This window comes from Sphingobium sp. (genome assembly GCF_036170395.1).
Lineage (GTDB): Bacteria > Pseudomonadota > Alphaproteobacteria > Sphingomonadales > Sphingomonadaceae > Sphingobium.
In genome coordinates, this window is the sequence record NZ_JAVHPD010000063.1 from 1 (window position 1) to 51,874 (window position 51,874).

Annotated in this window: 47 protein-coding genes; 25 read left to right on the plus strand and 22 right to left on the minus strand. The window is 66.7% G+C overall.

Features of this window, described 5'->3' with window-relative positions; genetic code table 11:
• The first annotated feature begins 63 nt into the window (after positions 1-63).
• A protein-coding gene (locus V2B31_RS16185) for an IS3 family transposase (RefSeq protein WP_328280423.1) occupies positions 64-1,235 on the plus strand; the annotation gives its coding sequence in 2 pieces (ribosomal slippage) (positions 64-328 and positions 328-1,235; 1,173 coding nt in all).
• Between the two features lie 186 nt (positions 1,236-1,421).
• Here the strand turns inward: V2B31_RS16185 and V2B31_RS16190 are convergent.
• Entirely contained in the window at positions 1,422-2,879 is a 1,458-nt protein-coding gene (locus tag V2B31_RS16190) for a hypothetical protein (protein WP_328280425.1), read from the minus strand.
• A 720-nt stretch (positions 2,880-3,599) separates the two neighbouring features.
• Here V2B31_RS16190 and V2B31_RS16195 point away from each other — a divergent pair.
• The 3 genes from V2B31_RS16195 (at position 3,600) to V2B31_RS16205 (ending at position 5,713) form a co-directional block, all read left to right on the plus strand.
• A complete protein-coding gene (locus V2B31_RS16195; protein WP_328280428.1) occupies positions 3,600-4,040 on the plus strand; it encodes a hypothetical protein in 441 nt (146 codons plus the stop codon).
• A gap of 69 nt (positions 4,041-4,109) precedes the next feature.
• Positions 4,110-4,478, plus strand: coding sequence for a YciI family protein (locus V2B31_RS16200; protein WP_328280430.1), 369 nt, complete (start codon positions 4,110-4,112; stop codon positions 4,476-4,478).
• Positions 4,475-5,713 carry an RNA polymerase sigma factor gene (locus tag V2B31_RS16205; protein ID WP_328280432.1) on the plus strand — a complete coding sequence of 413 codons (1,239 nt, stop codon included), beginning with the start codon at positions 4,475-4,477 and terminating at the stop codon, positions 5,711-5,713. Before V2B31_RS16200 ends, V2B31_RS16205 begins: the two co-directional genes overlap by 4 nt.
• Before the next feature lie 7 nt (positions 5,714-5,720).
• On the opposite strand, the gene V2B31_RS16210 is transcribed toward V2B31_RS16205, so the two are convergent.
• The 9 genes from V2B31_RS16210 to V2B31_RS16250 all read right to left on the minus strand — a co-directional run bounded on the left by V2B31_RS16210 (position 5,721) and on the right by V2B31_RS16250 (position 14,141).
• Entirely contained in the window at positions 5,721-7,328 is a 1,608-nt protein-coding gene (locus tag V2B31_RS16210) for a pilus assembly protein TadG-related protein (RefSeq protein WP_328280434.1), read from the minus strand.
• On the minus strand, positions 7,325-7,720 hold the full coding sequence (locus V2B31_RS16215; RefSeq protein WP_328280436.1) for a TadE/TadG family type IV pilus assembly protein: 396 nt from the start codon (positions 7,718-7,720) through the stop codon (positions 7,325-7,327). Before V2B31_RS16215 ends, V2B31_RS16210 begins: the two co-directional genes overlap by 4 nt.
• Before the next feature lie 202 nt (positions 7,721-7,922).
• The gene (locus V2B31_RS16220; protein ID WP_328280438.1) at positions 7,923-8,816 is read right to left on the minus strand and encodes a PAS domain-containing protein; all 894 of its coding nucleotides are present in this window, start codon (positions 8,814-8,816) and stop codon (positions 7,923-7,925) included.
• 95 nt (positions 8,817-8,911) lie between these two features.
• Positions 8,912-9,127 carry a hypothetical protein gene (locus tag V2B31_RS16225; protein WP_328280442.1) on the minus strand — a complete coding sequence of 72 codons (216 nt, stop codon included), beginning with the start codon at positions 9,125-9,127 and terminating at the stop codon, positions 8,912-8,914.
• Positions 9,128-9,157: 30 nt separating this feature from the next.
• Positions 9,158-10,417 (minus strand): N-succinylarginine dihydrolase, encoded by a 1,260-nt coding sequence (locus tag V2B31_RS16230; RefSeq protein WP_328280444.1) that lies wholly within the window; start codon positions 10,415-10,417, stop codon positions 9,158-9,160.
• Positions 10,414-11,433 (minus strand): arginine N-succinyltransferase, encoded by a 1,020-nt coding sequence (locus V2B31_RS16235; protein ID WP_328280446.1) that lies wholly within the window; start codon positions 11,431-11,433, stop codon positions 10,414-10,416. The genes V2B31_RS16230 and V2B31_RS16235 overlap by 4 nt, the downstream gene beginning before the upstream one ends.
• On the minus strand, positions 11,430-12,650 hold the full coding sequence (locus V2B31_RS16240; protein ID WP_328280448.1) for a hydrolase: 1,221 nt from the start codon (positions 12,648-12,650) through the stop codon (positions 11,430-11,432). The genes V2B31_RS16235 and V2B31_RS16240 overlap by 4 nt, the downstream gene beginning before the upstream one ends.
• A 58-nt stretch (positions 12,651-12,708) precedes the next feature.
• Complete coding sequence (locus tag V2B31_RS16245; protein ID WP_328280450.1) at positions 12,709-13,617, minus strand: DUF481 domain-containing protein; 909 nt, start codon at positions 13,615-13,617, stop codon at positions 12,709-12,711.
• Positions 13,618-13,655: 38 nt separating this feature from the next.
• Positions 13,656-14,141, minus strand: coding sequence for an RNA pyrophosphohydrolase (locus tag V2B31_RS16250; RefSeq protein WP_328280452.1), 486 nt, complete (start codon positions 14,139-14,141; stop codon positions 13,656-13,658).
• Between the two features lie 207 nt (positions 14,142-14,348).
• On the opposite strand from V2B31_RS16250, the gene V2B31_RS16255 reads away from it, so the two are divergent.
• The gene (locus V2B31_RS16255) at positions 14,349-15,725 is read left to right on the plus strand and encodes a cryptochrome/photolyase family protein (RefSeq protein ID WP_328280454.1); all 1,377 of its coding nucleotides are present in this window, start codon (positions 14,349-14,351) and stop codon (positions 15,723-15,725) included.
• Between the two features lie 36 nt (positions 15,726-15,761).
• Complete coding sequence (locus V2B31_RS16260; protein WP_328280456.1) at positions 15,762-17,027, plus strand: cyclopropane-fatty-acyl-phospholipid synthase family protein; 1,266 nt, start codon at positions 15,762-15,764, stop codon at positions 17,025-17,027.
• Here the strand turns inward: V2B31_RS16260 and V2B31_RS16265 are convergent.
• Entirely contained in the window at positions 17,014-17,730 is a 717-nt protein-coding gene (locus V2B31_RS16265; RefSeq protein WP_328280459.1) for an SDR family NAD(P)-dependent oxidoreductase, read from the minus strand. The genes V2B31_RS16260 and V2B31_RS16265 overlap by 14 nt on opposite strands.
• Positions 17,731-17,878: 148 nt before the next feature.
• Complete coding sequence (gene purF, locus V2B31_RS16270) at positions 17,879-19,339, minus strand: amidophosphoribosyltransferase (protein WP_328280461.1); 1,461 nt, start codon at positions 19,337-19,339, stop codon at positions 17,879-17,881.
• A gap of 203 nt (positions 19,340-19,542) precedes the next feature.
• Between purF and ccmC the strand changes: the two genes are divergently transcribed.
• From ccmC to V2B31_RS16310, 8 genes are all read left to right on the plus strand, one after another.
• On the plus strand, positions 19,543-20,265 hold the full coding sequence (gene ccmC, locus V2B31_RS16275) for a heme ABC transporter permease CcmC (RefSeq protein WP_328280463.1): 723 nt from the start codon (positions 19,543-19,545) through the stop codon (positions 20,263-20,265).
• Between the two features lie 122 nt (positions 20,266-20,387).
• Positions 20,388-20,834: a cytochrome c maturation protein CcmE gene (gene ccmE / locus V2B31_RS16280; RefSeq protein WP_328280465.1), complete on the plus strand. Its 447-nt coding sequence runs from the start codon at positions 20,388-20,390 to the stop codon at positions 20,832-20,834.
• 133 nt (positions 20,835-20,967) lie between these two features.
• Entirely contained in the window at positions 20,968-21,120 is a 153-nt protein-coding gene (locus tag V2B31_RS16285; protein ID WP_328280467.1) for a hypothetical protein, read from the plus strand.
• Positions 21,121-21,280: 160 nt separating this feature from the next.
• Entirely contained in the window at positions 21,281-23,209 is a 1,929-nt protein-coding gene (locus V2B31_RS16290) for a heme lyase CcmF/NrfE family subunit (RefSeq protein WP_328280469.1), read from the plus strand.
• The gene (locus V2B31_RS16295) at positions 23,206-23,733 is read left to right on the plus strand and encodes a redoxin family protein (protein WP_328280471.1); all 528 of its coding nucleotides are present in this window, start codon (positions 23,206-23,208) and stop codon (positions 23,731-23,733) included. Before V2B31_RS16290 ends, V2B31_RS16295 begins: the two co-directional genes overlap by 4 nt.
• Complete coding sequence (locus V2B31_RS16300; RefSeq protein ID WP_328280473.1) at positions 23,730-24,140, plus strand: cytochrome c-type biogenesis protein; 411 nt, start codon at positions 23,730-23,732, stop codon at positions 24,138-24,140. Before V2B31_RS16295 ends, V2B31_RS16300 begins: the two co-directional genes overlap by 4 nt.
• Entirely contained in the window at positions 24,137-24,769 is a 633-nt protein-coding gene (locus V2B31_RS16305) for a tetratricopeptide repeat protein (protein WP_328280475.1), read from the plus strand. Before V2B31_RS16300 ends, V2B31_RS16305 begins: the two co-directional genes overlap by 4 nt.
• Before the next feature lie 110 nt (positions 24,770-24,879).
• Positions 24,880-26,805, plus strand: coding sequence for a potassium transporter Kup (locus V2B31_RS16310; protein ID WP_328280477.1), 1,926 nt, complete (start codon positions 24,880-24,882; stop codon positions 26,803-26,805).
• A 54-nt stretch (positions 26,806-26,859) separates the two neighbouring features.
• Here the strand turns inward: V2B31_RS16310 and V2B31_RS16315 are convergent, their stop codons facing one another.
• A complete protein-coding gene (locus V2B31_RS16315; protein WP_328280479.1) occupies positions 26,860-27,330 on the minus strand; it encodes an Hsp20 family protein in 471 nt (156 codons plus the stop codon).
• 525 nt (positions 27,331-27,855) lie between these two features.
• On the opposite strand from V2B31_RS16315, the gene V2B31_RS16320 reads away from it, so the two are divergent.
• From V2B31_RS16320 to dnaE, 3 genes are all read left to right on the plus strand, one after another.
• Positions 27,856-29,106 (plus strand): lipoprotein-releasing ABC transporter permease subunit, encoded by a 1,251-nt coding sequence (locus V2B31_RS16320; protein ID WP_328280481.1) that lies wholly within the window; start codon positions 27,856-27,858, stop codon positions 29,104-29,106.
• Positions 29,099-29,776, plus strand: a complete 678-nt coding sequence (locus V2B31_RS16325; RefSeq protein ID WP_328280483.1) for an ABC transporter ATP-binding protein — start codon at positions 29,099-29,101, stop codon at positions 29,774-29,776. Before V2B31_RS16320 ends, V2B31_RS16325 begins: the two co-directional genes overlap by 8 nt.
• Positions 29,777-29,848: 72 nt before the next feature.
• Positions 29,849-33,394, plus strand: a complete 3,546-nt coding sequence (gene dnaE, locus V2B31_RS16330; protein WP_328280485.1) for a DNA polymerase III subunit alpha — start codon at positions 29,849-29,851, stop codon at positions 33,392-33,394.
• A 162-nt stretch (positions 33,395-33,556) separates the two neighbouring features.
• On the opposite strand, the gene V2B31_RS16335 is transcribed toward dnaE, so the two are convergent.
• The 4 genes from V2B31_RS16335 to V2B31_RS16350 all read right to left on the minus strand — a co-directional run bounded on the left by V2B31_RS16335 (position 33,557) and on the right by V2B31_RS16350 (position 37,760).
• A complete protein-coding gene (locus V2B31_RS16335) occupies positions 33,557-34,624 on the minus strand; it encodes a PA0069 family radical SAM protein (RefSeq protein ID WP_328280487.1) in 1,068 nt (355 codons plus the stop codon).
• A gap of 111 nt (positions 34,625-34,735) precedes the next feature.
• Positions 34,736-35,263, minus strand: coding sequence for a molybdenum cofactor biosynthesis protein B (moaB, locus tag V2B31_RS16340; protein ID WP_328280489.1), 528 nt, complete (start codon positions 35,261-35,263; stop codon positions 34,736-34,738).
• On the minus strand, positions 35,263-37,044 hold the full coding sequence (locus V2B31_RS16345; RefSeq protein WP_328280491.1) for a lytic transglycosylase domain-containing protein: 1,782 nt from the start codon (positions 37,042-37,044) through the stop codon (positions 35,263-35,265). Before V2B31_RS16345 ends, moaB begins: the two co-directional genes overlap by 1 nt.
• Positions 37,041-37,760, minus strand: coding sequence for a uracil-DNA glycosylase family protein (locus V2B31_RS16350; protein ID WP_328280493.1), 720 nt, complete (start codon positions 37,758-37,760; stop codon positions 37,041-37,043). The genes V2B31_RS16345 and V2B31_RS16350 overlap by 4 nt, the downstream gene beginning before the upstream one ends.
• Before the next feature lie 131 nt (positions 37,761-37,891).
• Between V2B31_RS16350 and V2B31_RS16355 the strand changes: the two genes are divergently transcribed.
• The 7 genes from V2B31_RS16355 to V2B31_RS16385 are packed head-to-tail and all read left to right on the plus strand — an operon-like array spanning position 37,892 to position 45,728.
• The gene (locus tag V2B31_RS16355) at positions 37,892-39,544 is read left to right on the plus strand and encodes an electron transfer flavoprotein-ubiquinone oxidoreductase (protein WP_328280496.1); all 1,653 of its coding nucleotides are present in this window, start codon (positions 37,892-37,894) and stop codon (positions 39,542-39,544) included.
• A 19-nt stretch (positions 39,545-39,563) separates the two neighbouring features.
• Positions 39,564-41,186, plus strand: coding sequence for a tetratricopeptide repeat protein (locus V2B31_RS16360; RefSeq protein WP_422247414.1), 1,623 nt, complete (start codon positions 39,564-39,566; stop codon positions 41,184-41,186).
• Complete coding sequence (locus V2B31_RS16365; RefSeq protein WP_328280500.1) at positions 41,173-42,054, plus strand: 4-(cytidine 5'-diphospho)-2-C-methyl-D-erythritol kinase; 882 nt, start codon at positions 41,173-41,175, stop codon at positions 42,052-42,054. Before V2B31_RS16360 ends, V2B31_RS16365 begins: the two co-directional genes overlap by 14 nt.
• A complete protein-coding gene (locus tag V2B31_RS16370; RefSeq protein WP_328280502.1) occupies positions 42,051-42,767 on the plus strand; it encodes an N-formylglutamate amidohydrolase in 717 nt (238 codons plus the stop codon). The genes V2B31_RS16365 and V2B31_RS16370 overlap by 4 nt, the downstream gene beginning before the upstream one ends.
• Positions 42,764-43,138 (plus strand): hypothetical protein, encoded by a 375-nt coding sequence (locus tag V2B31_RS16375; protein WP_328280505.1) that lies wholly within the window; start codon positions 42,764-42,766, stop codon positions 43,136-43,138. Before V2B31_RS16370 ends, V2B31_RS16375 begins: the two co-directional genes overlap by 4 nt.
• Positions 43,135-44,526 (plus strand): NAD(P)H-hydrate dehydratase, encoded by a 1,392-nt coding sequence (locus V2B31_RS16380; RefSeq protein ID WP_328280507.1) that lies wholly within the window; start codon positions 43,135-43,137, stop codon positions 44,524-44,526. Before V2B31_RS16375 ends, V2B31_RS16380 begins: the two co-directional genes overlap by 4 nt.
• On the plus strand, positions 44,523-45,728 hold the full coding sequence (locus V2B31_RS16385) for a class I SAM-dependent RNA methyltransferase (protein WP_328280509.1): 1,206 nt from the start codon (positions 44,523-44,525) through the stop codon (positions 45,726-45,728). The genes V2B31_RS16380 and V2B31_RS16385 overlap by 4 nt, the downstream gene beginning before the upstream one ends.
• 79 nt (positions 45,729-45,807) lie before the next feature.
• Here the strand turns inward: V2B31_RS16385 and V2B31_RS16390 are convergent, their stop codons facing one another.
• From V2B31_RS16390 to V2B31_RS16400, 3 genes are all read right to left on the minus strand, one after another.
• Positions 45,808-47,013, minus strand: coding sequence for a type III PLP-dependent enzyme (locus V2B31_RS16390; protein ID WP_328280511.1), 1,206 nt, complete (start codon positions 47,011-47,013; stop codon positions 45,808-45,810).
• Positions 47,014-47,160: 147 nt separating this feature from the next.
• Positions 47,161-48,333 carry a carboxynorspermidine decarboxylase gene (locus V2B31_RS16395; RefSeq protein WP_328280513.1) on the minus strand — a complete coding sequence of 391 codons (1,173 nt, stop codon included), beginning with the start codon at positions 48,331-48,333 and terminating at the stop codon, positions 47,161-47,163.
• A 119-nt stretch (positions 48,334-48,452) separates the two neighbouring features.
• A complete protein-coding gene (locus tag V2B31_RS16400; protein WP_328280515.1) occupies positions 48,453-49,658 on the minus strand; it encodes a saccharopine dehydrogenase family protein in 1,206 nt (401 codons plus the stop codon).
• Between the two features lie 197 nt (positions 49,659-49,855).
• Here V2B31_RS16400 and V2B31_RS16405 point away from each other — a divergent pair, with 197 nt between their 5' ends.
• Positions 49,856-50,419 carry a fasciclin domain-containing protein gene (locus V2B31_RS16405; RefSeq protein WP_328280517.1) on the plus strand — a complete coding sequence of 188 codons (564 nt, stop codon included), beginning with the start codon at positions 49,856-49,858 and terminating at the stop codon, positions 50,417-50,419.
• Between the two features lie 63 nt (positions 50,420-50,482).
• On the opposite strand, the gene V2B31_RS16410 is transcribed toward V2B31_RS16405, so the two are convergent.
• Positions 50,483-50,830 (minus strand): GFA family protein, encoded by a 348-nt coding sequence (locus V2B31_RS16410; protein WP_328280519.1) that lies wholly within the window; start codon positions 50,828-50,830, stop codon positions 50,483-50,485.
• 105 nt (positions 50,831-50,935) lie between these two features.
• On the minus strand, positions 50,936-51,874 hold a 939-nt coding region (locus V2B31_RS16415; RefSeq protein ID WP_328280521.1), incomplete at its 5' end, for a cisplatin damage response ATP-dependent DNA ligase.

Genomic DNA, 51,874 nt, shown 5'->3' on the forward strand with positions numbered 1-51,874 from the left:
TGATCTGCCCCCCGCTGAGTGGCCCAGAGACTATGATAGTCTGGACCACGAAAGGGACGATGAATGCCGAGCAAGAAGCACAAGCCGGAAGAGATTATCGGCAAGCTGCGTGAAGTTGAGATTGTGCTGGCGCAGGGAGCGAGCACGGCTGAAGCCTGCCGCCGGATCGCGGTCAGCGAGCAAACCTATTATCGCTGGCGGAAGGAATATGGCGGCCTGAAAACGGACCAGGCGCGGCGTATGAAGGATCTGGAGAGAGAGAACCAGCGTCTTCGCCGGGCGATTTCGGACCTGACGCTGGACAAGCTGATCCTGCAGGAGGCTGCCAAGGGAAACTTCTGAGCCCTGCGCGGCGGCGGCGCTGCATCGATCATGTACGACGAGAGCTTCCGGTGTCCGAGCGACGGATATGCCGGGTGCTGGGTCAGCATCGATCGACACAACGCAAGGTGCCGCGCGGGGCGGATGACGAGCAGGCGCTGACGGAGGACATCATCGCAGTGGCAAAGCAATATGGTCGATACGGCTACCGCCGGGTGACGGCGTTGCTGTGCCATGCGGGTTGGACGGTGAACCATAAGCGGGTCGAACGGATCTGGCGGCGTGAGGGGCTGAAGGTTCCGCAGCGCCAGCCAAAGCGCGGGCGTCTATGGCTCAATGACGGATCCTGCATCCGCCTGCGGCCGGAATATCCGGGACATGTGTGGGCCTACGACTTCGTCGAAGGGCGCACGCATGATGGCCGCAAGTTCCGCATTCTGACCATCATCGACGAGGCCAGCCGGGAGTGCCTAGCGCTCGTCGTGGCGCGTCAGCTTAAGCATGAGGATGTTCTGGCGGCCTTGGCCGATCTGTTCATCTCGCGCGGTCCGCCTGCGCATATACGGTCCGATAATGGCAGCGAATTTATCGCGACCGCCGTCCAGAAATGGCTGGGCCAGATCGGCGTGAAGACACTGTACATCACACCGGGATCACCATGGGAGAATGGCTATAGCGAAAGCTTCAACGGGTCACTTCGCGACGAACTGCTCAACGGCGAGATCTTCTACAGCCTTGCCGAGGCCAAGGTACTGATCGAGGCATGGCGGCGGCATTACAACACTGTTCGCCCTCACAGCAGCCTGGGCTACCGACCACCGGCACCAGAAACGGCGACACCGCCATATCCGGCCTCCGGTTCCGCTTCGCTCCACCTCCGTCCGGATATGGCGGCGATGGGCTTAATCCACTAACAAACAAATCGGCCCACTCGGCGGGGGCAGATCACTGATCGCCCTTGCTCACGTCGGCGATGATCGACTTGAGATGCTTTTCTTCCAACTCGGCCATCGAACATCCCCTTCAGCTGCTCGTGTCAGCTACACATGTTGCGCAATCCTCTTGATGACAGCGGCGGCCCCTATGGACCCTTAGCCGCCTCAGCTTACCTCTTCATCAAGTTCGTCGAGCAAGTCCTGCAGATCGCGCGCGTTCTTGAGCTCGTCGAGCTTGCGCTTGGTCGCTGCGCCTTCCGCGTCGCGGATCGTCTGCGCGCCGCTCACCCCTGCGTCGATCACGCTCGCCACGTCCTTACCGCCGCTGCCGATATTATATTGGAGTATCATCGGTTCGCCCGACGCGCCGAACTCTGCGCCCACCGTGCGCCCGCCAAAGATGCTTCCGCCGGTCCGCATCGTGTACAGGCGCGATAACTGGGGCAGCTTAACGCTGCCGCTGCCCGACGCATCCGCAGCGGCGACCCAGGTCTCGTCGGCCTCGCACACGGTTGCAGCCGCGCACGGCGCCGGATTGGGCCACAGCTTCACGCTGGCCGGGATCGGACGCACGAACACGAGATCACGGGTGGGTAGCGGATCGGTCTTGGCCACCTCGGCAGCGCAGGCCGACGCCGCGGCGGCCTTGGGATCACAGCCGAACCAGGAGGCGAGTTTCGCGTCCGGCGCGATCCGGACCTGATAGCCATAGAGTCCCGGAATGCGCGGATCCTGTTTCTGGAGCAGCGCAGCGATGCTGGGCTCGTGCTCCGTAATCGCATACCGCGCCTCGCGAACCTCCTTGCGTACCGCCGTAACGCGGAACCAGCGGCTGATGTCGGGCGCCGGGATCTGGCCGGCCAGATTCGCGATGCTCGCATCAGCGGCAAGCGCTGGGGCGAGCCCCCCCTTCAAGGTGGCGTTGATCGTCAGCGCCGCTTCCAGCGTGCTGACTTCGCTTCGCCGCAACGTGAGCAGATCCTGGGTTGTCGTCGAAGCATCGCCGCCGATCACCCGCGCCTCAAGCGCTGCCACATCTTCGCGGCGCTCCTCCAACTCCTTGAGCTGCTCGATCACCTTTGGCTGGCACTCGAGATACCAGCGGGTCGCAAAATAACGTGGCCGAGCGACCGGCCGGTCGAGGCCCTCCGCCACGGCGGCGTTCGGCCGAATGGCTGCCGCCGCGGGACCGACGCCAAGGATCGGATTGGCGGACATCGCCAGAACCGCGGCACCTGCCTTGATCAACGAGACGAGGAGCGGGCCGCCTTGGCCGGTGGTCCTGCCGTTGAAGGTCTTGAGGTACCAGTCCTCATTGAACTGAACCTTGGTCTCGCGGTCCACTAGGAACCCAGTCTCCGCGTCCAACCGGACAAGGCGCCGCGGCGCTTGCTTGCCAGCGATCGCGACCTTGTAGGCGAACTCCACCCTCAATCCCTCGGCGCCGGTGGCAAGGCCCGCCTGCGCCTCGGCGCTCGTCGGGCATTTCGTGATGCGCTGCGCGACGCCTGCCGTCACCGTCACCCCCGGCAGGACATAGTCGATCGTCACCGGATCGCGCGCGTGCGCCGGAAACGATCCTAGAAGGATCAGGCTGAGCGCCGCCGAGAAGCTCCGCATCATTTCCCCGTTTCTGCAGCTCGCTGCCTCCAGCAAGTGAGCTCGCTTTGGCAAGCAAGCTGTCATCGCATCCGCACGCTTCGCGAATCAAAGAAGACCCCAGGTTACTACTTGGATTAGTCTGTCACACCGGTCCGTGTCTGCAAGCAATACGTTAGAAAATCAGGTTCGTTCTGGAACAACTAACAAAGCGTACCGCAGCACCGGCTCTGACGAACGCCGGCGGGTCACTCCTCAGGGATCTGGAGGACGTGCTCGCCGATGCACAGCACGTCCTTTTCAGCGCCCCTGTTAAAGGCACCACTCTTGGATGCGCACTCGGGGGGATGAGCGGATAGGCCCGGCGGCCATAGCTGCTGCGCCTTGTTGACGGCAGGGACGAACGTCCACTTTTCAGGATCGATCGAGCAAGCGCCAACGGCGACCTGGAGGCAGAAGCTGACAACCGCAGATACTATTGAGCAGTGCGCTTGCCGGCTGGTAATTGGTCGATCAGTATCGTCGAATTATCAACGGCGGCGCAGCACGGCGCACGTCGGCAGCGGACGCCCAGCGGCGGCTCTATAGTAGTGCAAACGGCAATACATATTCGTTATGCTTATCCGGCGCGGGGCGCCATCTCCAGAAAATAAAAAATCATCCTCCTGTCGAAATCGCCGACGCTCGCGTGTCATCCGATCGAGCAGCGCGATGGTCGCGTCTGCCTCGCCACGGAGACGTGTCATGACGACCCTCGCTTATCCGCCACAAACCGGCCTGTTCCGGACGTCCATCGGCCTTGCCCTCGGGTGGAACATCTTCGGCTGCATCCAGTGCATTGCGACCGTCAGCGCTGATCCGGCTGCGTTGATGGCGCGCGGCATGAGTTCGAGCCAGGCGGCGCTCTATACCGGGCTCCCGCTCTGGATGCACCTTGCCTTCGTCGCGGCCGTGTTCGCCGGGACGGCCGGGTGTGCATTGTTGCTGTTGAAGCGGCGGGCCGCTCTGCCCCTGCTCGCCTTGTCCCTTGCCGGCTATGTCGCGCTTACGGCAGGCGACACGCTGCTCGGCATCTTCGCCGCTTTCGGCCTGCCCCAGATCATCATCGTCGGCGGCTCCACCCTGGTCGCGGCCGGCGCCCTGGCCGCCGCCTTCTTCACCGGCAGGAGCAACCGGCTCGCCTGAGCCGGCGCTTTTTCATTCCCCTTCCGACACAATCTACTATCACGGACATCACGCAGAGGAGATCATCCCATGCAATATATGCTGCTGCTCAACGAAACCGCCGAGGAATATGGGCGGAGCAACGATCCCGAACAGGCGCCGCTCTACTGGGGTGCATGGAATGCCTATATCGGCGCGCTGCGCGAGGCGGGCGTCATCATCAATGGCGACGGGCTGCTGGGTCCGCATACGGCCACGACCGTGCGCATCCGCGACGGGCAGCGGCTGGTGCAGGACGGCCCCTTTGCCGACACCAAGGAGCAGCTGGGCGGCTATTTCGTGATCGAGGTCGCCGATCTCGACGCAGCGCTCGAATGGGCGGCGCGCGCGCCCTGCGCGGCCAACGGCTCGGTCGAGGTGCGCCCGGTGATGCCGCCGCCCCCCGGCATGGCGGGGTGAGCGAAGCAGCGGCGAGCCGGCGCGCGGCGGAGTTGGCGGCCCGCGCCTCCTACGGCCGGCTCGTCGCCCTGCTCGCCGCGCGCACCCGCGACATCGCAGCGGCGGAGGATGCGCTTGCCGACGCCTTCGCTGCCGCGCTGCGCCACTGGCCGCAGCGCGGCGTGCCAGCCAATCCCGACGCCTGGCTGATGACCGCCGCTAAGCGGACCCTGCTCAATGCGGCCCGCCACGACAACATGCGCACAGCAGCATCGGGGGAGGTCGAGCGCCGCACCATCAACCGGCTGAGCGATACGGAACAGGCCATGATCCCCGACGAGCGGCTGAAGCTTCTGTTCGTCTGCGCGCATCCCGCGATCGATGCGGCCGCCCGCACGCCGCTGATGCTTCAGACGGTCCTTGGCCTTGACGCGGCGCGGATCGGCGCGGCGTTCCTGATCGCGCCGGCCACCATGGGCCAGAGGCTGGTGCGCGCCAAGGCCAAGATACGTGACGCCGGGCTTCGCTTCACAGTCCCGGAGCCGGAAGCGATGCCGGAACGGCTGGGGCCAGTGCTTGACGCGGTATATGCCGCCTATGGCGCGGGTTGGGACGGGCTGGGCGGGGACGATGCGGCGGTCAACGGCCTTGGCGAGGAGGCGATTTTCCTTGGCCGGCTGCTGGCCGAACTGCTGCCCGATGCGCCCGAAGCCAAGGGACTGCTCGCGCTCATGCTCTATTGCGAGGCCCGACGCGAGGCTCGGCGCGACCTCAGCGGCCGGTTCGTGCCGCTTGCCGATCAGGACGCGCGCCTGTGGTCCGCGCCGATGATCGCGGAGGCTGAAAGGCTGCTCACCGCTGCGTCCCGTGCGGGGCAATTCGGTCGCTATCAGTGCGAGGCCGCGATCCAGTCGGTCCATGTCCAGCGCCCGATCGAGGGCTCGGTCAATCATCGGGCGCTGCTGACTCTCTATGATCTGCTCGCGGCGCACGCCCCGACTGCCGGCATATTGGTGGCGCGCGCCGCCACTCTGCTCCAGGCCGGCGATCCCGCCGCAGCGCTTGCGGCGCTCGATACGTTGACGGGGCAGGAGCGGATCGCCACCTATCAGCCCTATTGGGCGACCCGCGCTCACGCCCTCCGCGCGACCGGCGCGACCGCTGCCGCCAGGAACGCCTTCCACAAGGCTGCGGGCCTTGCGACCGATCCCGCGATCCGCGCCTGGCTTCTGGCGGAGGCGGCTGGAACGGCCTGACCCGCGCTCAGGCCACGATCTGCGCGATGCCGCAGCGCCGCTCATGCACGCGCACATCGGCCGATCCCACCCGCACGCCCAGCGTCGCCGTGACGCTGGTCAGCAGCGAGTCGAGCAATGGCGCGGTTGTTCCAAGCAGGCTGCCCACCAACGGACTGAGCGGGCTGTTGCTGACGGTCAGCCCCAGGACCGATATCTGGACCTGGGTCTGGCCTGCGAGGCTCGCCGCAATCCCTTGCGTCAGATCCTGCGTGCTCACCGTCTTGACCTGCCCCGCGCTGATCTCGGCCGGCGAGAAATGGACGCTCTGCGGCTGCGTGCCACCCAAAGCGATACGGGTGAAGGCGGTGACGCGCGTGCCCAGCGCCTGCGCCAACAGAGCAGCACGCGGGTTGGGCGGGGTGGAAAAGTCGGTCAGCGCGCCGACATCCACATCGCCCAGCACCGCCGATCCGACCGACGGCGTCACCGCCAGCGTGACGCTCCCGTTCGGCCCGCAGACAATGTCGGACAGTCGCGCTTCCGCCGCCGCCAGTTCGACGTAAAGCGGCACCCGCACCGTTCCCAGCCCGCCGAGCAAGGTCGCGACCGATGTTTCGAGATAGATGCGCGTCTGCGCCGTCCGCAGCACCACATCATGCTTCGCGGTGACAGTCAGCAGCGGCGATCGCGTCTGCCCTTCGCCCACCACCAGCATCAGCCTTGTGCTGGCAAGCCCCGGCACGGCGACCCGCAAGTCCATCGGCACCGACATGCCCGAAGGCGGGCTCAGCACCATCCGCAGCATCGAAAAAGCGTCGAGCAGGATGTGCGGCTGGCCGGTCGCATTGCCCGCCGACGCCATCGGCCCCAGATCGATCATGTCGCTCAGGCGCACGCTGCGCCCCGCTATTCGCCCGGCCAGCGCCTGCAAGGTGGCGGCAGCGGGGCTGCCGGCGCTGGCGTCGGCCATGGCCGCGAGCAGGTCGCCGATCGGCACCTGCCGGTCGAACAATTCGCCATAGCTCTCCCCATCGCGGCCCAGCCGGACCTTCAGCGCATCGGCGACGTGCAGCAGGTCGAGGTTGGCGTCGACCAGGCCATTATAGTCCATCACCGACAGGTTGAGTTCGGTCCCTGCGAGATTGGACAGGATCATGTTGGGCAGGCCGCCGCTCAGCGAAGCCAGCCCGGTTCCGAGCGAAAAGGCCGCCGCATCGCTGCGCGCCGCAATCGCGCGGGCAGACAGATCCACACCGTCGCGCCCCACCAGCAGCCGCCCGAAAAACAAAGGCACCCGCCGCTGCACCGCGATCCGGGTCGCCCCGCCCGCGCCGCCGGTCTGGAAGCGATCCGCCACCGGCACCGCGCCATCGGCGGCATAGCTCCCGCTCTCTACGCTGGCGATGGTCACGCCGCTAACGCCGCTCTGCGCCAGCAACTGTTCGGCGGCGGTGCGCCCGCCATCCGCCGCCGCCAGCGCTGCGGCGTCGGCAATCCCCTGAAGCTGGCGGCGCGCAAGATAGACCGAGCCAAGATCGACCGCCACCGTCGCCGCGCCCGCCAGCATGAACATCGACCCGGCGACCAGCACGCTGATCCCGCCCCGCCGATCGCTGGCCAGCCGCGCCGTCATTGGCTGCTGATCCGCACGACCGCGCTGCGCTCCAGCACGCCGCCGGGCACCGGCACAGGGATGGCAGCGAAGATCGGTGCGTTGGTCAGATTGAACCGGAGCGTCACGGTATAATATCCGCCGCTCTCCCCCGTGCCGACGCTGATCGTCTGCGCGCCCGGCATGGGGAAAGCGGCGCGCGCTGCGGTCACGCTCTGATCGACCAGCGCGCGCCGCTCGGTGGTCGTCAGCCCGGCGACGGATGCGCGGGCGGCATCGTTGGCCGCCTGTTGCAGGCTATGCGCCGTCATGAACCAGCAGCCATAGGCCCAGATCCCGCTCAGCAGCAGGATCAGCAAGGGGATGGCAAACGCCGCCTCGACCAGCACGCTGCCGGCCTGGTCGCGCGCCATGCGGCGGGGCGATGAAAGGGGAGGGGCGGGCATTGCTGTCATGCCCTTATGCTATGCGGCCGCGCTCAACAGCCGGTTGGCGCGGTTGGCTGCGCAAACCCCGCAATTTGCGCGGTCCCGTTCCACCCGTTGGAGAGGCTTTGGCGACCTGCACGAAGCGATTGCGGAAATGTCGTCGCCTCGGTCCAGAATGGACGCGATTTCATATATTCTCGTCGCCCGGCTGCGGCGTCATGAGGATGATCGCCCCTTCCGTGCCATATATGCCGTGCAGCCGCGCGATCGCCGCCTCCACGCCGGCGATCGTGCCGCCATTGGTGAGGAGCGGGATCGTCGCCCTCTGGTCGCCGTCGCCGCGCAGCACCCGCTCCAGCTGCTCGCGGAAGGCGGGCCGTCCCGCCAGCCCGACCAGGTCGGCGAGCGCCACCTTGGTCAGCCGGTCGATCGGCAGCCCCACCATCGCGCAGAAATTATCGTCGGCAATCTCGATGAAGCCCCGCGCCGACACCCGCACATAGGACACGCCGCCATGCACGCTCATGGCCTTGAGGATCGCCGATTTGACGTCGGCCAGCCGGTGCCGCTGCATGTCGGCGGTGATGTCCCGCATCATCAGAGCTACCCCTTGCGCGAAGGGAAAAGTCTGCACATGCAGCCAGTTATCGTCGCGGAAGGGGGAGGGGATGTCGGCTGCGCTCGCCTCGCCCGACGCCAGGCTGTGGCGGATATGCGCTTCGGTCAGCGTGCCGCTGATCTCGGGGAACACGTCCCAGAGCAGCTGCCCTTCCAATTGCCGGTCCCAGCATTTAGTCATGGCGAGCGCCACGCCATTGGCGTAGCTGATGCTGAGGTCGGCGCGGCACAAAATCAGCCCCTGATGGATGCGCGCCGCCAGCTCGAAGGTCCGGTCCGGCGCGGCCGCTTCGGCATCGCTCACCGCCAGCGTGCGGAACCGGTCCACCCCCATGAAGATATGCGTTTCGCGGCCATGATGGGTCACCATCACCGGCTCGCGCGATCCGACCTCGCGCCAATGGGCGAAATTGCGGACCAGTTCAGCCGCGGGCACGCTGCGTCTGCGACGATCGTCAAGCATAAATCCTTGAACTCCCTGCTTTTTGCAGGGCCAAGGATAATCGAAATGGCGGATCGCCTAAGCGGATTTAGGTCCGTTTCGCTTGGGATCGTGGGTCAGAGGCCGCGCTGATATTCCAGTGCGTCCAATATCTTGCCGCCCGCCATGAACACCGCGCCCGAGCAGGCGAGCGCCAGCAGCTTGCCGCCAAGCCCCGGATATTGGTCCAGATAGACCAGCCCCCGCTGCGTCGCGCCCAGCGCCAGTGCGTAGATCACCAGAAACGCCTCGAACTTGGTCTTGATGATGAAGAGGCTTTTGATCCGTTCCATGGCGACTCGTCCGGTGACATCCCCCGATGCTCAAGGGATGAGGTCGCCGGAAAGCTGCAAATGGTCAACAAGCGTTAACCATGATTGTTCGATCCGGGCGATCAGCGCCGCGTCGTTCAGGTCGTCGGGCGCGATATTTTCCGGCCAGTAGCGGTCGACGATCGCCGCGATCCCGTCCAGCTTCGCCTCATCCACCAGAAAGCGCGGATCAATCTGCGCCGGATCGGCGACGACGCGGAGCCGCAGGCAGGCCGGCCCGCCGCCATTCGCCATCGACTGGCGCACATCGACCGGAACCAGCCGCCGGATCGGCCCGTTGCCCGCGACCATCGCTTCCAGCCAGCGCCACACCGCCGGCGTCTCTTGCGCTTCGGTCGGCAGCACCAGCGCCATGCCGCCATCGGGGAGAGTCACAAGCTGCGCGTTGAAGAGGTAGGAACGGATCGCATCGGCCAGGCTCACCGCGCTCGCTGGCACCTCGACAATCTCGACGCAGGGGAGGGCGACCCGCAGCGCGGCATAGAAGCCGTCCTTGTCGGCGAACGCCTGCTCATGGGCGAAAAGCACATGCTCGTTCGCCACCGCCACGACATCATTGTGGAACGCGCCCGCCGCGATCGCCTCGACCGACTGCTCCACGAACAAAGTCCGCGCCGGATCGAGCCCATGCAGCCGCGCCACCGCCTTGCTCGCCTCGACATGCTGGCGCGCAGGAAACGCCCCGCCCGATCGCCCATAGACGAACACTTCGACGCCCGGCGTTCCATGGCTCTCCGCCAGCCGCATATGATTGGCCGCGCCCTCATCGCCGAACGGCGCGGGGATTGGATCATGCACCACGAAATGGCGCGTGTCGGAGAAGGCGAGGCGCAACTGCGCCAGCGTCTGCGGCCATTCGTGGCTGCGGTGCGGCATGGTGACGAGATTGGCGACGGTCAGATGCGTGCGCCCGTCCGCCGTGTCGCTCGCCGGCGATACCGTCGCGGCATTGGCCGCCCACATGGAGGAAGCCGACATCGCCGCCGCGCGGATGTGCGGCTCCGCGTGGCCTACATCGGTGCCGAGCTTCGCCAGCCATGCGGTGTCGGGCCGCCATTGCGGCAGGAAGATGCCTTGGCTGAGGCCGAGGCGGATATTGCCCCGCATCTTCTCGATCCCCTGGAGCGCCGCCGCGCGCGGATGCGACACCGCGCCGGCATTGCGCGCCGACGCCAGATTGCCGAGGCTGAGGCCCGCATAATTGTGACTGGGACCGATGATCCCATCGAAATTAATCTCGCGCACGCTCATGCCCGCCCTGCCATCGTGAATGCGTCCCCCGGTTGCAGCCCCAGCCGCGCCGCGCTCGCCGAGTCGATCGACAGGCCGCCATTGTCGCTGTCCTGCACGAAACCCCAGGTGCAGCGGAAATGCGCCAGCGTTCCGGTCGCGATCAGCATCTTGTCGCCGCCGCTGGCATGGGTCGCGCCCAGCGTCACGTCGCGCGCGCTCGCGATCGTCCGCAGCTGGTCCACCTGACCCACCATCGTCGGCCCGCCGTCGAATATATCGACATAGCCCGCATTCTCGAACCCCTCGGTCTCCAGCATCCGCATCGCCGCGCGGCCATTGGGGTGGGGCAGGCCGATGACGGCGCGGGCGCTGTCGGTCAGCATCGCGGTATAGATCGGCGTCTTGGGCATCAGGTCGGCGATGAACTGGTTGCCGTTCACCGCATTGAACTCGTCCGCTTCCTGAAAGCTCATGCCGAAGAAGCGGCCGGCAAGCCCGTCCCAGAAGGGCGATCCGCCCGCCTCGTCGATCACCCCGCGCAGCTCCGCGATCACCCGGTCGCCGAACCGCGCCCGATGCGCCCGGATATAGAGATAGCGGCTGCGCGCCAGCAGCAGCCCCAGCCCCTCGGCGCGCTCACGCGGATGCAGGAACAGGCCGCCCACCTCCACCGACCCTTCCAGATCGGTGGTGAGCGAGAGCATCTGCGCGCGAAAGGTGCGCCCCAGCTCGCGGCTATGCTGGGTCAGCACGCCCAGGCGATAGGAATAGAAGGGCCAGCTCTGCCCCACGGTCGAGAAAATCTGGCATGTGCCGCGCACCTGCCCTGTCTCGACATTCTCCAGCACCATGACGATCAGCTCGTCCTCGATGCCCTCGCTCGTCCGCGCCAGCGCCTTCTCGGTCCGCTCCAGCTTGGCGGCGAGCGCCTTGCGGTCGGGCGGCAGGTTGGTGAAACCCCCGCCGGTCAGCTTCGCCATTTCATACAGCGTCTGCAAATCGTCCGCGCGCGCGATGCGCATGATGAAGCTCAAGCGGCCATCCCCCTCTCAAATTCCCCCCGTGCGATCCGCCAGATCGCCAGCGCCGACAGCTGCGCCCGCTCGGCCAGGCTCTCGGTCAGCAGAAACTCGGCGTCGCTATGGATTCTGCCCCCGCGCACGCCCATCGTGTCGACCACCGGCACGCCGCAGGCCGCGATATTGTTGCCGTCGCACACGCCGCCGGTATCGCGCCAGCCGATCGGCAGCCCCAGATCCGCGCCGCAGCGCTTCACCAGCCCGAACAGTCGCTCCGCCTTCGCGTCCATCGGCTTGGGCGGGCGGCCGAAGCCGCCATGGAGATGCAGGCGGACGTCATGATCCCGCGCCACCGCCGCCATGGTCGCTTGAATGAGCGCGCGCGCCGCGATCTCGTCCGCCGGCGTTCGCGGCCGGAAATTCACGCGCAGCACCGCATGGTCGGGCACGACATTGTTCGGCCCACCGCCGTCGATTTTCGCCGGGTTGCACGAGCAGGCCGCGCCGCTCCCCGCCTTCAGCCGCAACGCCAGATCGGCGGCGGCGACCAGCGCGTTGCGGCCCTCTTCCGGGTTGCGTCCGGCATGGGCGCTGCGGCCGGTGACGATGATCGAGAAGTTGCCGCTCCCCGCCCGCGCGCCCGCCAAAGTCCCGTCCGGCAAGGCCGGCTCATAGGTGAAGGCGGCGACCTTGCCCGCCGCCGCGTCCCGCAGCAGCGCGGCGGAGGAGGGGCTGCCGACCTCCTCGTCGCTGTTGATGACGACCGTGTAGCCGAGGGTAGCGGCGGCATCGGTCGCCTCGATCGCCCCCAGCGCCGCCAGCATCACCGCGATCCCGCCCTTCATGTCGGCGACGCCCGGCCCGTTCAGAATTCCCGGCTCCAGCCATCGTTGCGCCTGAAACGGATGGTCGGCGGCGAACACCGTATCCATATGCCCCGTCAGCAGCAGCTGCACCGGCGCATCCGGCCGCACCGACAGATGGAGGTGCCGACCATGCTCGATCAGCGCCACCGTCCCGTCTGCCGCGACGCTCTCGACCGGGGCAGGCTCGACCAGCGTCAACGCGCCCGGCAGCACAGCGAAGGCATCCGCCAGCCGCCCCGCCATCGCCGCTAGCCCCGCTAGGTTGCGCGACCCGCTGTTGATCGCTGCCCAATCCTGCACCTGCGGCAGCATCGGGGCGGCGGCGGCCCTGTCCAATAGCTGCTGTTCGGCGGACGAAAGCGTCATCCCTATCCTCTACCAGAATGGGGAGTGTCCCTCCACCGTCGCACGATTATTGCGCGGTTTAGAAATCATATGTCAAGGTCAAGCGGCTCAGCGTGTCCAGCCCGCTCGGCTGGAGGATCGTCTCCGATTCATACTGCACCGTGTAGGTCAGGGCGGCGGAAAGCCGCGTGCTGACCTTTGACTCGATCGAACTCAGCGCGTTCAGCGAAAACACGTCGCTCTCCGCATAGCCCGCCGCCGTCTGTCGCAGCGTCAGCGTCGGCGTCGCGCGCCATGCGAACGCCATCGATCCGCGCACGCCCAGCTTCGTCTCCCGCTCGCCCAACGCATATTTGGCATGGCGGATCGACGGGCCGACATCCGCCTGAAGATCGACCGGCTTGCTGACGATCAGCTTATATCCGACGCCGACCGATCCGGTATAGCGCGCGTCATAGCCGATTGAGGTATCCCGCTCGAACTGCGCCAGGCCATAGGCGAAGCCGCGCGGGTCGAACTGGTAGCGCGGCTCGTAGCTGCCGAAATAGCGTTCGCGCGACGTGACCCCGTTGGCGCGGCGGTAATCGGCGCTGGCGGTCAGCTTGTGGCTCCACTGGATGCCGGTGCGGGTGGTCGTCGCGGCGACACTGATGCCGATTTCGCGGGTCGATCCGGTCGATCGAAACCCGCCCGCCTCGATCCGCCCGGTCCATAATTCGGTGAAGCGCGCCTCGCGCACCACCATGTCGCGCGTCGCCTTGGTCCGCTCCTTCCAGCGACCCACCATGCGCTGGATTTCGTCTGCCGACGCTGGGTTGGTCTGCACCGCGATCTTGGCGACGGTGGCGATCTCGGTCTCGTTGCCATTGGCGATCGCCGCCTCCAGCATTTCGCGCACGGCCGGCGGCAGCAGAGCGCCATCGGCGGCATAAGCGTGAGCAGGGACAGCGGCGATCAGCAGGGCGGGGGCGAACAGACAAAGGCGCATTTGTCCGTCATATCGCCCCGACCGGAGATTTTAAGCCCCTAAATAAGCGCTTTGAATTCCTGAAGAATGTCGCGGTAGAGCTTCTTCTTGAACGGCACGATCAGCTCCGGCAGCGATTCGGGCTCGGCCCATTTCCATTCCCGGAACTCGGGATGCTCGGTGTTGATGTCGATGTCGCTATCCTGCCCGACAAAGCGGGCGAGGAACCAAAATTGCCGCTGCCCGCGATAGCGCCCGCCCCACAGCTTGCCGACCAGCTCGGGCGGCAGGTCGTAGAAATGCTCGTCCTTCGCCTTGGCGATGATCTCGACATGCTCGCGGCCAATGCCCGTCTCCTCGCGCAGCTCGCGCAGCGCAGCGGTGCGGGCGTCCTCATCCGCGTCGATTCCGCCCTGCGGCATCTGCCACGCCTCGACCATATTATCGAGGCGCTGGCCGACGAAGACCTTGCCATCCATATTGACCAGCATGATGCCGACGCATGGCCGGTATGCCAATTCCTGTTCGTTCGGCGTCGAAGCCATCTGATCCCCAAAATCCGTCATGACCCGGCAAGGTGCGCCCCCTGACCTGCCGTCGACGCCCTGTCTCGTCGCCGACTCAGGATAAGCGGGGCGGCGCGCGGCGTCCATCGCGCGAATCGCCTGCGGCTTCATTTGGGATAAGCGGTGGGCGGCAATATGGCCCAAGGACCGCTTGGAACCGGGCGAGTGCGCGCGCATTGGCTTATGATGCCCGATCCCGTCCTGCTCTGGCTCCGCCAGGATCTGCGCCTGTCCGATCAAGCCGCGCTCGCCGCCGCGGTCGCCGAAGGGCCGGTCATCCCGGTCTATGTGCTGGACGATGAAAGCCCGCGCATATGGGCGATGGGCGGCGCGTCGCGCTGGTGGCTGCATCACAGCCTCGCCGCGCTGGACGAGTCGCTCAAAGCCAAGGGATCGCGCCTGATCCTGCGGCGGGGCACATGCGCGACGGTGCTGGCGCAGCTTGCGAAGGAGACCGGCGCGTCCCGCGTCCATGCGCTGCGCCATTATGAACACTGGTGCCGCAATGCCGAAAAGGCGGTGGCCAAGGCGCTCGACCTCTGCCTGCACGATGGCGGGTTGCTGTTGCCGCCGGGGGCGGTGCGGACGGGGGCGGGGGGCATCTACCGCATATACACGCCCTTCTCGCGCGCGGTGATGGAGCATATGCCGCCGGCCCCGCCCCGTCCCGCGCCGCGCCGGATCGACGCGCCGGCCCGCTGGCCGCAGAGCGACTCGCTTGCCGACTGGGGTTTGCTTCCCACCAAGCCCGACTGGGCCAAGGGGTTCGCCGCCGACTGGACGCCGGGCGAGGAGGGCGCGCGCCGCCATGTCGCCGATTTTCTTGACGAGGCGGGCGATTATCCCACCGCCCGCAACCTTCCGTCGGTCGAAGGCACGTCGCGCCTCTCGCCCCATCTTCATTTCGGCGAAGTCTCCCCCGCCTATGTCTGGCATCGCGTCTCCTCTTCGGGAAAGACTGCAGAAGTCTTCCTCAAGGAACTGATCTGGCGCGATTATGCCCATACGCAGATATGCGAACTGCCGGCCTATGGCTCGCAAAACGCCCGCGCCGAATTCGATCGCCTGCCCTGGCGCGACCTGCGGGAGGCCCGCGCCGACTTTATCGCCTGGAAGCGCGGTCGCACCGGCTATCCCATCGTGGACGCGGGGATGCGGCAGCTCTGGGCGACAGGCTGGATGCACAACCGCGTCCGCATGATCGCCGCCAGCTTCCTCATCAAGCATCTGCTGATCGACTGGCGGCATGGCGCGCAATGGTTCTGGGACACGCTGGTCGATGCCGACTATGCCAACAATAGCGTCAACTGGCAGTGGGTCGCGGGCAGCGGCGTGGACGCCAATCTCTTCACCCGGATCATGGCGCCATTGAGCCAGTCGGAGAAATTCGACGCTGCCGACTATATCCGCCAGTGGGTGCCCGAACTCGCCCCGCTATCGGACGCGGCGATCCACGATCCCGACGCGCATGACGCCCGGCCGCAGGATTATCCCGCGAAGATCATCGGCCACAGGGAAGGGAGAGAGCGGGCGCTCGCCGCCTATCGCCGGATGAAGGGGTGATTGCCGATCCCGGCCGCTTGCGGCAGATATGACGTCATGAATGCCACCGATCCCCGTCGCGGCCGTCCGGCCCTGTCCGTGCGGCGCCCGCCGATAAGCGGGCGTCCCACCCGGTTTTCCCGCTGGACCGCGCCGCTGTTCCACCGGATGCTCGACCGGATCGACGCGGGACTGGAGCAGGGGGCGCTGGAAGCGAGCCTGCCCGACGGCACGCGCCGGCTTCTGGGCGGCCGCGCCGATGGCCCGTCCTGCATCGTCAATCTGCATAGCTGGCGCGCGCTGCTCCGGCTGGCGAGCGGCGGATCGGCGGGCTGGTATCGCGCCTGGGCGGCGGGTGAGTGGTCCAGCCCCGACCCCGTGCCGCTCTTCGCCCTCTTCATGCGCAATGCCGCCGCACTGGGGCAGGTGGCCCGGCCCAACGGCCCGGCGCGCTGGATGGGCCGTCTGATCCACTGGGCGCGGCGCAACCATAGGCGCGGATCGCGGCACAACATCGCCTATCATTATGATCTGGGCAATGACTTCTACGGCCTCTGGCTCGACCGGAACATGCACTATTCCAGCGCCTTGTTCCGCGATCCTGACAGCCGGATCGAAAGCCTGGAACAGGCGCAGGGCCGCAAGGCCGACGCGATCCTCGACCGCCTCGACCTCCAGGATGGCGACGCTCTGCTGGAAATCGGCTGCGGCTGGGGGGCGCTGGCGGAGCGCGCCATGGAGCGCCAGGCGATCCGCTATACCGGCCTTACCCTCTCCACCGAGCAGGCGGATTATGCCCGCGACCGGCTTGGTTCCGGCGCGGAAATCTCTCTCACCGATTATCGTGACGCCCAAGGCAGCTATGACGCCATCGCCAGCGTCGAGATGGTGGAGGCCGTGGGGCAAGCCTGGTGGCCCACCTATCTCGCCGCGATTCACCGGCTGCTGAAGCCCGGCGGTCGTGCGGCGATCCAGTATATCCTGATCGACGACGCCATTTTCGATCGCTATGCCGCCGGCGCGGATTTCATCCAGACCTATGTCTTTCCCGGCGGGATGCTGCTGTCGCAAAGCCGCTTCCGCGCGCTGGCGGAGGCGCAGGGCTTTGAATGGCGCGATGAGAAACGCTTCGGCCTCCATTACGCCGAAACGCTGCGCCGCTGGCGCGAGCGGTTCGACCGGGCGATCGAGCAGGGGCGGCTGCCGGCCAGTTTCGACCAGCATTTCGTCGCCTTGTGGCGCTATTATCTCATCTATTGCGAGGGCGGCTTCCGGGGTGGCGGCATTGACGTGGCGCAGGTGACCTTGGTCAAGCCCGCCTGACGCTGATACGCTCCCCGCTCGGCGTGTCGCCGCTCACCAGATCGACGATCGTTTCGGCGACGGTCTCCGGCCCCTTGAGCGTCGCGGGATCTTCGCCGGGGAAAGCGCGGGCGCGCATCGCGGTGCGAGTCGCGCCGGGATCGACGATATAGGTGCGGATGGCGGAGATGTTCCGCACTTCCTCGCCATAAGCGCCGACCAGCGTCTCCAACGCTGCCTTGGACGCGCCATAGGCGCCCCAATAGGCGCGAGGGCGTGCGACCGAGGATGTCAGCGCCACCACCCGCGCGTCCTTGCTCGCGCGCAGCATCGGGTCGAACGCCGCGATCAGCGCCTGGGGTGCGCCGACATTGAGCGAAAGCAGCCGGCCGAACTCCTTGGCGTCGATCGCCTGCACCGCCGCCAACGATCCCAACGTCGCGGCGTTCAGCACGAGGATGTCGAGCGCATCCCATCGTCCCGCGATCGCCTGCGCCAGCCGGCCGATGCTGTCCCCGTCGATCAGGTCGAGCGGCGCGATCGTCGCGTGGCCACCGGCGGCATGGATGCGCTCCTCAACCTCCTCCAGCCCGCCCACGGTCCGCGCGGTCAGCACCACATGCGCCCCGGCCCGCGCCAGCGCCTCCGCCGTCGCCGCGCCGATCCCCCGACTAGCGCCTGTGACAAGGGCGAGTTTGCCGGAGAGGGGGAGAGTGTCTGTCATGCTAATTCCATTGGCCTGCATCATCGTCACCCCGGACCCTTCGACTGGCTCAGGACAGGCTTGATCCGGGTCCCGCTTTGTCGCGTAAGGAAGCGTGACCCCGGGTCAAGCCCGGGGTGACGGTAAAAGGAACTTTTTGGAGAGACGGCTAGACCACCCGTTCGGCGAGCAGCTCGAACTGGTTCTGCACCGCCACTTCGTCCTGGTCGGTCAGGGTCGTGGGATAATCCCCGGTGAAACAGGCGTCGCAATATTGCGGCCGGATGTCCGCGCGCTTCGCCTCGCCCAGCGCCTTGTAGAGGCCGTCGATCGAAATGAAGGCCAGGCTGTCGGCGTGGATGAAATCCTGCATCCCGCCAATGTCCAGCTTGTGCGCCAGCAGCTTGGTGCGCTCGGGCGTATCGACGCCGTAGAAGCAGCTATGCTTGGTCGGCGGCGACGCGATCCGCATGTGCACCTCCGCGGCGCCGGCTTCCCGCATCATCTGCACGATCTTGAGGCTGGTGGTGCCGCGCACGATCGAATCGTCGATCAGCACGATCCGCTTGCCCTCGATCAGCGCGCGATTGGCGTTGTGCTTCAGCTTGACGCCGAGGTGCCGGACCTTGTCGCCCGGCTGGATGAAGGTGCGGCCGATATAGTGCGAGCGGATGATGCCCAGCTCGAAGGGGATGCCCGATTGCTGCGCGTATCCGATCGCGGCCGGCACGCCGCTGTCGGGCACCGGGATGACATAGTCGGCCTCGACCGGCATTTCGATCGCCAGCTGCGCGCCGATCGCCTTGCGCACCGAATAGACGCTGGAGCCATCCACGATCGAATCGGGCCGGCTGAAATAGACATGCTCGAAGATGCAGGGGCGGGGATTGGTCTCGCCAAAGGGGCGGTGCGACCGGATGTCGCCGCCATTGGTCACGATCACCAGCTCGCCGGGATCGACCGTGCGCACATAGTCCGCGCCGACCACGTCCAGCGCCACGGTTTCGGACGCGAAGATCGTCGCATCCCCCAGCTTCCCCATCACCAGCGGCCGGATACCCAGCGGATCGCGGCAAGCGATCATGCCCTCGGGCGTCATCACGATCAGCGAATAGGCGCCCTCGACCTGGCGCAGCGCGTCGATGAACTTGTCGAGCAGCGTGCGATAGCTCGACGTCGCGACCAGATGGATGATGACCTCGGTGTCCGACGTCGACTGGAAGATCGACCCACGCCGAATCAGCTCGCGCCGCAGCCGCATCGCGTTGGAGATATTGCCGTTATGCGCCACTGCGAAGCCGCCCGACGACAGCTCGGCATAGAGCGGCTGGACGTTGCGCAGCGATGTCTCGCCGGTGGTGGAGTAGCGCACATGGCCGCACGCGCTTTCGCCCGGAAGCGCGCGAATCACCTCGTCCCGGTCGAAATTGCCCGCGACATGGCCCATCGCCCGGTGGGTGTGGAATTCATGCCCGTCCCAGCTGGTGATGCCGGCCGCTTCCTGCCCGCGATGCTGGAGCGCATGAAGCCCCAAAGCGACGATGGCCGAAGCGGTTTCGCCGCCCGAAACGCCGAAAATGCCGCATTCCTCGCGCAACTTGTCGTCGTCGAAGGGATTGGTGCTAATCATGGGTGCGAACCGGTTCCGTTGCCGTTTCTGGCGCGCCCACCGGGCCGCCCGTCGGCGCGCATATAGGGGCTAAAGGCTGGTTTGTCGCCTCCTTGTCACAAAAAAGCGGAACGGTGGCGGCAACGCAGCGTTTCGGCGGGCCTGACATCGGCAAAATGCCCCACTGGCGCGCTGCTTCGCGCGCCGCTACACACGCGAGCCTGATGCATCGTTTCGCCAATCCCGCCCGCTTCCTGAAGATCGCGCGTCCGCTCACCCCTTGGCTGTTCTGGTCGGGGCTGGCGCTGATTCTCGTCGGCGCGGGATGCGGCCTGTTCGTCACCCCGGCCGATTATCTTCAAGGGGATACGGTGCGCATCCTCTATATCCATGTGCCCGCCGCCTGGCTCGGCATGGGGGGATGGACCGGCATTGCGGTCGCCGGGCTGATGCAGCTCGTCTGGCGGCATCCGCTCGCCGCCGTCGCCGGTCGCGCGATTGCCGCGCCGGGCGCGCTCTTTACCGCCATCTGTCTTGCCACCGGTTCGATCTGGGGCCGGCCGACCTGGGGGACATGGTGGGAATGGGACGGGCGCATGACCTCCATGCTCGTCCTCCTCTTCCTCTATCTCGGCTATATCGCGCTCGCCAACGCCAGCGCGCGCGACGGGCAGGGCGGATCAAGCAGCGTCACCGCGATCTTCGGGCTGGTCGGTGCGGTCAACATCCCGATCATCAACCGCTCGGTCGTCTGGTGGAACAGCCTGCACCAGGGGCCGAGCATCACTCTGCGCGGGTCGAGCATCGAACCGGCTTTGCTCTGGCCGCTGGGGCTGACCTTGCTTGGCTTTTCGCTCTGGTTCGGTGCGATCGTGCTGATGCGGATGCGCACGATCCTGGCGCAGAACAAGGTGGAGGCGCGGATGCAGCGCCTCGCGAGAGGATAAGATGAACCAGTGGGCTTTCGTGATCGCCGCCTATGCGGTGACGGCGCTGGGAACCGGGCTCGTCAGCCTCATGAGCTGGCGCGCGATGCGCCGCGCCGAAGCGGCGGCCGAGGCGCTTTGACATGAAGGCGAAGCATCAACGGCTGATCCTGGCGCTGGTCGCGCTCGCGGCGATCGTCGGCGCGGGGTTGCTGGCGGCCTCGGCGCTGAAGGACGAGGCCGCCTATTTCTATGCGCCGGCCGATGTGAAGACCAAGGGCGTGGAGCCGGGCAAGGCGATCCGCCTCGGCGGCATGGTGGTGAAGGGCAGCCTCAAGCGCGCGCGCGACGGGGTCACCATCCGCTTCGACGTCACCGACGGCAAGGCGACCGTGCCCGCCACCTTCAGCGGCATCGCCCCCGACCTGTTCAAGGAAGGCAGCGGCGTCGTGGCGGAAGGGGCGTTCGACGGACGCGGCACCTTCGTCGCCACCAACCTCCTCGCCAAGCATGACGAACGCTACATGCCCCGCGAGCTGGAGGGGATGCAGTATGATGAAGCCACCCGCGAGATGAAGGTGGAGCGGTGATCCGGGTTGAATATACCGTTCGCCCTGAGCCTGTCGAAGGGCCAGACCGACCGAAGGGAGGTCACTTCGCTGCGCTCTGTGTAGGGCTTCGACTTCGCTCAGCCCGAACGGGCTTGGCAAGCAGGCAAAATCCATGATCGCCGAAGCCGGCCTCGCCGCCCTCTGGCTCGCCGCCGCCCCGGCGTTCCTTCCCTTCCAGGGGAGAGCGGGCCGCGGGAGAAGCCAACCCATGACGGGGGAGATGAGCTACAATGAATCCATCCATGAGATGAAGGTGGAGTGGTGAGGGGACAGCTGATGATCCTCCCTCTGAGGGGGAGGGGGACCGTTTGCGAAGCGAATGGTGGAGGGGTGTCGCCCTCTCGTGAACGGGACACCCCTCCGTCAACCCTACGGGTTGCCACCTCCCCTTCCAGGGGAGGATGGTCGATGCGAGATGACCACCCATGATCGCCGAAGCCGGCCTCGCCGCCCTCTGGCTCGCCGCCGCCCTAGCGCTGCTTCAACTCTTCCTCGCCTTTGCGGGGTTGAAAGGCGGCAAGCCCGACCTGCTCGCCGCCGTCCGCCCCGCCGCCGTGGCGCAGGGCGTGCTGACCGCCATCGCCTTCGCTTTGCTCATCGCCCTTTTCCTGCGGTCCGACATGTCGGTCCTGCTGGTCGCGACCAACAGCCATTCGGCCAAGCCCTGGCTCTATAAATTCGCCGGCACCTGGGGCAATCATGAAGGGTCGATGCTGCTCTGGGTCACGGTGATGGGTGTCGCCGGCGCCGCCGTCGCGCTGTTCGAGCGGGCGCTCACCCGCGCGACCCATATGGCGACGCTCGGCGCGCAGGCGGCGATCAGCCTCGGCTTCTATGCCTTCCTGCTCTTCTCCTCCAACCCCTTCGCCCGGATCGATCCGCCGCCGCCCGACGGACAGGGGCTGAACCCGCTGCTGCAAGACCCCGGCCTCGCCTTCCACCCGCCGACTCTCTATCTCGGCTATGTCGGCCTGTCGGTCGCCTTTTCCTTCGCGGTCGGCGCGCTGCTGACCCGCACCGTCGACGCCGCCTTCGCGCGCGCGATGCGCCCCTGGGTGCTCGGCGCCTGGGTGCTGCTGACGCTGGGCATAACGGCGGGCAGCTATTGGGCCTATTATGAACTGGGCTGGGGCGGCTGGTGGTTCTGGGATCCGGTGGAGAACGCCTCGCTGATGCCCTGGCTCGCCGCGACCGCGCTCCTCCATAGCGTCACCGTGCTGGCGACGCGCGATGGCCTTCGCGCCTGGACGATCATGCTGGCCGTCGTCGCCTTCTCCATGTCGATGGTCGGCACCTTCCTCGTCCGTTCGGGCATCCTCACCAGCGTCCACGCCTTCGCCGTCGATCCGACTCGCGGCAGCTTCATCCTGGCGCTGCTGGCGCTCTATATCGGCGGCGCGCTGGCGCTGTTTGGGTGGCGGATCGGATCGGTGCGCGAGGGCGCACCGTTCGAGCTGGTCAGCCGCGAAACCGCGCTGGTGGTCAACAATCTGCTGCTCTCGGTGATCCTCGGCATCGTGCTCATCGGCACCCTCTATCCGCTGATGACCGAAGCCTTCGGCCACAAGGTCTCGGTCGGCGCGCCCTATTTCGATCGGATCGCGGGGCCACTGGCGCTCGCGCTGATGCTCGTCATGGCGGTGGGGCCGATGATGCGCTGGCGGCGGGACGATCTTGTTTCGATATCGAAACGAATTTGGGTGCCTGTGGTAATAGCGATTCTGCTGTTCACTTCGCTGTTCGCTTTAGTGGGGCATCACATTGGAATATTGCCATTTTTCGGCCTTTTTGTCGCGATTCTGACAGGTTGCGCCAGTGTCCTTCCGCTGCTGCGCCGCAAGCTGCTGCGGACCCCGCTTTTCACCTGGGGCATGGTCATCGCGCATCTCGGCTGCGCCGTCAGCCTGGCCGGCATGGCCTGCGATTCGGCCTTCACCGTCGAGAAGCTGGTCGCCGCTCGCCCCGGCGACACCATCCAGACCGCCGGCTGGACTCTCCGCTTCGATCGTATCCTGCCGGTCGCCGGCGACAACTGGACCGCCCTCCAGGCCGACATGACGGTCGACCGGGGCGGCGCGGCGGTGGCGATCCACCCCCAGTCCCGCTTCTTCGCCTCGCCGCCGACCACCACCACCGAAGCGGCGCTGCTGACCCGCTGGAACGGCCAGCTCTACGTCGTTCTGGGTGAGGAGGTGGAGGGCGGCCGCTGGCAGATGCGCATCTGGTGGAAGCCCTTCGTTACGCTCATCTGGCTCGGCGGCATATTGATCGCACTGGGCGGCGCGCTGGCGCTGGTCGGGCGAGAAAAGCGCGGCTGGCTGGCGAAGTGGCGGTCACGGAGGGCGCTGGCGTGAGGAGGCTCTTCATCTGGCTGCCGCTCATGCTGTTGCTGGCCTTCGTCGGCCTGTTCGCGAGCGGCCTGTTCCGGCCCGACGACCGCGTCATCCACTCGCGCCTTGTGGGCCAACCACTCCCCGCCTTCTCGCTCCCGGCCGCCGCCAGCGACCGCCCCCCGCTCGCCAGCACGCAGCTTGCCACCGGCAAGCCGCGCCTCCTCAACATCTTCGCCAGCTGGTGCGTCCCTTGCGCCGCCGAAGCGCCGCAGCTCATGGCCTTGAAGCAGGCGGGCGTGGAGATCGACGCCATCGCCATCCGCGACGCCCGGCCCGATGTCGACCGCTTCCTCGCCCGCTATGGCAATCCCTATGCTCGCATCGGGCTTGACGCTCGCAGCGCCGTCCAGATCGCGCTCGGCTCGTCGGGCGTTCCCGAGAGCTTCGTCATCGATGGGCAGGGGCGCATCGCCTACCAGCATATCGGCGACATCCGCGCCGACGACGTGCCCATGATCCTCGATCGGCTGAGGGACGCGCAATGACCCGGCTTGTCGCCCTACTGCTGGCCCTGCTCGCCACGCCGCTGGCCGCGCAGACCGCGCTGCCGCCCGCCCCCTGGGCCGACCGCCAGATACCCGACCCGGCGCAGGAGCGGCAGGCCAGGGCGCTGATGGAAACGATCCGCTGCCTCACCTGCCAGAGCCAGTCGATCGCCGATTCGGGCGCGAGCATGGCCGGCGACATGCGCTCCCAGATTCGCGAGCGGATCATGGCCGGGGAGAAGCCCGAGGCGATCCGCCAATGGCTCATTTCCCGCTATGGCGACTGGGTCAGTTATGAGCCTACCGCCGCCCCGATCCTTTGGCCGCTCTGGGCCGCGCCGTTGCTATTGCTGGCGCTGGGGCTGCTGCTGCTGCGCGGCCGGATCAAACGAGGGAAGCAGCCATGACAGGCTGGATCATCGCCTTTGTCGGAGCGGCGCTCGCCTTCGCTGCGCTACTGTTCGTCGGCCGTATCCCCCGATCCGCGCGGGAGATCACCGCCGCCGCGCTGCTGCTCGGCCTTGCCGGCTATGCCTGGCAGGGGCATCCCGGCTTCGCCGGCGCGCCGCGTCAGGAGCGCGAGGCCAAGGGCGAGGGGTTCGACGAGGCGCTGGCCGAAAAACGGCGCGGCCTTGCCGAACGCTTCGGCCCGGCGGCGCAATGGATGATGCTCTCCGATGGTCTGGCGCGGCAGGGCAAGACCAGGGAAGCGGCCAATGTGCTCCTCTCGGGCCTGCGCGCGACGCCGAACGACCCCAATCTCTGGCTGGGCCTTGGCAATGCGCTGGTCGCGCATGGCGAAGGCGCGGTGTCGCCCGGCGCAGCCTTCGCCTATCGCCGCGCACTCGAGATCGCGCCTGAAGCGCCTGCGCCGCGCTATTTCTACGGGCTCGCGCTGGCCCGCGCCGGCGATCTTCAGGCGGCCCGCGACCTCTGGGCGCCGCTCGCCGCCAGCGCGCCGGCGGACAGTCAGGTGAGAGCGGAACTCGAAGCGAACATCGCGCGTATCGACGCCATGCTGGCGAGCCACCGATAACGCACCGCAGCCCGATTGCGCCGGGTCGGACGGCGTGATAGGGCGCGCGGCGATGCGGGGCACGATCTTTCCGTCAGCCGGGGGCGCGATGACCATTTGGTTTTTCCTCCATGGCTGATCTTCTGCCGAATGCGGCATCCTCTTCCGACGAGGAGCCGGGCGCGCATGGCCATGGCCGGCAGAAGGCGACGCTGAAGCTGGTCGCCGGCGCGATCGGCATCGTCTTCGGCGACATCGGCACCAGCCCGCTCTACGCCTTCCGCGAAACCTTCGCCGGCCACCACAAGCTCGATCTCGATCCCGACCATATATTGGGCGTCATCAGCCTGATGTTCTGGTCGATGATGCTGGTCGTGACGCTCAAATATGTCAGCGTCATCATGCGCGCCGACAACAAGGGGGAGGGCGGCAGCCTCGCCCTGCTGGCGCTCATCAACGGCCAGACCCGCACCCAGCGCTGGTCGCGCGGCATCGTGCTGCTGGGCGTTTTCGCGACCGCGCTCTTCTACGGCGACTCGATGATTACGCCGGCGGTGTCGGTGCTGTCGGCGGTCGAGGGGCTGGCGGTCTATAATAGCGCCCTGGCGCCCGCCATCCTGCCGGTCGCGGTGCTGATTCTGCTCGGCCTGTTCTGGCTTCAGGGGCTTGGCACCAATCGGGTCGCGTCCTTCTTCGGCCCGATCATGCTTCTCTATTTCGTGACGATCGCGACGCTCGGCATCGTCTCGATCATCAAGACGCCGGGCATCCTCTTCGCCTTCAACCCCTACTGGGCGTTCATGTTCTTCGTCACCGATCCGATGCCCGCCTTCCTGGCGCTGGGGTCGGTGGTGCTGGCGGTGACGGGGGCGGAGGCGCTGTACGCCGATATGGGCCATTTCGGCCGCAGTCCGATCCGCGTTTCCTGGCTCGCCTTCGTGCTGCCGGCGCTGATGCTGAACTATATGGGGCAAGGCGCGCTGCTCTTTCGCGAAGGCGCGGCGGCGCTGCACAGCCCCTTCTACAATCTCGCGCCGCAATGGGGCCAATTGCCGCTGATCGTGCTGGCGACGCTGGCGGCGATCATCGCGTCGCAGGCGGTGATTTCGGGCGCTTTCTCGGTCACGCAGCAGGCGATCCAACTGGGCTTCATGCCGCGCCTGCGGATCGAGCATACCAGCGCATCGACCGCCGGGCAGATCTACATCCCCCTCATCAACTGGGGGCTGATGGTGATGGTGATCGCGCTGGTGCTGGCGTTCCAGACCTCGTCCAACCTGACCGCCGCCTATGGCATCGCGGTGACTGGTGCGATGTTCATCGACAATGTGCTGCTGACCGTCGTGCTCTACCGGCTGTGGCAGTGGAAATGGTATTATGCCGCGCCCTTGCTGTCGGTCTTCTATCTGGTGGACGGCGCCTATCTGGCGGCGAACCTCACCAAGGTGCCCGATGGCGGCTGGGTGCCGCTGCTGATCGGCTTCATCGTCTTCACCCTGCTCACCACCTGGTCGCGGGGCCGGCGGCTGGTGCAGGATCGCTTGCGGGAGGCAGCGATGCCGATCCCCGTTTTCGTCGCCTCCGCCGCCAACAGCGCGGTGCGAGTTTCGGGCACGGCGGTGTTCATGACCTCAACGCCCGATGGCGTGCCCCATGCGCTGCTCCATAACCTCAAGCACAACAAGGTGCTGCACGAGCGGGTGATCCTGCTGACGGTCAAGATCAAGGATGTGCCGGTGGTCGATGATGATGGCCGCTGCAAGCTGGAGGATCTGGGCCGCGGCTTCTTCCGCATGGTGCTGCATTACGGCTTCATGCAGGAGCCTGATGTGCCCGCCGCGCTCAAACAGATCACCGGCTGCGGGCAGGCGTTCAAGATGATGGACACCAGCTTCTTCCTCGCCCGCCAAACGCTGCTTCCCTCGGCCAAGCCGGGGATGCCGCTGTGGCGCGAGAAGATCTTCGCCTGGATGCTGCGCAACGCCGAAAGCGCGATGGAGTTTTTCCGGCTGCCGACCAACCGCGTGGTTGAACTTGGAAGCCAGGTCGAAATATAGAAAAGGGCGCGGCCGCCGTGGCCGCGCCCCAAATGGCCTAGTCGACGCCTTCGATCAGGCGGCGCTGCGGTCCTGGGCATTGATGTCTACCAGCTGACCGCCATTGATGGCGATCTTCTTGGGCTTCATCGCCTCGGGCACTTCGCGCACCAGCTCGATCACGAGCAGGCCGTCGGCCAGGTCCGCCTTCTCCACCCGCACGAAATCGGCCAGCTCAAACCGGCGCTCGAAGCTGCGGTTCGCGATGCCGACATGCAGGAACTTCGAGCGGTCGTTCGCGGAGTCATCCTTGCGACCGACGACCTGGAGCAGATTCTGCTGCGCGGTAATGTCGATCTCGTCCGGACGGAAACCCGCGACCGCGAGGGTGACGCGATAGCGATCCTCGGACAGGCGCTCGATGTTGAAGGGCGGATAATTGTCGCTCTGCTGCAACCGGGCGTTGTTTTCGATCAGGTCGAACAGACGATCGAAACCGACGGTCGAGCGGCGATAGGGGGTCAGGTCAAAAGCACGCATTGTCATAGTCTCCTAAAGAGCAAAATGAACGATGCCGAACCCGAAACCGGCGTCCGGCGATACGATGCCCGGCCCCATAAGGCGACCGGACATGACGGATATGGTTGAGGAAAACCGGGTTTCAAGAGGATGCGGCGGGATGCTTTTTGGAAGGGTGGGTAGGACGCTTTGTCCCATCGCCACGTCGCCACCTGAGCAGTAGAACAAGCCCGAAATAAAAAGCACCCGGACCGTGGCATCACGATCCGGGTGCTTAATGGACGATTGCTCGTCTCCCCCTTGGCCTGCCTCGACCGCTTCTTAGCCCCCTAAGCTCGAAGCGGGATGCAGTATCCCTGAACCACGGCCATTTACCTGTGCTTCGATTGTCTTGCTATGCCCGGCGCGGGGGGCTGTCACGGCCAAAATCGGGGCGCTGTGATTTTGCGTGCGGCGCTGTGGCGAGGATGCAACAATTCGGCAATGCTTGCCGTTGACCGGCCCGCCGCCTAGAGCGGCACCACTCCACCAGCGAAGGGCCGCGCGCGCCGCATGATTCTCAACCGTTACGAACGCATGATCGCCAAACGCTATTTGCTGCCGGGCAAGGGCGAGGGCTTCATCTTCCTGGTGGCGGGGATCAGCCTGGTGGCGGTGATGCTGGGCGTCGCCGCGCTCATCATCGTCATGAGCGTGATGAACGGCTTCCGCGCCGAGCTGTTCGACAAGATCGTGGGCTTGAACGGTCATGCGGTGGTGCAGGGCTATGGCGGGCGGCTGCCCGACTGGCAGTCGGTGCTGAAGCAGGCCAAGGATACGCCGGGCGTCACCAGCGCCACGCCGCTGATCGAGCAGCCCCTGCTCGCGACCTTCCAAGGGCGGGTCGAGGCGGTGCTGGTGCGCGGCATGACCGTCCCCGACATTCGCGACAACAAGACGCTGAAGGGCAAGATCGTCGCGGGCAATCTCAACGCGCTGACCGCCAATGCCGGCAAGGTCGGGATCGGATCGCGGCTGGCGGAGAATCTGGGCATTCAACTCGGCGACAGCATCACGATCATCAATCCGGCCGGTCGCGCGACCCCCTTCGGCACGGTGCCGCGCCAGATCAGCTATCAGGTCGCGGCGATCTTCGAGGTCGGCGTCTATGATTATGACAAGGCGTTCGTGGTCATGCCGATCGAGGACGCGCAGACATTGCTGCTGCTGAACGATGTCGTCAGCATGATCGAGGTAGAGACGGTCAACCCCGACCGGGTCGGGCAGATATTGGAGCCGCTGGCCGGCAAGGTTGCTGGCCGCGCTGTCATCACCGACTGGCGGCAGATGAACGCCAGCCTGTTCGAGGCGCTCGCCGTCGAGCGGGTGGCGATGTTCGTCGTGCTCTCCATCATCGTGCTGGTGGCGGTGTTCAACATCCTGTCCTCGCTCATCATGCTGGTGCGCGCCAAGACGCGGGACATCGCGATCCTGCGGACGATGGGGGCGAGCCGGGGTGGCCTCGTAAAGATCTTCATGACGGTGGGCGTCACCATCGGCGCGCTCGGCATGGCGGCTGGCATGGTGCTGGGCTTCACCTTCCTCTTCTTCCGGCAGAGCGTGGTGAACGCGATCCAGTTCGTGACGGGGCAGAATCTCTGGGATCCCTCGATCCGGTTCCTGACCGAGCTGCCCTCGAAGCCCGATCCGGTGGAGATCGCGATCATCTGTATCATGGCGCTGCTGTTCAGCTTCCTCGCGACGCTTTACCCGGCGTTCAAGGCCGCCAATACCGATCCCGTGCAGGTGCTGCGTTATGAGTGAGATTTTACAGGTCACGGGGCTCGCCCGCAGCTTCACCCAGGGCGGCGTCACCATCGACGTGCTGCGCGGCGTCGATCTGTCGGTCGGGCCGGGAGAGATCGTCGCGTTGCTCGGGCCATCGGGGTCGGGCAAGTCAACCTTGTTGCAGGCGGTGGGCCTGCTGGAGGGCGGGTTCAAGGGATCGATCCGTATCGGCGGCGAGGAAGCGGCGAAACTCGACAATGACGGGCGGACGCGGCTGCGGCGCGATGCGCTGGGCTTCGTCTATCAGTTCCACCATCTGCTGCCCGATTTCAACGCGATCGAGAATGTGGTGCTGCCGCAGGTGATCCGCGATGTGGAGCCGGGTGCGGCGCGGGTGCGGGCGAAGGCGCTGCTGACGGCGCTTGGTCTCGGCCATCGGCTCGACCATCGGCCGAGCCAATTGTCGGGCGGCGAGCAGCAGCGGGTGGCGGTGGCGCGCGCGCTCGCCAACCGGCCGGCGCTGGTGCTGGCGGACGAACCCACCGGCAATCTGGACGAGCGGACGGCGGACGTGGTGCTTGCCGAGTTCCTGCGGCTGGTGCGGCAGGAAGGGTCGGCGGCTCTGGTGGCGACTCACAACGAGCGGATGGCGGCGAAGATGGACCGGGTGGTCCGACTGCATGAAGGGGTGCTGGAACGCGCCTGACCAGGCGCGATTGTCCACAGCTTTGATGCCGGAGGGGCTGGCATTGGATCGCAGGGCGGGCCACATAGGGACATGCCGCACGCCGCCTTCGTTCCCCTCCGCGTCTTTTCCTCCTTCACCATGCTCGAAGGGGCGATCGACCCCAAGAAAATCGCCAAGCAGGCCAAGGCGCTGGGTTTCCCTGCCGCCGCCATTACCGACCGCAATGGTCTTTACGGCTCCATGGCATTCTCCGACGCCTGCAAGGATGAGGGCGTGCAGCCGATCATCGGCGCGATGCTGGGGGTGTTGCGGCCGGGCCGCCCCGCCAACGCGACTCCGGTGCATGACTGGCTCGCGCTCTACGCACAGGATGCTGCGGGCTACGACAATCTCTGCGCGCTCGTGTCGATGGCGCATCTCGACCGGCCGGTGGAGGAAGTGCCGCACGCCTCGCTCGACGCGCTGGAGGGGCGGACGGGCGGCCTCATCGCGCTGACGGCGGGCGGGGAAGGGGCGATCGCGCGACTGTTCGCGGAGGATCAGCCCGACGCCGCCATCGCCTATGCCGAGCGACTGGAAGGGCTGTTTCCCGACCGGCTCTATGTCGAAATCTGCCGCCGGTTCGATCCGATCGAGGGCAAGGCGGAGGCGGCGTTGCTCGACCTTGCCTATGCCCGCGATCTGCCGCTGGTGGCGACCAACCCGACCTGCTTTGCCGAACCGCATTTCCATGAAGCGCATGACGTGATGCTGTGCATAGCCGACAGCGCCTATGTCGACACCGCCGACCGCCGCACCAGCTCGCCCGACGCCTGGATGAAGCCGGCGGGCGAGATGAAGCGGCTGTTCGAGGATCTGCCCGAGGCGCTCGCCAACACGCTGGTCGTGGCGCAGCGCTGCGCGGTGGCCGCGCCCAAGCGCAAGCCGATCCTCCCGAGCCTTGCCGGCGACATCGAGGGCGAGGCGGCGATGCTGCGGAGCCAAGCCGCGGCGGGGCTGGAGGCGCGGCTGGACAAGGCTGGGATCATCGGCGCGGACGCGCGGCAGCCTTATTATGAGCGGCTCACGTTCGAGACCGACATCATCATCCAGATGGGGTTTCCGGGCTATTTCCTGATCGTCGCCGACTTCATCAAATGGGCGAAGGACAATGGCATTCCGGTGGGGCCGGGGCGCGGTTCCGGCGCGGGGTCGCTGGTCGCCTGGGCGCTGACCATCACCGATCTCGATCCGCTGCAACTGGGGCTGCTGTTCGAGCGCTTCCTCAATCCCGAGCGCGTGTCGATGCCCGACTTCGACATCGACTTCTGCGAAACGCGGCGGGGCGAGGTGATCCGCTATGTTCAGCAGAAATATGGGTCGGATCATGTCGCGCAGATCATCACCTTCGGTAAGCTGAAGGCGCGCGCGGTGCTCAAGGATACCGGCCGCGTGCTCCAGATGAGCTATGGGCAGGTGGATCGGCTCGCCAAGCTGGTGCCCAATCATCCGACCGATCCCTGGACGCTGGAGCGGTCGCTCAACGGCGTAGCCGAGTTCCGGGCGGAATATGACAATGACAATCAGGTCCGCCGGCTGATCGACTATGCGATGAAGCTGGAGGGCTTCCCGCGCCACTCGTCCACCCACGCGGCCGGCGTGGTGATCGGCGACCGGCCGTTGCAGCAACTGGTGCCGCTCTACCGCGATCCGCGATCGGACATGCCGGTGACTCAGTTCGACATGAAATATGTCGAGGGAGCGGGGCTGGTGAAGTTCGACTTTCTCGGCCTCAAGACTTTGTCGGTGTTGCAGAAGGCGGTGCAATTGCTGGCGGCGCGCGGCGTCCATGTCGATCTCGACACGCTCGCCTGGGACGATCCGGCGGTCTATGAGCTGCTCCAGCGCGGTGACACGGTGGGCGTGTTCCAGCTCGAATCGGAGGGGATGCGCAAGACGCTGGCCGCTGTCCGGCCGACCAATTTCGGCGACATCATCGCGCTGGTCTCGCTCTACCGCCCTGGTCCCATGGACAATATCCCGATGTTCGGGCGGCGCAAGAACGGGCAGGAGGAGATCGAATATCCCCACATCCTGCTGAAACCGATCCTCGAAGAGACCTATGGCATCTTCGTCTATCAGGAACAGGTGATGCAGGCGGCGCAGATCCTGGCCGGCTACAGCCTGGGCGACGCGGACCTGCTGCGCCGCGCGATGGGCAAGAAGGTCAAGGCGGAGATGGACGCGCAGCGCTCCCGCTTCGTCGAGGGCTGCGCCGCGCAGAGCGACATCCCGGCGGCCAAGGCGAACGAGCTGTTCGACTTGATCGACAAGTTCGCCGGCTACGGTTTCAACAAGTCGCACGCTGCGGCCTATGCGCTGCTCGCCTATCAGACGGCGTGGCTGAAGGCGCATTATCCGGCGGAATTCTATGCCGGGTCGATGGCGTTCGACATCCACCTGACCGACAAGCTGACGATATTCGTGGACGATATGCGGCGCATGGGGCTGACCTGCCTGCCGCCCGACATCAATCGCAGCCAGGCGGACTTTTCGGTCGAGGCGGTGAGCCATGAGGGCGAGGACGCTCGGCTCGGATATGCCGTCCGTTATGCGCTGGGTGGGCTGAAGGGGGTGGGCGAGAAGGCGATGGAGCAACTCGTCGCCGAGCGGGAGGCGGCGGGGCCGTTCCAGTCGCTGGACGACTTCGCCGACCGGATCGAGCCGCGCCTGCTCAACCGGCGGCAGCTCGAAAGCCTGGCGGCAGCGGGCGCGTTCGATGGCGTCCATGCCGACCGGGCCGGCGTCCATGCCGCTGCCGAGACAATCCTGTCGGTTGCTTCGAGCAATGCGGCGGCGCGGGAAAGCGGGCAGGGCGGCCTGTTCGGCGATGTCGAGACGCCCCATGCCGATGTCCGCATTCCGCCGCATCAGGCCTGGACCGTGGCGGACCGCATGGCGCAGGAGAAGGAGGCGTTCGGCTTCTATTTCTCCGCACACCCGGTCGACCGCTACCGCCATCTGGCCGAAGCGCGGGGGGCGAAAAGCTATGGTCTCGTCTGCCAGTCGCCCATGCCCGCGCCCAATGCGGAGGGCCGCGCGATGACGATCATGGCGGCGATGGTCGAGGATGTGCGCTGGCGCGAGACCAAGCGCGGGGCGCGCTACGCCAATGCGACCTTTTCAGACCAGAGCGGGCAGTTTCAGGCGAGCTGCTTCGACGAGCCGGCGTGCAAGGCGATCGAGGAGCTGGCGCGCGACGGGGATTGCGCGCTGCTGATCGTGGAGCTGGACCGGCTGCCCGGCGAGGAGACGCCGCGCGTGACGGTGCGCGGGGTGGAGCCGTTCCGCAGCATCGCCAGCGCGTCGCGGATGGAGCTGGTGGTCGATTGCGAGACGGTGGCGGCGGTCGAGGCGCTGGCCGCGCTGCTGGCGAAGGCGGGCGGCGGGCGGAGCGAGGTGTTTTTGCGCGCGCCGTTGGCCGGCGGGCAGGCGGCGCGGGTGTTTCTGGGCGATAGCTATAGTCTGGGCGCGGATCAGGTGGATGTGATCGCGACGATAAAGGGGCTGACCATCCATCGGTTCGAGCGGATGGATGTGAAGGCGGATGGGTATCGGACGCAGCGGCGGCGGTCGGGGATGCGGTTGGTGGGGTGAGGGTAGGAGCAAGACCTCACAGTGGCTGTTCCCCCTCCCGCTTGCGGGAGGGGGTTAGGGGGTGGGCGGGTTGCCGCACGAGCCGCCCACCCCGCTGCGACTAACGCGCTCCGCGCGTAAGTCTCGCTGCCCCTCCCGCGAGCGGGAGGGGCACATGACCGCTTAAAACAACCGCATCTGGGCGCCTTCGGGGGGGCGGAAGAGGTCGGTTCGGAGGATGAGCTTTTCGCCGCCGAGGCCGGCGCGTTTGCGGGCTTTGAGGAAGCGGGCGCGCAGGAGGTCGGCCCAGACGCCTTGCCCTTTCATCCGGGTGCCGAAGCCGGGATCATTGTCGCGGCCGCCGCGCAGGTCGTGGATGATCGCCATCACCTTGGCGGCGCGGTCGGGATAGTGGGCGTCGAGCCAGGCGCGGAAGAGGGGCGCGACTTCGTGCGGCAGGCGGACGGGGATATAGGTGACTTCGCGGGCGCCCGCTTCGGCGGCGCGGGCGATCAGCGCTTCCATTTCATGATCGGTGATGGCGGGGATGACGGGCGAGATGCTGGCCGTGACGGGAACGCCGGCGTCGGAGAGGCGGCGGATGGCGTCCAGTCGGCGCAGCGGGTGGGGGGCGCGGGGCTCCAGCGTGCGGGCGACTGCGGGGTCGAGGCTGGTGACCGATAGCATCACGGCGGCGAGATTGTCGCGAGCGAGGTCGGCGATCAGGTCGAGGTCGTGGAGGATACGGTCGGACTTGGTGGTGATGAAGGTCGGATGCCGCGTTTCGACCAGCAGTTCGAGGATCGAGCGGGTGATGCGCCAGTCCTTTTCGATCGGCTGATAGGGATCGGTATTGGTGCCCATGGCGATGGTCGCGACTTGGTAGCTTTTCTTCGAGAGTTCGGCGCGGAGCAGTTTCGCGGCGTCGGGCTTGGCGAAGAGCTTCGTCTCAAAATCGAGGCCGGGGGAGAGGTCGTGATAGGCGTGGCTGGGGCGGGCAAAGCAGTAGATGCAGCCATGTTCGCAGCCGCGATAGGCGTTGATCGACTGGTCGAAATTGATATCGGGGCTGGCGTTGCGGGTGAGGATGGTCCGGGGGTGTTCGACCGTTACCTCTGTGCGGCGACGAGGGACGGGGCCGTCCAGCGTCTCGACCGAATCGAGCCAGTCGCCGTCCGCCTGCCGCTCCGGCAGGTTGAAGCGGCGGCTGTCGCTGTTCAGAGTCGCGCCCCGGCCCTTTTCGATCGCCATGGCCTATAAGAACATAGATAGAACATGAAGTAAAGCGAACAGCGAGTGGGACAGCTGAATCGCTGTTTTCGACTCGTATGTCGGGCAAGAAAATACAATTATTTCAATATGTTATCGTTCTAGCAGGCGCGGCATAAGCTCAACGAAGTTGCACGGGCGAAAACGGCTGTCGAGCTGGGTCGAAAGGATGCCGTCCCAGGCGTCCTTGACCGCGCCCGTGGAGCCGGGCAGCGCGAAGATATAAGTGCCGCGCGCGACGCAGGCGGTGGCGCGGGACTGGATGGTCGAGGTGCCGATGCTCTGATAGCTGAGCCAGCGGAACAGCTCGCCAAAGCCGGGGATTTCCTTGTCCTGCACCTGGGCCAGCGCCTCGGGCGTCACGTCGCGGCCGGTGACGCCGGTGCCGCCGGTGGTGAGGATCACGTCGATCTGCGGGTCGTCAATCCAGGCGTGGAGGCGAGCGACGATGGCGCTTTTTTCATCCCGTTCGATATAGCGGGCGGCGAGGATATGCCCGGCGCTTTCCAGCCGTTCGACCAAGGCGTCGCCCGAGCGGTCCTCGGCAAGGCCGCGGGTGTCGGAGACGGTGAGGACGGCGATGCGGACGGGGATGAAGGTCCGACTTTCGTCGATCGGCATCAGTGGGCGCCGCCGATCGCGCCGCCGCTGTCAGCCTGGCTGAGGCGGACGAGCTTCATGCCCTTGGCGGTGGGGAAGGTCGGCCACAGGCCCTGCGCCATGCCGGTCAGGCAATCGGCGCTGCCCTTTGCCTGGATCTGATACATCCAGTAGTTCCGCATGACGATGTTCACATAGGCGCGGGTTTCATAATAAGGCAGCGATTCCATGAAGAGCAGGGGATCGCCCTTGTCCTTCACCTGCGCGTTCCAGCGTTCGACCGGCAGCGGGCCGGCATTGTAGGCCGCCATCACCTTGGGCAGCAGTCCGCCGGTGGCGCGCATGTCGCGCAGCGCTTCGAGGTAACGCTGGCCATATTCCATGTTGGTGGAGGGGACGAAGAGTTGCGAGGCGTCGGCGAGGCCCACGTCGCCGGCGGTGCCGGGGCGCACCTGCATCAGGCCGCGCGCGCCGGCGCTGGAGACGACATCGGTGCGGAAGCCCGATTCCTGGAGCGTGTGGGCGTAGATGAGCGAGGGATCGACGCGCCAGCCGCCGTCGGGCTTCCAGTCGGGCGCGGGGAAGCGAGCGAAACTGGCGGGCTGGGTGCCGGCGGGGCCATTATGGGCGAGGTAGAGCTGAGTCGCTGGCAGGTTGAGCGCGCTCGCGAGGCGGAGCAGCGCGTCATATTGCAGGGTGCCGCCGATCTTCGCCTGATAGCGCAGCAATTCGTCGGCGCGGCCATTTTCGCCGATCGCCGAGAGCGCGATGGCGGCGCGGGCATTGGGGCTGGTCCGCAGCTTCTGCCACTCGGTCGCGCCGAAGCGGCCGGCGGCGGGCGCGCCGCCCAATGTCATGCCGAGCGATTCGCGGGCAAGCAGGCCGTAGAATGTCTCTTCGGAGCGGGCGGCCTGCTTGAGATAATTTTCCACCTTCTCCGCTTCGCCGCAGACCATATAGGCGCGCGAGGCCCAATAGGCGCCGGCGGCGCGCATGTCGGCGTCGCCCGCCATCGCGGCGACGTTGGCGAAGGCGGGGGCGGCGGCGCGGCAGTCATTCTGCCGCCAGCTTGCAAGGCCCGACGTCCAGTGCGCCTGCACCATCCAGTCGCCGCCGGCGCGGGCTTCGAGCGCTTTTGCGGCCATGCGACGGGCGTTGGCGTCGTCATTCTCGATATAATAGGCCCAGGCGACGCGCTGGCGCACTTCGGTCAACCCCTCGGGCGTCAGGCCGGTTTCGCCGGTAACGAGCAGCGCCTCGGCCCCGACGGGATCGTCATTCTTGACGAAGGTCTGAATCTGCCCGGCGAGCGCCTGCGCGGCGAGATCGGTCTTGGTCGCGGCGACATATTGGCGGCGCGGGGCGGAGCCGAGCCAGACAAGTTTCTGGATCTGCGGCAAGGTGGGGAGGATGGTCGCGCCGCGCTTTTGCGCCAGGCGGGAAAGCTGGTCCGCCTTGGGCAGCCAGGGCGCCTTGTTTACGAGGTCGAGCAGGTCGAACAGCTCGACCCTGGGCGATCCCTTCGCCAGATAAAGTTCGGAGAGAGCGACCGGGCGCACGGCGTCCTGCGGATCGAGCGCGGCGATCATCGCCTTCGCGTCATTCCATTGCTGGGCGGCGAGCGCGGTGAAGATGGCGCGGTAGCGGGCCTTGTCGCCGTCGCTCAGCAGCAAGGGCGAGGCGTCGGCGTTGATCGCGGTGGGCGGGAGATCGGTGCTGCTGGTGTCCGCCAGCGCGGGCGCGGCGGCGAGCCCGGCGGCGATGAGGGCGAGGCGAGACAATAGGGTCGCGGCGCGAATCACGGACGGGCTTCCTCGATCAGGCTTTGCAGGGCGCGCCAGCATTCCGCCTTGGCCATGGGCTGCCCCAGCAGCAGGCGCGGGTGAAATGTGGCGACGGCAGGCACAGTGCCGCCATCATGATTAAAATCGCGTAAACCAACGGCCTGATCGGACCCGTCCGTCGGCATCAGCGCACGGGTCGCCCGATCGCCGAGGAGCAGCAGCCGGCGGGGGCGGGCGAGATGGACTTGGGTGCGCATCCGCGCGGCGGCGGCGGCGAGATCGGCGGCCTCCACCATGCCGCCGGGCGGCCGCGCGAAGAAGAGCGAGGCGACATAGATGTGCGCGCGGTCGAGGCCGATGGCGCGGAGCATCGCGTCGAATAGAGCGCCGGCCTTGTCCGCCAGCAGCCGCCCTGCGTCCATATCCGCCGGATCGGGCATGTCGGTGACGACCATCAGCGGGGCGTCGGCCGGTCCAGCGGGATAGATGGCGCGCGCCGGCCAGCGCCGCTCCGGGTGGGACGCATCGGTTTCGAGCCAGAGATGGAAGGCGGCGAGATCGGCCGGGAGCGGCGCGGCGGCCGGTTCGGCGGGCTGCGCCGGTCGCGGTGCTGGCGTCGGGCGCAGCCAGTTGACCGGCTCTTGCCCCACGGCGCATTCCACGCCGGCGAGCCGCCACCACGCCAGATAGGCGTCGGCAGCAACCGCCGCATTGTCCATATGTGAACCCCGCATCGCTTTGCTTGGGCCAGAGGTTGACGAGGGGGTCAAGCTGCTTCATCGCCTTTCCTTGTCAAACTGGTGTTACAATGCGCCGATCGGATGCAACGGGGTGCAGCCCGCCGGTCGCGCAGGTGGAGGATGGAATGAGCGAACGGGAATCGATGCCCTATGACATCGTCATCGTCGGCGGTGGCCCGGCGGGGCTGTCCGCGGCGATCCGGCTGAAGCAGCTGGCGGATGCGGCGGGGCAGGAGCTGGCGGTCTGCGTGCTGGAAAAAGGATCGGAGATCGGCGCGCATATATTGTCGGGCGCGGTGATCGATCCCAAGGCGCTGGACGAATTGCTGCCGCAATGGCGGACCAGCGGATGTCCGCTGGCCGAGGTGCCGGTGACGGACAACCGGCACTGGTTCCTCTCGAACAGCGGCAAGATGGCGATTCCGCATCTCGCGACGCCGGGCTGGATGCACAATAAGGGCACCTATACCGGATCGCTTGGCAACCTCTGCCGCTGGCTGGCCGAGCAGGCCGAGGGGCTGGGCGTCGAGATTTTCCCCGGCTTCGCGGCGGCGGAAATCCTCTATCATGAGGATGGCAGCGTGAAGGGCGTGGCCACCGGCGACATGGGGATCGACCGCGAGGGTAATCGCAAGCCCGACTATCAGCCGGGGCTGGAACTGCACGCGCGCTACACCTTCTTTGCCGAGGGCGCGCGCGGGCATTTGACCAAGGTCTTGAAGCGCCAGTTCGTACTGGATGCGAACAGTGAGCCGCAAGTCTATGGTCTGGGGATGAAAGAGCTGTGGGATATCGATCCTGACAAGCATCAGCCGGGGCTGGTCATCCATACCCAGGGCTGGCCGCTGACCGATGCCTATGGCGGCGGCTTCCTCTATCATCAGGCCAATGGTCAGGTTGCGTTGGGCTTCGTCGTGGGGCTGGGCTATCGCAACCCGCATCTCTACCCGTTCGAGGAATTCCAGCGCTGGAAGCAGCATCCGGCGATCCGCCATTATCTGGAGGGCGGGCGGCGCGTCTCCTATGGCGCGCGGGCGATCAACGAGGGCGGCTGGCAGTCGATCCCGACGCTGGCTTTCCCCGGCGGCGCGTTGATCGGCTGTTCGGCGGGGTTCGTCAACGTGCCGCGCATCAAGGGCACGCACACGGCGATGAAGTCGGGGATGCTGGCGGCCGAGGCGGCGTTCGCGGCGGTGCAGGCGGATCGATCGGGCGACGTGCTGGCCGATTATGAGCCGGCGGTGCGGGCAAGCTGGATCGACCGCGAGTTGCAGCTGGTCAAGAATGTCGGGCCGATGCTCGCGAAGTTCGGCAATACGCTGGGCACGATTCTTGGGGGCGTCGATATGTGGATGCGGACGCTCAAGATCGGGCTGCCCTTCACGATGAAGCATCATCCCGACAATGAGGCGATCTGGCGCAAGGAGGCGTGCGAGAAGATCGTCTATCCCAAGCCCGACGGGGTCATCAGCTTCGACCGGCTGTCTTCGGTGTTCCTCTCCAACACCAATCATGAGGAGGACCAGCCGGTCCACCTGCAACTGAAAGACCCGGCGGTTCCGATCGCCTATAACCTGCCCCTTTATGACGAGCCGGCGCAACGCTATTGTCCCGCCGGCGTCTATGAGGTGGTGGGTCAGGAAGAGGGCAATCCCCGTTTCCAGATCAACGCGCAAAATTGCGTCCATTGCAAGACGTGCGACATCAAAGACCCGACCCAGAATATCAACTGGGTCGTGCCCGAAGGCGGCGGAGGACCGAATTATCCCAATATGTAGGCGCATCGTCCCGTTGCTGCTGCTGGCGGTCCCCGCGGCCGCCGGTGCGTCGGTCGATCCCGACGCGGCGCTGCACGCCTATGCGCGGGCGCGGCTGGCGGACGGGGACGGGGCGCTGGGGATGGCGGTGGCGAGCTATCGCGACGCGCTGACGATGGACCCGGCGCGGGTGGAGATTGCGCGCCGATCCTATGTGCAGGCGATCGAGAGCGGGGACGCGGCGCTGGCGCTCCGGTCGGCGATGCTGCTGGACGGCGAGGGGCTGCTGCCGCGCGACGGGACGCTGCTGCGGATCGGCGATGCGCTGGCGCGCAAGGATTGGGCGGGCGCGGCGACGCTGACCGACCGGATGGCGGAGGAGGGGAATTTCAGCTTCCTTGCGCCCATTGTGAAAAGCTGGATCGCGATCGGGCAAGGGCGTTATGCGCCGCCGCAGGTCAACGACCGCGACAAGTTCGCGGCGCTGGCGTTGCGCTATTCGGACGAACATGCGGCGTTCCAGGCGCTGGCGCGCAGGGATGTGGCGGCGGCGGTGCCGGCGATAAGGCGGGCGCTGGCGGTCCGGAGCAGCGACGGGGCGGCGCTGCGGATCGCCTTTGCCGGGCAGTTGGCGGCGCAGGGCGCGAAGGCGGAGGCGCTGATGCTGCTGCCCGCCGCCAGCGCCAATTTCGCGGCGGCACGGGCGGATATTCAGAAGAACAGGCGTTTGAAGGCGGCGGGCGCGGCGATGACGCCGGCGCAGGGCTATGCGCGGCTGCTGGCGCGGCTGGCGGTCGATGTGGCGTCCGACCCGGCGGGCGCGCCGATGGGGCTGCGGCTGGCGCGGATCGCGACCTTCGCCGATCCGGCGGGCGCTGAACCGGCGATCGTGGCGGCGCGGCTGTTGACGGCGCAGGGTTATGGCGCAGGCGGGGTCGAGGCGGCGCGGCGGGTGCCGGCTAAGAGCTGGTATGCGGCGCTGGGCCAAGCGGAGCTGATCGAGGCGCTGGCGGCTTCGGGCGACAAGGCGGGTGCGCTGGCGCTGGCGCGGGCGCAGGCGGAAGCGCCGGGAGCGGAAGCCGAGCGGCAGGTGCGGCTGGGGCGGCTGCTGGCGGAGCAGCGCGATTTTTCGGGCGCGGCGGCGGCTTTCCGGGCGGCGCAGGCGGGCTATGAGCCGGACAAGCTGCCCTGGACGCTGCTGCTGTTCGAGGGCAGCGCGCTCGACCAGGCGAAGCGCTGGGACGAGGCGCGGGGGGTGCTGGAGCGGGCGGCCAAACTCGCGCCCAACGAGCCGCTGATCCTCAATTATCTGGGCTATGCTCAGATCGAGCGGCGGCAGAATGTCGATGCGGCGCTGGACCTGCTGCGCAAGGCGAGCGCGCTGAAACCGCAGGACGCGGCGATCACCGATTCGCTGGGCTGGGCGCATTATGTGACCGGCGACTTGAATGCTGCCGTGCCGGTGCTGGAGCGCGCGGCGGCGGGCGCGCCGGGGGATGCGACGATCAACGAGCATCTGGGCGATGCGCTGTGGACCGCCGGGCGGCGCTATGAGGCGCGCTATGCCTGGGCGGCGGCGTCGGTCTATGCCGAGGGCGATGTCGCCGCGCGGCTCGCGGCCAAGGTGCGGGAAGGCATGAAGCCTGAATATGCCGCACCCTGAGGGATTGGCGCAGGCCGAGACTCTGACCGAAATCGCCTATGCCAAGGTCAATGTCGCGCTGCATGTGCGGGCGCGGCGGGAGGATGGCTATCATGCGCTGGAGAGCCTGTTCGTGTTTGCGCAGGATGGCGACCGGCTGACGGGATGCGCCACGGATGACGGCGCGATCGACCTGGCGATCGACGGACCGTTCGGCGGGGCATTGGGGGCCGGACCGGACAATCTGGTGGTGAAGGCGGCGCGGGCGCTGCAATCCTATCTGGGCGAACAGCGCGGCGCGGCGATCCGGTTGACCAAGCGGTTGCCGGTGGCGTCGGGGATCGGCGGCGGCTCGGCGGATGCGGCGGCGACGCTGCGGCTGCTGGCGCGGCTGTGGGAAGTGCGGATCGAGGGCGACGAGCTGGCGGGGCTGGCGCTGGACTTGGGATCGGACGTGCCGGCCTGCGTGGCGAGCGTCACGCAGCTGGTGACGGGGCGGGGCGAGCATCTGGCGCGCCATGCCGTCCAGGGGCTGGAGGGGCTTGCCATGCTGCTGGTCAATCCCGGCGTGGCGGTGCCGACCGGGCGGGTGTTCGGGCACTGGGACGGGGTGGATCGCGGGGCGCTGGACGCGGGGAGCCTGGCGGCGCTGATCGGGCAGGGCCGCAATGATTTGCAGGGGCCGGCGGTCGCGGTGGCACCGGAGATTGCGGGGGTGCTGGAGGCGCTGGACGGGCAGGCGGGGCGGCTGGTGGCGCGCATGTCGGGATCGGGCGCGACCTGCTTTGCGCTATTTGGCGATGATGCGGCCTGCGCCGGCGCTGCGGCGGCACTCAAGGCGGCGCATCCGGGGTGGTGGGTGATGCAGACGAGGATCAGGCGCGGATGAGCGAGGCCTATGAGGATGTGGCGGCGGGCGGGCTGGACCTGCTGATCGTCGCCGATCATGCCTCCGCTTATGTGCCGGCGGACATCGATCTGGGCATCGATCCGGCGCTGCTGGAGCAGCATATCGCGGTCGATATCGGGGCTGCGGTGGTCAGCCGGCTGCTGGCGGCGCAGCTTGGGTGCCGGGCGATCTTGGGGGGCGTGTCGCGGCTGGTGATCGACCTCAACCGGGAAGAGGATGCGCCGGGGCTGCTGCCGGTGATGAGCGACGGCCATGCTATTCCGGGCAATCGCGACGCCGATCCGGGCGCGCGGATGCGGCGTTTCTATCATCCCTATCATGATCGGATCGCTGCGCTGCTTGCCGGCATGGGGTCGCCCTTCATCCTGTCGGTGCACAGCTTCACGCCCCGGCTGGCGAGCGATCCGGGGCAGGCGCGGCCATGGGAGATCGGGGTGCTGTATAACCGGGACGATCGCGCGGCACGGATTGCCATTCCCATGCTGGAAGCGGCGGGGCTGATCGTGGGCGACCAGTTGCCCTATTCGGGGGCGCTGCTCAACGCGACGATGAACCGCCATGCGGAGGCGAACGGCATCCCCTATCTGGGGATCGAGATGCGGCAGGATCTGGTGAGCGATGCGGCGGGGCAGGCGCGGTTTGCCGGGATTTTAGGGCCGGTGGTGCTCGAATGTTGGAGTAAGCTGGCGTGAGGGTTGTTGCAGTGGTGGCGTTGATCGCCCTGACGGGGTGCGGCGGGGAGGCGTCCAAGCCCGGCAATCTGGTCGGGGCGGCGGAGGAAACGGAGGCGGACCCGGTGGATGATGGCAAGGCCGATTGCCGGATCGGCGGGGCGGAGGAATGGGCGCGCGACTGCATGGTCGAGCGCGCGGGGGAGATGCTGACGATCCGGCATGGCGATGGCGGTTTCCGGCGCTTTCGGGTGCTGGCCGACGGGCGCGGGCTGGAGGCGGCGGACGGGGCCGAGGTGGCGGTGGTCAAGATCGTGGGCGACCAGCAGATTGAAGTGGCGGCGGGGGCGGACCGATACCGGTTGCCGGCACAGATCGCCGGCGGGCGATGAGCGGCGCGCCGATCCTGACGGCGGCGCAGATGCGGGACGCGGAGCAGGCGGCGTTCGATGCCGGAGTCGATCCTTACGGGCTGATGGAGACGGCGGGCGCGGCGGCGGCGGAGATCATCTGGCGGGCGGGGCACAGGCGCGAGACTTTGGTGCTGTGCGGGCCGGGCAATAATGGCGGGGACGGCTATGTGATCGCGCGGTTGCTGCGCGCGCGGGGCGTGCCGGTGCGGGTGGCGGCGCTGGGTGATGCGAGGACGGAGTCGGCGCGGCGGGCGCGGGCGGCTTGGGGCGGGGCGATCGAGGATTTTCGGACTGTGGAGCCGGCGACGCAATTGGTCGATGCGCTGTTCGGGACCGGGCTGGCGCGCGGGCTGGACGCGGATGTGGCGGCGCGGCTTGGCGAACTCGCGGAGGCGGCGACGACGACCTATGCCATCGATCTGCCGAGCGGAGCGGAGACGGACGGCGGGGCGTTGCTCTCTCCGGTGCCGCATTATGATGTCTGCATATCGTTGGGGGCGTATAAGCCCGCGCATCTGCTGCACCCGGCGGCGGGGCGGATCGGGCGGCTGGTGCTGGCCGATCTGGGGATCGAGGCGGTGAGTGCGGTGCGGCGGCTGGAGCCGCCTGCGTTGCGCGCGCCGGACGCCGACGCGCATAAATATACGCGCGGGCTGGTGGCGATCATCGGCGGCGGGATGCCGGGGGCGAGTATGCTCGCCAGCGTCGCTGCGGCGCATTCGGGCGCGGGGTCGGTGCGGCGCTTTGCCGATGATATGCCGGCGGCTGGGCCTTATGCGATCATCAATAGGCAGGTGGAGCGGCCGGACGCCCTGGCCGAGCAGTTGACGGATGAGCGGATCGGGGCCTTGCTGGTGGGGCCGGGGCTTGGGCTGGATGCGGAGGCGCAGGCGCGGTTGGCGGTGGCGCTGGCGGCGGGGCATCGGTTGGTGCTGGATGCCGATGCGCTGACCTTGATCGGGCGGGACGATGCGCTGGCGATTCCGGCGGGTGCGATCCTGACGCCGCATGAGGGGGAGTTTGCGCGGCTGTTCGGCGATCTGCCCGGCAGCAAGATCGAGCGGGCGCTGGCGGCGGCGCGGGCGTCGGGCGCGGTGGTGGTGTATAAGGGCGCGGACACAGTGATTGCAGCCCCGGACGGGCGGGCGCGGGTGACGGACAGCGCTTCGCCCTGGTTGTCGACGGCGGGCACGGGCGACGTGCTGGCGGGGCTGGCGGCGGGGCGGCTGGCGGTAACCGGCGATCCGTTCCGCGCGGCGTGCGAGGCGGTATGGCTGCATGGCGAGGCGGCGCGGCGGTGCGGGGCGGCTTTCATCGCGGATGATTTGCTCCGCGCGCTGCCAGCGGCTATCGCCGCGCGATTGTGACAGGCACTGACTTAGAGACCATCATCCGCATCGCCGCCAAGGGCGACGGCGTGACCGCCGATGGCCGGCATGTGCCGCTGACCGCGCCGGGCGACCGGGTGGCGGCGGACGGGGCGGTGTCTTGGGGGCCGCATCATGCGACGCCGCCTTGCGTCCATTTTCCGGAATGCGGGGGGTGCCAGCTCCAGCATCTGGACGACGAGAGCTATGCCGATTTCGTGACCGGGCGGGTCGTGGGTGCGCTGGCGGGGCAGGGGGTGACGCCTAGCGCGGTGCTGCCGCCGCATATTTCGCCGCCGATGACGCGGCGGCGGGTGGCGCTGCGGGCGGCGCGGGCGGGCCGGCGGGTGACGATCGGGTTCGCCGAAGAGGGGAGCCATCGGCTGATCGACCTGACCATGTGCGCGGTGATGGACGCGCGGCTATTCGCGCTGGTGGGGCCGCTGCGCGGGCTGATGGCGGTGATCCTGCCGGACAAGCGCGCGGCGCATGTGAAGATGTCGCTGATCGACCAGGGCGTCGATCTGCTGCTGGAGGGCGTGCGGGTCGAGGGGCTGGCGGCGGACGAGGCGCTGGGGGATTTCGCGCGGGCGCATGGCCTCGCGCGGTTGACGATCGACGAGGGCGACGGGCCGCAGACGCGCTGGGAGCCGGAGGCGGCGACGGTGAGTTTCGGCGGGGTGGCGGTGGGCTTCCCGCCTTATGCCTTCCTCCAGGCGACGCCCGATGGCGAGGCGGCGCTGGTGGGGGCGGTGCGCGGTGCGTTGCCGGAAGCGGGTGCGGTGGCGGACCTGTTCTGCGGGCTGGGGACGTTCGCGCTGGCGATCGGCGACGGGCGGCCGGTCTATGCGGCGGAGGGTGCGCGCGACGTCGTGCTGGCGCTGAAGGCTGGCGCGGGGCGGGCGCAGCGGCGCGTGGCAGCGGATCATCGCGACCTGTTCCGCCGGCCGCTGACGCCCGAGGAGTTGAACCGCTTTGCCGCCGTGGTGCTCGATCCGCCGAGGGCGGGAGCGCGGGAGCAGGTGCTGCAGCTGGCGCGGGCGGCGGTGCCGGTGATCGCCTATGTCTCGTGCAATCCGGCGAGTTTCGCGCGGGATGCGGCGCATCTGGTGGGAGCGGGATATGGCCTGGAGAGCGTCAAGCCGGTGGGGCAGTTCCGCTGGTCCACCCATGTCGAGCTGGTGGGGGTGTTCTGGCGGTAGCGGCCTGATCTGTTCGCCAGCGCTAGCCGGCGTCCGGTCGAGAGGGCGGAACTGGACCCCGGCTTTCGCCGGGGAACAGTCATTTTCCGAGCTTGATGATGGTGGCGCGGCGGCGCGGGGCGATGGTTTCGGTGTAGAGGCTCGCCATCGGCGCGTCCTCCACCTCGATCGTCGCGTCCGACGTGAAGCCGTTGAAGCCGGTCCGCATCGCCGCGCCATAGGCGCCGAGCATTCCGATCTCGATATAGTCGCCCGCCTTCACGTCCGCCGGGAGCAGGAAGGGGCCGACCATATGGTCCATGTCGTCGCAGGTCGGGCCGTAGAAGGAGAAAGCCTCCAGCGGCTCGATGCTCGCCTGTTCGCGCAGCAGCTCGACCGGGAAGCGCCAGCCGATATGCGCCGCGTCGAACAGCGCGCCATAAGCGCCGTCGTTGATGTACAGCTCATTGCCGCGACGGCGCTCCACGCGCACCACGACCGAGCTGTACTCGGCCGACAGCGCCCGGCCCGGCTCGCACCAGAGTTCCGACGAATAGCTGACCGGCAGGCTCTCGAAGCCGCGATGGATCGCCTCGAAATAATGCTCGAGGGCGACCGGCTCCATGCCGGGATAAACGGACGGGAAGCCGCCGCCGACATCGATGATATCGACCGTGACCGCCGCGTCGACGATCGCCGCGCGGACCCGCTCGATTGCGTCGCTGTAGGCCTGCGGGCTCATCGCCTGGCTGCCGACATGAAAGCAGATGCCGAGCGCGTCGGCGGCCTGGCGGGTGGCCATCAGCAATTCGCGCGTCTCACCCAGTTCCGCGCCGAATTTCGACGCGAGCGAGAGTTCGCTATGTTCGGAGGACACGCGCAGGCGGACGCACAGCTCCAGATCGGTGGCGTCGTTAGTGGCGCGCATGATCTTTTCCAGCTCGTCGATGCTGTCGAGCGAGAAGGTGCGCACGCCATAGGCGTGATAGGCTTCGGCGATCGCTTCCTCGGCCTTGACCGGGTGCATGAAGCAGAGCTTCGCCTGCGCGCCCATGGCGGCGAGCGCGTCGGCAACGAGGCGCACCTCGGCGATCGAGGCCACGTCGAAATGCGTGATGCCCGATGCGTAGAGCGTGCGGATCAGGTCCGGCGACGGGTTCGCCTTCACCGCATAGAGAGACCGCCCCGGAAACTTTTCGACAAAGAAGCGGGCAGCCCGAGCCGCGGCGTCGGGACGAATCAGCGTTACCGGTGCTGCCGGTTTGAGGGCGGTCGCTACCCCCAGCGCGCTATGATGCTTGTGCAACTCAAGGGACCTCCAGTGTAGTTCAGGCGAAAAAGCTGCCTTGCGGTGGAAGTCCCATGGGGCAGCGGACGGTCGATATATGCGGAGGGGTCCCCCCTGTAAAGCGCATGCGTAAATTTTGTTGCGCGGGAGGCTACGAAATGTGCGTCAGGAAAGACGAGCCTTGAAGTCGGCGTAGGAAAATGATTTTATTTCCGTGAGTTGGTCGGTGTCGCTGTTCCACACCCAGATGGCGGGAAGGGGCACGCCGTTGAACGTGTTGGTCTTCACCATCGAATAATGGGCCTGATCGAGGAAGGCGATGCGCGCGCCCGGTTCCGCGCCGCCGGGGACGCGATAGTCGCCGATGATGTCGCCGGCGAGGCAGGAGGGGCCGCCGAGTCTCGTTACCGGGCCGTCCGTCTGTTCATGCAGCATGGCGGGGCGGTAGGGGGCTTCGATCACGTCGGGCATGTGGCAGGTGGCGCTGATGTCGGTGATGGCGACAGGCATGCCGTTGTCGATGACGTCGAGGATTTCGCCGACGAGGATGCCGGCGTCGAGCGCCATCGCTTCACCGGGTTCGATGTAGAGGGTGAGGCCGGTCTGCGCTTTGATCTTTGCCAAGAATGCGATGAGGTCGTCGATCTGGTAGTCGGCGCGGGTGACATGGTGGCCGCCGCCGAAGTTCAGCCATTTGAGGCCCGCGACATGGGGCATGACGCGCGATTCGATCGCGGCCCAGGTGCGTGCAAGCGGCAGGAAATCCTGTTCGCAGAGGTTATGGATGTGGAGGCCCGAGACACCTTCGAGATGCTCGGGACGGAGCTGGTCGACGGGGAAGCCCAAGCGGCTGTGCGGCTGCGACGGGTCATATTTGGGGACTTCGCCCTCGGCGTGGAGGGGATTGAGGCGGAGGCCGATGTCGAAGGTTCGGCCGTCGGCGCGGGCGGCGTCGATGACGGGTTTCAGGCGCGCGATCTGGCCGGGGCTGTTGAAGATGACATGGTCGCTGATCTTCAGGATTTCGGCGAGATCGTCGGGCTTGTAGGCGGCGCAGTAGGTAGCCACCTCGCCGCCATATTCCTCCCGGCCAAGGCGCGCTTCGTAGATGCCCGAAGCGCAGACGCCGTCGAGATAGTCTGCGACAACGGGGCCGAGCGACCACATCGAGAAGGCCTTGAGCGCGCCCAGCACCTTGATCCCGGCGCGGTCGCCGATGTCGCGCAGGACGGCGAGGTTGCGGCGGATCGCGGCCTCGTCCACCACGAAGGCGGGCGAGGGGACGCGGTAGAGATCGAAGCGGGCGAAAGCGGCGGGATCGCCGGCGCGGGTTTCCATTAAGCTACACTCCGTCATCCCCGCGAAGGCGGGGATCCATCTCCGGCCCTATCCCCCGGCGAGAGGTCGGGAGATGGGTTCCCGCTTTCGCGGGAATGACGATATTTTTGCGCGCGGCTTTAGAAATCGAGCGGCGCGTCCAGTTCCTTTACCTGCCAGGGCAGGCCGTGCTTGTTCAGCATGTCCATGAAGGGATCGGGATCGAACTGTTCGATGTTGAACACGCCTTCCCCTTTCCATGCGCCGGTCAGCATCAGCGCCGCGCCGATCATCGCGGGGACGCCGGTGGTGTAGCTGACCGCCTGATTGCCGGTTTCGGCATAGGCGTCCTCATGGTCGCAGACATTATAGACGTAGACGGTCTTCTGCTGCCCGTCCTTCTCGCCCGTAGCAATGTCGCCGATATTGGTCTTGCCCTTGGTGGTGGACCCCAGGCTCGACGGTTCGGGCAGAACGGCTTTGAGAAACTGGAGCGGGATGATCTCCTGGCCGTTGTAGATGACCGGATCGATCCGCGTCATGCCGACATTCTGGAGCACTTCGAGATGCTTGAGGTAAGCGTCGCCGAAGGTCATCCAGAAGCGGATGCGCTTGATTTCGGGATAGTGGGTCGCGAGCGATTCCAGTTCCTCATGATACATGAGGTACATATTCTTCTCGCCGACCTGATCGAAATCGAAGACCTGCTTGTGGCTGAGCGCCGGGCCTTCGACCCATTCGCCATTCGCCCAGTGGCGCGAGGGGGCGGTCACTTCGCGGATGTTGATCTCGGGATTGAAGTTGGTGGCGAAATGCTGGCCATGGTCGCCGCCATTGCAATCGAGAATATCGAGCGTGTCGATCCGGTCGAGCAGATGCTTCCTGATGTAGCTCGCGAACACGCTGGTGACGCCGGGGTCGAAGCCCGATCCCAGCAGCGCCATGATGCCGGCGTCCTTGAAGCGATCCTGATAGGCCCATTGCCAGCTATATTCGAACTTGGCGGTGTCGCGCGGCTCGTAATTGGCGGTGTCGAGATAGTCGGTCCTGGTCGCGAGGCACGCGTCCATGATCGCCAGATCCTGATAGGGAAGCGCGAGGTTGACGACCAGTTTCGGTTGGACCTTCTCGATCAGCGCGATGGTCTCGTCCACATTATCGGCGTCGACCTGCGCCACGTCGATGGTGACGCCGGTGCGCGCCTTCACCGATTCGGCGACTTTATCGCAGGAGACGAGGCGGCGGCTGGCCAGCGTGATGTGGCTGAATATGTCGGAATTCATCGCCATCTTGTGAACCGCGACAGAGCCGACGCCGCCCGCGCCGATGACCAGAACCTTGCTCAATCTTTTCTCCATTTGTCAGTCCGCGCTTAGCCACGCGAAAGCGCCCATATAGGGATGCGACGTGACAGCGCAAAGTCAGATGCACGGGCGTCATCCGACCCCCCTGTCTTTTGGGGCAGGGATGCAGCCGGCGGCTTCTTCAAACGTAGGGGCGACATCCCCGGCGGACGGGGTGTGGATGAGGAAGGATGATCGTGATGAAATATTCTACCCTGTCGCTCGCGCTTGCGGGCGCGCTGTTGAGCGTCGGTGGCGCGGCGGTCGCCAACCATCATGAGGGCAAGAACCCGATGGTCGGCGGCGCGGCGATGTATCCGACCAAGGACATCATCGACAATGCGGTGAACTCGAAGGACCACACCACGCTGGTCGCGGCGGTGAAGGCGGCGGGGTTGGTCGAGACGCTGAAGGGGCCGGGGCCGTTCACCGTCTTTGCCCCGACGAACCAGGCGTTCCAGAAGCTGCCGGCGGGCACCGTCGACACGCTGCTGAAGCCCGAGAACAAGGCGCAGTTGACGAGCGTGCTCACCTATCATGTGGTGGCGGGCAAGCTTTCCGCCGCCGACCTGATCGCGCAGGCCAGCGCCAATGGCGGCAAGGCGACGCTGACCACCGTTCAGGGCGAGCCGCTGACCGCCTGGGTGCAGGGGCCGAATGTCTGGTTGCAGGATGCCAAGGGCGGCAAGTCCAAGGTGACGATCGCCGACGTCAACCAATCGAACGGCGTGATCCATGTCATCGACACGGTGCTGATGCCCTGACCGATGCGATGACGGGAGGAGCGGCCGGGCCTCAATCATGGGGTCCGGCCGCTTTTTCGTGGGTCAGAAGCGCGCGCCGTCAATTTCCTGGATGGTGAGGCCGTCGAGATCGATCGAGGGCACGCAGCGCAGGTTGATCGCGCGCATGTCGCCCTGGGGCGACTTGCCGAGCGCGAAGGCCTCCGTGCCGCAGGTCTTGCAGAATTGGTGCGTGATAGTGTGCTTGTAGAAAAGATAGTCGGTAAGCTGGTCCGCGCCGCTTTTCAGGGTAAACTGGTCGGCGGGCACGAAGGTGAGGACGAAGCCCTTGCGGCTGCAATGCGAGCAGTTGCAGGTCATGGCTTCGGTCGGCGGGTCGGCATCGACAGTGAAGGTGACCGCGCCGCAGTGGCAGCTTCCCTGATAACCCATGATTCGCCTCGTCAGTTGATGATCGTCACCCCAGCGACGGGTGGGTCTCAGGCGTATCGCGCCGACGCCCGAGATGCCAGCCTGCGCTGGCATGACGGCTAGAGTTTAACTCACCAGCTTCTTCAATCCCTCGATCGTGTCCGCTTCCGCCGCCGGCTTGTCCTTCCTTATGCGCGCGATCCTGGGGAAGCGCATGGCTAGGCCGGATTTATGGCGTTTGCTGTCGTGGATGCTATCGAAGGCGACTTCCAGCACCAAAGTCTTTTCGACCTCGCGGACCGGGCCGAAGCGGTTGACCGTGTTCTGGCGGACGAAGCGGTCGAGCCATTTGAGTTCCTCGTCGGTGAAGCCGCTATAGGCTTTGCCCACCGGCAGCAGTTCGCCGTCGTCCGTCCAGCAGCCGAACGTATAGTCCGAATAGAAGGAGGAGCGTTTGCCGTGGCCGCGCTGGGCGTACATCATGACGCAGTCGGCGGTCAGCGGGTCGCGCTTCCATTTGTACCAGAGCGCGGCTTTGCGCCCGGCGACATAGGGGCTGTCGCGGCGCTTGAGCATGACGCCTTCGATCGCGGCGTCGCGGGCGCCGGCGCGGATGTCGGCGAGGGTCGGGAAGTCGGGCGCGTCGATCAGTTGCGACAGGTCGAAGCGGTCGGGGTCGAGGGTCGGCGCGAAGGCTTCGAGGCGGGCGCGGCGATCGGTCCATGGCAGGGTGCGCAGGTCGTCCTCGCCCTCGATCAGCAGGTCGTAGAGGCGGACGAAGGCGGGGAAATCCTCCATCATCCTGGTGGTGACGGCTTTGCGGCCGAGGCGCTGCTGAAGCGCGTTGAAGCTGGCGGCCTCTCCCCCCTGGAACTCGCCCTTCACCAGCAGTTCGCCGTCGAGCACGGCATGGCCGGAGAAGGCGTGCGCGATTTCGGGGAAGCTGCCGGAAATGTCGTCGCCCGCGCGGCTGTAGAGGCGGGTCTGTCTTCCGTGTTTGGGGCCGGTGCCGACGATCTGGATGCGGATGCCGTCCCATTTCCATTCGGCGGCATAGTCGGCGAG

Excerpts from the sequence above, each read along its gene's own strand:
- V2B31_RS16190 (WP_328280425.1), bottom strand. The coding sequence starts at position 2,879 with ATGATGCGGAGCTTCTCGGCGGCGCTCAGCCTGATCCTTCTAGGATCG.
- V2B31_RS16305 (WP_328280475.1), top strand. The coding sequence starts at position 24,137 with ATGACAGGCTGGATCATCGCCTTTGTCGGAGCGGCGCTCGCCTTCGCT.
- V2B31_RS16260 (WP_328280456.1), top strand. The coding sequence starts at position 15,762 with ATGAATGCCACCGATCCCCGTCGCGGCCGTCCGGCCCTGTCCGTGCGG.
- V2B31_RS16200 (WP_328280430.1), top strand. The coding sequence starts at position 4,110 with ATGCAATATATGCTGCTGCTCAACGAAACCGCCGAGGAATATGGGCGG.
- V2B31_RS16240 (WP_328280448.1), bottom strand. The coding sequence starts at position 12,650 with ATGACGCTTTCGTCCGCCGAACAGCAGCTATTGGACAGGGCCGCCGCC.
- V2B31_RS16215 (WP_328280436.1), bottom strand. The coding sequence starts at position 7,720 with ATGGCGCGCGACCAGGCCGGCAGCGTGCTGGTCGAGGCGGCGTTTGCC.
- V2B31_RS16405 (WP_328280517.1), top strand. The coding sequence starts at position 49,856 with ATGAAATATTCTACCCTGTCGCTCGCGCTTGCGGGCGCGCTGTTGAGC.
- ccmE (WP_328280465.1), top strand. The coding sequence starts at position 20,388 with ATGAAGGCGAAGCATCAACGGCTGATCCTGGCGCTGGTCGCGCTCGCG.
- V2B31_RS16335 (WP_328280487.1), bottom strand. The coding sequence starts at position 34,624 with ATGGCGATCGAAAAGGGCCGGGGCGCGACTCTGAACAGCGACAGCCGC.
- ccmC (WP_328280463.1), top strand. The coding sequence starts at position 19,543 with ATGCATCGTTTCGCCAATCCCGCCCGCTTCCTGAAGATCGCGCGTCCG.
- moaB (WP_328280489.1), bottom strand. The coding sequence starts at position 35,263 with ATGCCGATCGACGAAAGTCGGACCTTCATCCCCGTCCGCATCGCCGTC.
- V2B31_RS16370 (WP_328280502.1), top strand. The coding sequence starts at position 42,051 with ATGAGCGAGGCCTATGAGGATGTGGCGGCGGGCGGGCTGGACCTGCTG.
- purF (WP_328280461.1), bottom strand. The coding sequence starts at position 19,339 with ATGATTAGCACCAATCCCTTCGACGACGACAAGTTGCGCGAGGAATGC.
- V2B31_RS16380 (WP_328280507.1), top strand. The coding sequence starts at position 43,135 with ATGAGCGGCGCGCCGATCCTGACGGCGGCGCAGATGCGGGACGCGGAG.
- V2B31_RS16250 (WP_328280452.1), bottom strand. The coding sequence starts at position 14,141 with ATGGCTTCGACGCCGAACGAACAGGAATTGGCATACCGGCCATGCGTC.
- V2B31_RS16265 (WP_328280459.1), bottom strand. The coding sequence starts at position 17,730 with ATGACAGACACTCTCCCCCTCTCCGGCAAACTCGCCCTTGTCACAGGC.
- V2B31_RS16195 (WP_328280428.1), top strand. The coding sequence starts at position 3,600 with ATGACGACCCTCGCTTATCCGCCACAAACCGGCCTGTTCCGGACGTCC.
- V2B31_RS16350 (WP_328280493.1), bottom strand. The coding sequence starts at position 37,760 with ATGCGGGGTTCACATATGGACAATGCGGCGGTTGCTGCCGACGCCTAT.
- V2B31_RS16245 (WP_328280450.1), bottom strand. The coding sequence starts at position 13,617 with ATGCGCCTTTGTCTGTTCGCCCCCGCCCTGCTGATCGCCGCTGTCCCT.
- V2B31_RS16410 (WP_328280519.1), bottom strand. The coding sequence starts at position 50,830 with ATGGGTTATCAGGGAAGCTGCCACTGCGGCGCGGTCACCTTCACTGTC.
- V2B31_RS16220 (WP_328280438.1), bottom strand. The coding sequence starts at position 8,816 with ATGCTTGACGATCGTCGCAGACGCAGCGTGCCCGCGGCTGAACTGGTC.
- V2B31_RS16365 (WP_328280500.1), top strand. The coding sequence starts at position 41,173 with ATGCCGCACCCTGAGGGATTGGCGCAGGCCGAGACTCTGACCGAAATC.
- dnaE (WP_328280485.1), top strand. The coding sequence starts at position 29,849 with ATGCCGCACGCCGCCTTCGTTCCCCTCCGCGTCTTTTCCTCCTTCACC.
- V2B31_RS16395 (WP_328280513.1), bottom strand. The coding sequence starts at position 48,333 with ATGGAAACCCGCGCCGGCGATCCCGCCGCTTTCGCCCGCTTCGATCTC.
- V2B31_RS16210 (WP_328280434.1), bottom strand. The coding sequence starts at position 7,328 with ATGACGGCGCGGCTGGCCAGCGATCGGCGGGGCGGGATCAGCGTGCTG.
- V2B31_RS16315 (WP_328280479.1), bottom strand. The coding sequence starts at position 27,330 with ATGACAATGCGTGCTTTTGACCTGACCCCCTATCGCCGCTCGACCGTC.
- V2B31_RS16285 (WP_328280467.1), top strand. The coding sequence starts at position 20,968 with ATGATCGCCGAAGCCGGCCTCGCCGCCCTCTGGCTCGCCGCCGCCCCG.
- V2B31_RS16230 (WP_328280444.1), bottom strand. The coding sequence starts at position 10,417 with ATGAGCGTGCGCGAGATTAATTTCGATGGGATCATCGGTCCCAGTCAC.
- V2B31_RS16225 (WP_328280442.1), bottom strand. The coding sequence starts at position 9,127 with ATGGAACGGATCAAAAGCCTCTTCATCATCAAGACCAAGTTCGAGGCG.
- V2B31_RS16355 (WP_328280496.1), top strand. The coding sequence starts at position 37,892 with ATGAGCGAACGGGAATCGATGCCCTATGACATCGTCATCGTCGGCGGT.
- V2B31_RS16325 (WP_328280483.1), top strand. The coding sequence starts at position 29,099 with ATGAGTGAGATTTTACAGGTCACGGGGCTCGCCCGCAGCTTCACCCAG.
- V2B31_RS16290 (WP_328280469.1), top strand. The coding sequence starts at position 21,281 with ATGATCGCCGAAGCCGGCCTCGCCGCCCTCTGGCTCGCCGCCGCCCTA.
- V2B31_RS16300 (WP_328280473.1), top strand. The coding sequence starts at position 23,730 with ATGACCCGGCTTGTCGCCCTACTGCTGGCCCTGCTCGCCACGCCGCTG.
- V2B31_RS16320 (WP_328280481.1), top strand. The coding sequence starts at position 27,856 with ATGATTCTCAACCGTTACGAACGCATGATCGCCAAACGCTATTTGCTG.
- V2B31_RS16255 (WP_328280454.1), top strand. The coding sequence starts at position 14,349 with ATGCCCGATCCCGTCCTGCTCTGGCTCCGCCAGGATCTGCGCCTGTCC.
- V2B31_RS16310 (WP_328280477.1), top strand. The coding sequence starts at position 24,880 with ATGGCTGATCTTCTGCCGAATGCGGCATCCTCTTCCGACGAGGAGCCG.